51 protein-coding genes and 1 tRNA gene (1 of these 52 only partly in view) are annotated in these 56,853 nt (G+C 75.4%); 26 read left to right on the top strand and 26 right to left on the bottom strand.

What is annotated here, in order from left to right; all coding sequences use genetic code 11:
* From Q0840_RS17110 to pstB, 6 genes are all read left to right on the top strand, one after another.
* Positions 1–795, top strand: the 3' portion of a protein-coding gene (locus tag Q0840_RS17110) for a cell wall metabolism sensor histidine kinase WalK (protein WP_298461787.1). Its footprint begins 387 nt before the window's first position; the window shows 795 of its 1,182 coding nt (coding positions 388–1,182); its start codon lies beyond the left edge, outside the window; the stop codon is at positions 793–795.
* On the top strand, positions 792–1,490 hold the full coding sequence (locus tag Q0840_RS17105; protein WP_298461785.1) for a response regulator transcription factor: 699 nt from the start codon (positions 792–794) through the stop codon (positions 1,488–1,490). Before Q0840_RS17110 ends, Q0840_RS17105 begins: the two co-directional genes overlap by 4 nt.
* Positions 1,491–1,636: 146 nt before the next feature.
* Entirely contained in the window at positions 1,637–2,758 is a 1,122-nt protein-coding gene (gene pstS, locus Q0840_RS17100; RefSeq protein ID WP_298461784.1) for a phosphate ABC transporter substrate-binding protein PstS, read from the top strand.
* A gap of 120 nt (positions 2,759–2,878) precedes the next feature.
* Positions 2,879–3,880 carry a phosphate ABC transporter permease subunit PstC gene (gene pstC / locus Q0840_RS17095; protein ID WP_298461782.1) on the top strand — a complete coding sequence of 334 codons (1,002 nt, stop codon included), beginning with the start codon at positions 2,879–2,881 and terminating at the stop codon, positions 3,878–3,880.
* A 1-nt stretch (position 3,881) separates the two neighbouring features.
* Positions 3,882–4,853 carry a phosphate ABC transporter permease PstA gene (gene pstA, locus Q0840_RS17090; protein ID WP_298461779.1) on the top strand — a complete coding sequence of 324 codons (972 nt, stop codon included), beginning with the start codon at positions 3,882–3,884 and terminating at the stop codon, positions 4,851–4,853.
* A gap of 95 nt (positions 4,854–4,948) precedes the next feature.
* Positions 4,949–5,728, top strand: a complete 780-nt coding sequence (gene pstB / locus Q0840_RS17085; RefSeq protein ID WP_298461776.1) for a phosphate ABC transporter ATP-binding protein PstB — start codon at positions 4,949–4,951, stop codon at positions 5,726–5,728.
* A 24-nt stretch (positions 5,729–5,752) separates the two neighbouring features.
* Here pstB and Q0840_RS17080 read toward each other — a convergent pair whose 3' ends face one another.
* A complete protein-coding gene (locus Q0840_RS17080; RefSeq protein ID WP_298461773.1) occupies positions 5,753–6,247 on the bottom strand; it encodes a hypothetical protein in 495 nt (164 codons plus the stop codon).
* A 218-nt stretch (positions 6,248–6,465) separates the two neighbouring features.
* Here Q0840_RS17080 and Q0840_RS17075 point away from each other — a divergent pair, with 218 nt between their 5' ends.
* The 5 genes from Q0840_RS17075 to rlmB all read left to right on the top strand — a co-directional run bounded on the left by Q0840_RS17075 (position 6,466) and on the right by rlmB (position 10,846).
* The gene (locus Q0840_RS17075) at positions 6,466–6,948 is read left to right on the top strand and encodes a CarD family transcriptional regulator (RefSeq protein WP_298461770.1); all 483 of its coding nucleotides are present in this window, start codon (positions 6,466–6,468) and stop codon (positions 6,946–6,948) included.
* A gap of 74 nt (positions 6,949–7,022) precedes the next feature.
* A complete protein-coding gene (locus tag Q0840_RS17070; RefSeq protein ID WP_298461767.1) occupies positions 7,023–7,793 on the top strand; it encodes a 2-C-methyl-D-erythritol 4-phosphate cytidylyltransferase in 771 nt (256 codons plus the stop codon).
* Entirely contained in the window at positions 7,790–8,299 is a 510-nt protein-coding gene (gene ispF, locus Q0840_RS17065) for a 2-C-methyl-D-erythritol 2,4-cyclodiphosphate synthase (RefSeq protein WP_298461763.1), read from the top strand. Before Q0840_RS17070 ends, ispF begins: the two co-directional genes overlap by 4 nt.
* A gap of 94 nt (positions 8,300–8,393) precedes the next feature.
* Positions 8,394–9,833: a cysteine--tRNA ligase gene (gene cysS / locus Q0840_RS17060; protein WP_298461760.1), complete on the top strand. Its 1,440-nt coding sequence runs from the start codon at positions 8,394–8,396 to the stop codon at positions 9,831–9,833.
* Complete coding sequence (rlmB, locus tag Q0840_RS17055; RefSeq protein ID WP_298461757.1) at positions 9,833–10,846, top strand: 23S rRNA (guanosine(2251)-2'-O)-methyltransferase RlmB; 1,014 nt, start codon at positions 9,833–9,835, stop codon at positions 10,844–10,846. Before cysS ends, rlmB begins: the two co-directional genes overlap by 1 nt.
* A gap of 19 nt (positions 10,847–10,865) precedes the next feature.
* Here the strand turns inward: rlmB and Q0840_RS17050 are convergent, their stop codons facing one another.
* The 3 genes from Q0840_RS17050 to Q0840_RS17040 form a co-directional block, all read right to left on the bottom strand.
* Positions 10,866–12,107, bottom strand: coding sequence for a DUF4032 domain-containing protein (locus Q0840_RS17050; RefSeq protein ID WP_298461754.1), 1,242 nt, complete (start codon positions 12,105–12,107; stop codon positions 10,866–10,868).
* Between the two features lie 96 nt (positions 12,108–12,203).
* On the bottom strand, positions 12,204–13,334 hold the full coding sequence (locus Q0840_RS17045) for an ABC transporter ATP-binding protein (protein WP_298461750.1): 1,131 nt from the start codon (positions 13,332–13,334) through the stop codon (positions 12,204–12,206).
* 192 nt (positions 13,335–13,526) lie between these two features.
* A complete protein-coding gene (locus tag Q0840_RS17040; RefSeq protein ID WP_298461747.1) occupies positions 13,527–15,047 on the bottom strand; it encodes a trehalose-6-phosphate synthase in 1,521 nt (506 codons plus the stop codon).
* A gap of 81 nt (positions 15,048–15,128) precedes the next feature.
* On the opposite strand from Q0840_RS17040, the gene Q0840_RS17035 reads away from it, so the two are divergent.
* Both Q0840_RS17035 and Q0840_RS17030 read left to right on the top strand, forming a co-directional pair.
* On the top strand, positions 15,129–17,006 hold the full coding sequence (locus Q0840_RS17035; RefSeq protein ID WP_298461744.1) for a serine/threonine-protein kinase: 1,878 nt from the start codon (positions 15,129–15,131) through the stop codon (positions 17,004–17,006).
* A 58-nt stretch (positions 17,007–17,064) separates the two neighbouring features.
* A tRNA-Thr gene (locus Q0840_RS17030) sits at positions 17,065–17,141 on the top strand.
* A 97-nt stretch (positions 17,142–17,238) separates the two neighbouring features.
* Here the strand turns inward: Q0840_RS17030 and Q0840_RS17025 are convergent.
* Together Q0840_RS17025 and Q0840_RS17020 are read right to left on the bottom strand one after the other, a co-directional pair.
* Entirely contained in the window at positions 17,239–18,072 is an 834-nt protein-coding gene (locus tag Q0840_RS17025; protein ID WP_298461742.1) for an SGNH/GDSL hydrolase family protein, read from the bottom strand.
* A gap of 51 nt (positions 18,073–18,123) precedes the next feature.
* Positions 18,124–18,801 carry a uracil-DNA glycosylase gene (locus Q0840_RS17020; protein ID WP_298461739.1) on the bottom strand — a complete coding sequence of 226 codons (678 nt, stop codon included), beginning with the start codon at positions 18,799–18,801 and terminating at the stop codon, positions 18,124–18,126.
* Between the two features lie 240 nt (positions 18,802–19,041).
* Here Q0840_RS17020 and Q0840_RS17015 point away from each other — a divergent pair, with 240 nt between their 5' ends.
* Entirely contained in the window at positions 19,042–19,341 is a 300-nt protein-coding gene (locus Q0840_RS17015; RefSeq protein WP_298461736.1) for a DUF3263 domain-containing protein, read from the top strand.
* Positions 19,342–19,428: 87 nt separating this feature from the next.
* On the top strand, positions 19,429–20,079 hold the full coding sequence (locus tag Q0840_RS17010; RefSeq protein WP_298461733.1) for a LytR C-terminal domain-containing protein: 651 nt from the start codon (positions 19,429–19,431) through the stop codon (positions 20,077–20,079).
* Between the two features lie 78 nt (positions 20,080–20,157).
* Here Q0840_RS17010 and Q0840_RS17005 read toward each other — a convergent pair whose 3' ends face one another.
* A complete protein-coding gene (locus Q0840_RS17005) occupies positions 20,158–21,573 on the bottom strand; it encodes a glycoside hydrolase family 15 (RefSeq protein WP_298461731.1) in 1,416 nt (471 codons plus the stop codon).
* Positions 21,574–21,842: 269 nt separating this feature from the next.
* On the opposite strand from Q0840_RS17005, the gene groL reads away from it, so the two are divergent.
* On the top strand, positions 21,843–23,471 hold the full coding sequence (groL, locus tag Q0840_RS17000) for a chaperonin GroEL (protein WP_298461727.1): 1,629 nt from the start codon (positions 21,843–21,845) through the stop codon (positions 23,469–23,471).
* A 99-nt stretch (positions 23,472–23,570) separates the two neighbouring features.
* On the opposite strand, the gene Q0840_RS16995 is transcribed toward groL, so the two are convergent.
* The 8 genes from Q0840_RS16995 to Q0840_RS16960 all read right to left on the bottom strand — a co-directional run bounded on the left by Q0840_RS16995 (position 23,571) and on the right by Q0840_RS16960 (position 31,317).
* On the bottom strand, positions 23,571–23,954 hold the full coding sequence (locus Q0840_RS16995) for a DUF3224 domain-containing protein (protein ID WP_298461724.1): 384 nt from the start codon (positions 23,952–23,954) through the stop codon (positions 23,571–23,573).
* A 59-nt stretch (positions 23,955–24,013) separates the two neighbouring features.
* A complete protein-coding gene (locus Q0840_RS16990; protein ID WP_298461722.1) occupies positions 24,014–24,277 on the bottom strand; it encodes a DUF4031 domain-containing protein in 264 nt (87 codons plus the stop codon).
* 50 nt (positions 24,278–24,327) lie between these two features.
* Positions 24,328–24,618: a WXG100 family type VII secretion target gene (locus Q0840_RS16985; protein WP_298461720.1), complete on the bottom strand. Its 291-nt coding sequence runs from the start codon at positions 24,616–24,618 to the stop codon at positions 24,328–24,330.
* A gap of 98 nt (positions 24,619–24,716) precedes the next feature.
* Positions 24,717–25,574 (bottom strand): hypothetical protein, encoded by an 858-nt coding sequence (locus tag Q0840_RS16980; protein ID WP_298461718.1) that lies wholly within the window; start codon positions 25,572–25,574, stop codon positions 24,717–24,719.
* 98 nt (positions 25,575–25,672) lie between these two features.
* Positions 25,673–27,388, bottom strand: coding sequence for a HAMP domain-containing sensor histidine kinase (locus tag Q0840_RS16975; RefSeq protein WP_298461717.1), 1,716 nt, complete (start codon positions 27,386–27,388; stop codon positions 25,673–25,675).
* Positions 27,385–28,125 carry a response regulator transcription factor gene (locus Q0840_RS16970; protein WP_298461715.1) on the bottom strand — a complete coding sequence of 247 codons (741 nt, stop codon included), beginning with the start codon at positions 28,123–28,125 and terminating at the stop codon, positions 27,385–27,387. The genes Q0840_RS16975 and Q0840_RS16970 overlap by 4 nt, the downstream gene beginning before the upstream one ends.
* A 183-nt stretch (positions 28,126–28,308) precedes the next feature.
* Positions 28,309–29,037: a PspA/IM30 family protein gene (locus Q0840_RS16965; RefSeq protein ID WP_298461713.1), complete on the bottom strand. Its 729-nt coding sequence runs from the start codon at positions 29,035–29,037 to the stop codon at positions 28,309–28,311.
* Positions 29,038–29,172: 135 nt separating this feature from the next.
* Entirely contained in the window at positions 29,173–31,317 is a 2,145-nt protein-coding gene (locus tag Q0840_RS16960; protein WP_298461711.1) for a TPM domain-containing protein, read from the bottom strand.
* A gap of 69 nt (positions 31,318–31,386) precedes the next feature.
* On the opposite strand from Q0840_RS16960, the gene Q0840_RS16955 reads away from it, so the two are divergent.
* Positions 31,387–32,175 (top strand): type 1 glutamine amidotransferase, encoded by a 789-nt coding sequence (locus Q0840_RS16955; RefSeq protein WP_298461708.1) that lies wholly within the window; start codon positions 31,387–31,389, stop codon positions 32,173–32,175.
* Positions 32,176–32,212: 37 nt separating this feature from the next.
* Here the strand turns inward: Q0840_RS16955 and Q0840_RS16950 are convergent, their stop codons facing one another.
* The 4 genes from Q0840_RS16950 to Q0840_RS16935 all read right to left on the bottom strand — a co-directional run bounded on the left by Q0840_RS16950 (position 32,213) and on the right by Q0840_RS16935 (position 38,920).
* The gene (locus tag Q0840_RS16950) at positions 32,213–33,847 is read right to left on the bottom strand and encodes an LLM class flavin-dependent oxidoreductase (RefSeq protein ID WP_298461705.1); all 1,635 of its coding nucleotides are present in this window, start codon (positions 33,845–33,847) and stop codon (positions 32,213–32,215) included.
* Between the two features lie 19 nt (positions 33,848–33,866).
* Complete coding sequence (locus tag Q0840_RS16945; RefSeq protein WP_298461702.1) at positions 33,867–34,829, bottom strand: ATP-grasp fold amidoligase family protein; 963 nt, start codon at positions 34,827–34,829, stop codon at positions 33,867–33,869.
* A 147-nt stretch (positions 34,830–34,976) separates the two neighbouring features.
* A complete protein-coding gene (locus tag Q0840_RS16940; RefSeq protein WP_298461699.1) occupies positions 34,977–36,629 on the bottom strand; it encodes a DNA repair helicase XPB in 1,653 nt (550 codons plus the stop codon).
* On the bottom strand, positions 36,626–38,920 hold the full coding sequence (locus Q0840_RS16935) for a helicase-associated domain-containing protein (RefSeq protein ID WP_298461696.1): 2,295 nt from the start codon (positions 38,918–38,920) through the stop codon (positions 36,626–36,628). The genes Q0840_RS16940 and Q0840_RS16935 overlap by 4 nt, the downstream gene beginning before the upstream one ends.
* Positions 38,921–39,011: 91 nt before the next feature.
* Between Q0840_RS16935 and Q0840_RS16930 the strand changes: the two genes are divergently transcribed.
* Genes Q0840_RS16930 through Q0840_RS16915 form a run of 4 tightly spaced genes read left to right on the top strand, consistent with a single transcriptional unit; the run spans position 39,012 to position 45,019 of the window.
* Positions 39,012–39,395 carry a cold-shock protein gene (locus tag Q0840_RS16930; RefSeq protein ID WP_298461693.1) on the top strand — a complete coding sequence of 128 codons (384 nt, stop codon included), beginning with the start codon at positions 39,012–39,014 and terminating at the stop codon, positions 39,393–39,395.
* A gap of 1 nt (position 39,396) precedes the next feature.
* Positions 39,397–40,323 carry a DUF3027 domain-containing protein gene (locus Q0840_RS16925; protein WP_298461690.1) on the top strand — a complete coding sequence of 309 codons (927 nt, stop codon included), beginning with the start codon at positions 39,397–39,399 and terminating at the stop codon, positions 40,321–40,323.
* Positions 40,320–43,619: a sacsin N-terminal ATP-binding-like domain-containing protein gene (locus Q0840_RS16920; protein ID WP_298461688.1), complete on the top strand. Its 3,300-nt coding sequence runs from the start codon at positions 40,320–40,322 to the stop codon at positions 43,617–43,619. The genes Q0840_RS16925 and Q0840_RS16920 overlap by 4 nt, the downstream gene beginning before the upstream one ends.
* Positions 43,616–45,019, top strand: a complete 1,404-nt coding sequence (locus Q0840_RS16915; RefSeq protein WP_298461686.1) for an MFS transporter — start codon at positions 43,616–43,618, stop codon at positions 45,017–45,019. The genes Q0840_RS16920 and Q0840_RS16915 overlap by 4 nt, the downstream gene beginning before the upstream one ends.
* Here Q0840_RS16915 and Q0840_RS16910 read toward each other — a convergent pair.
* From Q0840_RS16910 to flgN, 6 genes are read right to left on the bottom strand one after another with little or no spacing between them, the layout of a single operon-like run.
* On the bottom strand, positions 44,976–45,221 hold the full coding sequence (locus tag Q0840_RS16910) for a DUF2530 domain-containing protein (RefSeq protein WP_298461845.1): 246 nt from the start codon (positions 45,219–45,221) through the stop codon (positions 44,976–44,978). The two genes, Q0840_RS16915 and Q0840_RS16910, sit on opposite strands and share 44 nt — an antisense overlap.
* A 53-nt stretch (positions 45,222–45,274) precedes the next feature.
* Positions 45,275–46,546 (bottom strand): EAL and HDOD domain-containing protein, encoded by a 1,272-nt coding sequence (locus tag Q0840_RS16905; RefSeq protein ID WP_298461682.1) that lies wholly within the window; start codon positions 46,544–46,546, stop codon positions 45,275–45,277.
* A 26-nt stretch (positions 46,547–46,572) separates the two neighbouring features.
* Positions 46,573–46,953 (bottom strand): flagellar assembly protein FliW, encoded by a 381-nt coding sequence (locus tag Q0840_RS16900; RefSeq protein WP_298461680.1) that lies wholly within the window; start codon positions 46,951–46,953, stop codon positions 46,573–46,575.
* Positions 46,950–47,879, bottom strand: a complete 930-nt coding sequence (locus Q0840_RS16895; protein WP_298461677.1) for a flagellin — start codon at positions 47,877–47,879, stop codon at positions 46,950–46,952. Before Q0840_RS16895 ends, Q0840_RS16900 begins: the two co-directional genes overlap by 4 nt.
* A 2-nt stretch (positions 47,880–47,881) precedes the next feature.
* Positions 47,882–49,294 (bottom strand): flagellar hook-associated protein FlgK, encoded by a 1,413-nt coding sequence (gene flgK / locus Q0840_RS16890; RefSeq protein WP_298461674.1) that lies wholly within the window; start codon positions 49,292–49,294, stop codon positions 47,882–47,884.
* Between the two features lie 12 nt (positions 49,295–49,306).
* Positions 49,307–49,789 (bottom strand): flagellar export chaperone FlgN, encoded by a 483-nt coding sequence (gene flgN / locus Q0840_RS16885; RefSeq protein WP_298461671.1) that lies wholly within the window; start codon positions 49,787–49,789, stop codon positions 49,307–49,309.
* Positions 49,790–50,299: 510 nt separating this feature from the next.
* Here flgN and Q0840_RS16880 point away from each other — a divergent pair.
* The 5 genes from Q0840_RS16880 to Q0840_RS16860 all read left to right on the top strand — a co-directional run bounded on the left by Q0840_RS16880 (position 50,300) and on the right by Q0840_RS16860 (position 55,067).
* Positions 50,300–51,202: a sigma-70 family RNA polymerase sigma factor gene (locus tag Q0840_RS16880; protein ID WP_298461668.1), complete on the top strand. Its 903-nt coding sequence runs from the start codon at positions 50,300–50,302 to the stop codon at positions 51,200–51,202.
* A gap of 296 nt (positions 51,203–51,498) precedes the next feature.
* Positions 51,499–52,671, top strand: a complete 1,173-nt coding sequence (locus Q0840_RS16875; RefSeq protein WP_298461666.1) for a flagellin — start codon at positions 51,499–51,501, stop codon at positions 52,669–52,671.
* Positions 52,672–52,832: 161 nt separating this feature from the next.
* On the top strand, positions 52,833–54,242 hold the full coding sequence (fliD, locus tag Q0840_RS16870) for a flagellar filament capping protein FliD (RefSeq protein ID WP_298461665.1): 1,410 nt from the start codon (positions 52,833–52,835) through the stop codon (positions 54,240–54,242).
* 25 nt (positions 54,243–54,267) lie between these two features.
* Positions 54,268–54,726, top strand: coding sequence for a flagellar export chaperone FliS (gene fliS / locus Q0840_RS16865; RefSeq protein WP_298461662.1), 459 nt, complete (start codon positions 54,268–54,270; stop codon positions 54,724–54,726).
* On the top strand, positions 54,723–55,067 hold the full coding sequence (locus Q0840_RS16860; protein WP_298461660.1) for a hypothetical protein: 345 nt from the start codon (positions 54,723–54,725) through the stop codon (positions 55,065–55,067). The genes fliS and Q0840_RS16860 overlap by 4 nt, the downstream gene beginning before the upstream one ends.
* A 407-nt stretch (positions 55,068–55,474) precedes the next feature.
* Here Q0840_RS16860 and Q0840_RS16855 read toward each other — a convergent pair whose 3' ends face one another.
* Positions 55,475–56,374 carry an endonuclease domain-containing protein gene (locus Q0840_RS16855; protein ID WP_298461658.1) on the bottom strand — a complete coding sequence of 300 codons (900 nt, stop codon included), beginning with the start codon at positions 56,372–56,374 and terminating at the stop codon, positions 55,475–55,477.
* Positions 56,375–56,853: the final 479 nt, after the last annotated feature.

Here is a 56,853-nt window from a genome sequence, read left to right as displayed (position 1 = left end):
CGGGTCGCCCACGTCGGACCGCGGCACGTGCTCGTGCTCGCCGAGGACCGCACCGAGGCCCGCCGGCTGGAGGCGATCCGGCGCGACTTCGTCGTGAACGTCTCCCACGAGCTCAAGACGCCGGTCGGCGCGCTGGCGCTGCTGGCCGAGACCGTCCACGCCGCGGCGGACGACCCCGAGGCGGTGCGGCGCTTCGCCGGCCGGATGCAGCAGGAGTCGGCCCGGCTGTCCGCGCTCGTGCACGAGATCATCGAGCTGTCCCGGCTGCAGGTCGCCGGCGCGCTCACCCAGCCCGCCCTGGTCGAGATCGACGCGGTGCTCGCCGAGGCGGTGGACCGGGCCCGGACCAAGGCGAGCGGCAAGTCCATCCAGCTGCACCCCGGCGGCGAGGCCGGGCTGACGGTGTACGGGGACCACGCCCTGCTGGTCACGGCCGTGCGCAACCTGCTGGACAACGCCGTCGCCTACTCGCCGGCGGACACCCAGGTGGGTGCGGGGGTGCGCCGGGTCGGGGACATGGTGGAGATCGCCGTCGTGGACCAGGGCATCGGCATCGCGCCGGAGGACCAGGAGCGCGTCTTCGAGCGGTTCTACCGGGTCGACCCCGCGCGCTCGCGGGACACCGGCGGGACCGGCCTGGGTCTGAGCATCGTCAAGCACGTCGCCGCCGACCACGGCGGGGAGGTCGCGGTCTGGTCCCGGCCCGGCAAGGGCTCCACGTTCACCCTGCGGATCCCGGCGGCGCACGAGCCGCCCACGACGCAGTCCCCCCGACCCGAGGAGGTGGATGCGTGACCCGCATCCTCATCGTGGAGGACGAGGAGTCCTACCGCGACCCGCTGTCCTACCAGCTCACGCGTGACGGCTACGACGTCGTCACCGCCGCCACCGGCCCGCAGGGGCTGGACGAGTACGACCGGGGCGGCGCGGACCTCGTCCTGCTCGACCTCATGCTCCCCGGCCTGTCGGGCACCGAGGTGTGCCGCGAGCTGCGCCTGCGCGGCAGCGTCCCGGTCATCATGCTCACCGCCAAGGACACCGAGATCGACAAGGTCGTGGGGCTCGAGCTGGGCGCCGACGACTACGTCACCAAGCCGTACTCCTACCGCGAGCTGCTGGCCCGCGTCCGCGCGGTGCTGCGCCGGCGCACCGACCCGGGCTCCGAGCCCGAGCCGGACGAGGCGACGCTCGCGGTGGGGCCGGTCCGGATGGACGTCGAGCGCCACACGGTCGAGGTGCAGGGTGCGGCGGTGGCCTTCCCGCTCAAGGAGTTCGAGCTGCTGGAGATGCTGCTGCGCAACCCCGGCCGCGTGCTCACCCGCGCCCAGCTCATCGACCGGATCTGGGGGTCGGACTACGTGGGCGACACCAAGACGCTCGACGTGCACGTCAAGCGGGTCCGCGCCAAGATCGAGCAGGACCCCGCCAACCCGCGGCTGCTGGTCACCGTGCGTGGCCTGGGTTACAAGCTGGACGACGAGGTCGCCTGACCGGGGGACCGACGGTCAAGCCGTCAGCCACCGTTCACCTCCGGTTCACCCTCGGCGGGCCGGCCGGTCACCTGCGCTCCTTACCGTCGGGCGAGGCCGCGGCGCACACAGCGCCCGGCGACAGACGGATTTCAGGCAGGAGCACAGTGAACGTCTCTCTCCACCGCCGTGTCGGGGCCATCGCGCTGACCGGTGCCCTTGCCCTCTCGCTCGCCGCGTGCGGGTCCGACAACCCTGTCGGCGAGGCCGGCACCGACGTCGACGCGCCCGGCACGACCGAGACCGAGCTCAGCGGGGATCTCGCCGGGGCCGGTGCCTCGACGCAGGAGGCCGCGATGGGTGCCTGGCGCGCCGGGTTCCAGTCGACGTACCCCGACGTCACCGTCGCCTACGACCCGGTCGGGTCCGGTGGCGGTCGCACGCAGTTCCTCAACGGTGGTGTCGCGTTCGCCGGGTCCGACGCGCCGCTGGACGAGGACGAGCTCGCGCAGGCCGAGGAGCGCTGCGCCGGGGGCGAGGTCATCGAGATCCCGCTGTACATCAGCCCCATCGCCGTGATCTACAACCTGCCCGACGTCGAGCAGCTCAACCTCTCCCCGGAGGTGCTGGCCGGCATCTTCAACCGGCAGATCACCACCTGGGACGCCCCGGAGATCGCCGCCGACAACCCCGACGCGACGCTGCCGGACCTGCCGATCACGCCGGTCAACCGCTCCGACGAGTCCGGCACGACGGAGAACTTCACCGAGTACCTCGCCGCGACCGCCGGCGACGCCTGGCCGCACGAGGCCAGCGGTGACTGGCCGGTGTCCGGTGGCCAGTCGGCGCAGGGCACCTCGGGTGTCGTCCAGACGGTCAACGGCGGCGAGGGCACCATCGGCTACGCCGACGCCTCGCAGGCCGGGCAGCTCGGCACCGCCCGGATCAAGGTCGGCGAGGAGTGGGTGGAGTACTCCCCGGAGGCATCCGCCGCCGTCGTCGCCGCGTCCCCGCGGGCCGAGGGCAGGGGCGAGCACGACATCGTCGTGGAGCTGGACCGCACCACCACCGAGCCGGGCACCTACCCGCTCGTCCTGGTGTCCTACTCGATCGCCTGCGCCGGCTACGAGGACGAGACGCAGGGCGAGCTCGTCCAGGCGTTCCTCGGCTACGTCGTGAGCGAGGAGGGCCAGGAGGCCGCTGCCGGTGCGGCCGGCTCCGCGCCGATCTCCGAGGAGCTGCGCTCGGACGCCGAGGCGGCCATCGAGGCCATCACCGCGGGCGCCTGACCGCACACCGCAACCGTGGCCGGTCCCGCTCGCGCGAGCGGGACCGGCCACATCGGTCCGCCCGGGGCCGCGAGGGGGCATCCTGGGCGCATCCCACGTCCCCACCCACACGGAGCACCTGTGACGACCACGACCCGCCGGAGCCAACCGGTCGGCTCACCCGTCGGTGAGCGCACGCCCCGGCGTCGCCGCTGGCCGGAAGGCCGCGCGAGCCGCGCGTTCCGCTGGCTGTCCACCGGCGCCGGAGCGCTGATCCTGCTCGTCCTGGCCGCGGTCGCCCTGTTCCTGATGATCCGGGCCTGGCCCGCCATGACGGCCGGCGGCGACGTGCTGGCCGACGAGATCAGCTGGTTCCCCGACGACAGCAGCCTGCTCGGATTCATCGGCCCGCTGGTGTTCGGGACGCTGCTGGCGGCCGCGCTCGCGCTGGTGATCGCCACCCCGATCTCGATCGGGATCGCGCTGTTCATCTCGCACTACGCGCCGCGCCGGCTCGCCAACGGACTGGGGTACATGGTCGACCTGCTGGCCGCGATCCCCAGCGTCATCTACGGCCTGTGGGGCGCCATCTGGCTCGCCCCCCGGCTCGAGCCCGCCTGGCAGTGGCTGTCCGGCACGCTCGGGTTCATCCCGCTCTTCGCCGGCCCGGCGTCCGACCCGCCCCGGGTGATCCTCACGGTCGCCGTCGTCCTCGGCGCGATGATCCTGCCCATCATCACCGCGGTGTGCCGCGAGGTGTTCCTGCAGGCGCCCCGGTTGCACGAGGAGGCCGCGCTGGCCCTCGGTGCGACGCGGTGGGAGATGATCCGGATGGCCGTGCTGCCGTTCGGGCGCTCCGGCATCGTCTCGGCCGCGATGCTCGGCCTGGGACGCGCGCTCGGCGAGACCATGGCGGTGCTGATGATCCTCAGCCCGGGTGCGCTGTACTCGTTCAACCTGCTGCGCGCCGGTCAGCACCAGACCATCGCCGCGAACATCGCGCTGCAGTTCCCGGAGGCCAACCCGCTGGGGGTCAGCGCCCTGATCGCGACGGGTCTCGCGCTGTTCGTCATCACCCTCGCGGTGAACATGGCCGCCCGCGCGATCGTCGCGCGTCGCAAGGACTTCTCGGGGGCGAACTGACATGGCCACTGCTCTGACCGGCGCCCCGACGGGCGCGGCACCGGACCCGTCCGCCGACACCCGGGCCATGCTCGCCGGCACCGACCGGCACCGCCGGGTGACCGACCGCGTGATGACCGGGATGGTCGTCCTCGCCTTCCTGATCGCCCTGGTCCCGCTCGTCTCGGTCTCCTGGACGGTCGTCTCCAACGGCATCGAGCGGTTCTCGCCGTACTTCCTGTCGGTGTCGATGCGCGGCGTGTTCGGCGGCATGGACGCCGGCGGCATCTACCACGCCATCATGGGCACCCTGCTGATCACCGCGGTGGCCGCGCTGATCTCCGTGCCGATCGGCCTGCTCGCGGCGATCTACCTCGTGGAGTACGGGCGCGGCGCGCTCGCCCGCTGGGTGACGTTCTTCGTCGACGTCATGACCGGCATCCCGTCCATCGTCGCCGGCCTGTTCGCCTACGCGCTGTTCGCGGTCGTCTTCGGGCCGGGCGTGCGGTTCGGCGTGGTGGGGTCCGTGGCGCTGTCGGTGCTGATGATCCCGGTCGTGGTCCGCTCGTGCGAGGAGATGCTCCGCCTCGTGCCGAACGAGCTGCGCGAGGCCGCCTACGCCCTCGGCGTGCCCAAGTGGCTCGTGATCATCAAGGTCGTGCTGCGCACCGCGATCGCCGGCATCGGCACCGGGATCATGCTCGCCGTCGCCCGGGTCATCGGGGAGACCGCGCCGCTGCTGATCACGGTCGGTGTGATCGACTCGATCAACTTCAACGTGTTCGAGGGCCGCATGATGACCCTGCCGGTCTACGTCTACCGGCAGTACTCGCAGGGTCTGGCGCCCTGCGCGGCCGACGCGACAGACTGCATCACCACGATCAACTACGACCGTGCCTGGGCCGCGGCGCTCACGCTGATCCTCATCGTCATGCTGCTGAACCTCATCGGCCGCCTGATCTCCCGCTTCTTCGCACCCCCGACGCTCCGCTGATCGGCCTCCGCCGACTCCCGACGGCTCCCGACGCACCGACGCACCGACACACCGACACACCGACACACCGACACACCGACAAGGACAATCGCCTCGTGGCCAAGCGCATCGACGTCAAGGACCTCAACATCTACTACGGCAGCTTCCTGGCCGTGGCCGACGTCGCGATGTCCGTCGAGCCCCGGTCGGTGACGGCCTTCATCGGCCCGTCCGGCTGCGGCAAGTCGACCTTCCTGCGGACCCTCAACCGGATGCACGAGGTCATCCCCGGCGCGCGGGTCGAGGGCACCGTCGCGATGGACGGGGTCGACCTGTACGGGGACGGTGTGGACCCGGTCGCGGTGCGCCGCAGCGTGGGCATGGTGTTCCAGCGGCCCAACCCGTTCCCGACCATGTCGATCGCGGAGAACGTCCTGGCCGGCGTCCGGCTGAACAACCGCCGGATCAGCAAGGGGGACGCCAACGACCTGGTGGAGTCCTCGCTGCAGGGCGCGAACCTGTGGAACGAGGTCAAGGACCGCCTGGACCGGCCCGGCTCGGGGCTGTCCGGCGGTCAGCAGCAGCGCCTGTGCATCGCCCGCGCCATCGCGGTCAAGCCCCAGGTGCTGCTCATGGACGAGCCCTGCTCGGCCCTCGACCCGATCTCGACGCTCGCGATCGAGGACCTCATCGCCGAGCTCAAGAACTCCTACACGATCGTGATCGTGACCCACAACATGCAGCAGGCCGCCCGCGTGAGCGACCGCACCGCCTTCTTCAACATCGAGGGCACGGGCAAGCCCGGCAAGCTCGTGGAGATCGGGGCCACCGGGACGATGTTCTCCGCACCGTCCGAGCGGGCCACCGAGGACTACATCTCCGGCCGCTTCGGCTGATCGACGGGCGGTCGTCGCCGTCGGTCAGTCGGCGTCGGGGACCGCATCCGCGTACTCCGGGAGCGTGCCGTCGAACACCGGCACCCGGATCCGGGTCGCCCCGCCGTCCGGCGTCGTTGCCGTGACGTCGAGCAGCCCCCCGGGTGCCACGCCGACGCGGTCGAGCTCGACCTCCTCGCCGTTCTCCCCGCCCAGCAGGACGGTCCCGCCGGCCGGGACGTCGATCGTCACCGCGTCGCCGCCGTCGGGCTCGAGGGTGACCTCCACGGCCTCTCGGCTGCGGTTCGCCAGCGCGCCGAGCAGCGTGCCGGGCGCGCCCTCCTCGGCGGTCAGCACCAGCAGGCTGCGCGCCGCGACGTCCGAGCCGAGCTCCTCCTGGACGCCGTCGACGACGTTGTAGGACTCGGCCGTGGTGATCGGGTTGGTGGCCGAGCACCCGGTGAGGGCGAGGGCCGCGACGGCGACCACGGTGCTGGCTGTCCACGGCCGGGTGCGGCGGGACGGGCGGGCGCTGGCCACGGTGACTCCTCAGGCAGGTCTCTCGGCGGTCCGGGAGCGCGGGCCGATCGCCTGACGACGCCGGCGCGCTGGGCGCGCGCGCTCCCGCGCCTCAGCCTAGTGCTCACCGCGAGGCCGCGAACGCCGAGGCGCCTGACCTGCACCGATGCGGCCGCCGACGGCCGGGGGCATACCGGTGCCGTGGTAAGATCGACTCCCTTGAAAGGGGACAACCCAAGATGACTTTCACTGTCGGGGAGACGGTTGTCTACCCCCACCACGGCGCAGCGCTGATCACCGAGGTCAAGACCCGCACGATCCGCGGCGAGGACAAGATCTATCTCAAGCTCAAGGTCGCCCAGGGTGACCTGACGATCGAGGTGCCGGCCGAGAACGTCGACCTCGTGGGCGTCCGGGACGTCGTCGGCCAGGAGGGCCTGGAGAAGGTGTTCGACGTGCTGCGCGCGCCGTACACCGAGGAGCCGACCAACTGGTCGCGCCGGTACAAGGCCAACCTGGAGAAGCTCGCGTCGGGCGACGTCATCAAGGTCGCCGAGGTCGTCCGCGACCTGTCACGCCGGGACGCCGACCGCGGCCTGTCCGCCGGCGAGAAGCGCATGCTGGCCAAGGCGCGCCAGATCCTCGTCTCGGAGCTCGCACTCGCCGAGCACACCGAGGAGGCCAAGGCCGAGGCCATCCTCGACGAGGTCCTCGCGTCCTGACCGGTGACCGGCCCTCCCGCGGGCGAGGGCCGGACCGGTCGGCGGTGCCCGCCCCGGCCCGCACCGCTCGCACCATGCGCACCGCCGCCATCCTCACGGCCGCCGGCAGCGGCAGCCGCCTCGGCCACCGCCTGCCCAAGGCGCTCGTCCCCCTCGATGGGACGCCCCTGGTCACCCACGCCGCGCGCCGCCTCGTCGACTCCGACGTCGTGGACCTGCTGGTCGTGACCGCCCCGCCCGGCCACCTGGACGACGTCCGGGTCGCGCTCGACGGCGTCGTCCCCGACCGCGTCGGGCTGCTGCTGACCGACGGCGGCCCGAGCCGGCAGGCGTCCGTCGCCGCCGCCCTGGCCCTCGTGCCGCCCGACGTCGACGCCGTCCTCGTCCACGACGCGGCCCGCGCGCTCGCCCCCGTCTCGCTCGTGCGTCGGGTGGCCGCCGCCGTCGGCTCCGGCCACGGCGCCGTCATCCCCGCGATCGCCGTCACCGACACCGTCGCCCAGGTGGGCCCCGCCGCGCGCGCCGACGACGACGCCGTCCCGGTCCTGGCCACCCCCGACCGGACCTCCCTGCGGCTGGTGCAGACCCCGCAGGGCTTCCGCCGTGCGCTGCTGGTCCGGGCCCATGCGGCGGCCGCCGGGCGCGCGGGCGACGAGGCGGTCGCCGCGACCGACGACTCGTCCCTGGTCGCGCTGCTCGGCGCGCCCGTGGTCGCGGTCACCGGCGACCCGGCGGCCATGAAGATCACCACCGCCGGCGACCTGGCCGTGGCCGGTCTGGTGCTCGCCGGCGCCTCGCCGGACGCGGTCGCGCCGCTCGTGGCCGGCGCCGGGACGCAGCCGTGACCGGCGGGGCGGGGCTGCCCCGGGTCGGCGTGGGCACCGACGTGCACGCGTTCGCCGACCCGGCCGACGGACGTGCCCTGCACCTGGGTGGCCTGCACTGGCCGGGCGAGCCCGGTCTGGCCGGCCACTCCGACGCCGACGTCGCTGCGCACGCCGCCGCCGACGCCCTGTTCTCCGCGGCGGGGATCGGGGACCTGGGCCTGCACTTCGGGACGTCCGAGCCGCGGTGGGCCGGCGCGTCCGGGGCCGAGCTGCTGGCCGAGGCCGCGCGCCGGGTGCGGGCCGCGGGGTTCGAGATCGGCAACGTCGCGGTCCAGGTGATCGGGAACCGTCCCCGGCTGGGCCCGCGGCGGGCCGAGGCCGCGGCCGCCCTGTCCGCCGCCTGCGGCGCCGACGTGTCGATCTCGGCGACCACGACCGACGGCCTGGGCCTCACCGGGCGGGGGGAGGGCGTGGCCGCGATCGCGACGGCCCTCGTGGTGCGCTCGGCGGCACCGGGAGTCTGACGGCCGGCGGCCACCCGGCGTCGACCGCCCGGGGTGACCACCCGGCGAGGACGGCGGTGCGGGGCGTGACGGCGTGCGCCGGTAGCCTGGGCCGGTGAGCCTGCGCCTGTACGACACCGCCACCCACGAGGTGCGTGCCTTCGAGCCCCTGGTCCCGGGCGAGGTCGGCATCTACCTGTGCGGTGCGACGGTCCAGGCGCCGCCGCACATCGGCCACCTGCGCTCGGCCGTCGCCTTCGACGTGCTGCACCGCTGGCTGGAGCGGTCGGGCCTGCGCGTCACGCTGGTCCGCAACGTCACCGATATCGACGACAAGATCCTGGCCAAGGCGGCCGACGCCGGTGTGCCCTGGTGGGCCTGGGCGATGACGAACGAGCGCGCCTTCCGCCACGGCTACGACGCCGTCGGCGTCCTGCCGCCCACGTACGAGCCGCGGGCGACCGGTCACGTGCCGGAGATGGTCGAGCTGATGCGGACCCTGGTCGACACCGGGCACGCCTACGCCGCGGGCGAGGGCGACGTCTACTTCGACGTGCGGTCCTACCCCGCGTACGGCGCCCTGACCAACCAGCGGCTCGAGGACATGGTCCCCGCCCCGGACGCCGACCCGGTGGGCGCGGCCAAGCGCGACCCGCGCGACTTCGCCCTGTGGAAGGCGCCGAAGCCGGCCGAGCCGTCCACGGCCTCGTGGCCCACCCCGTTCGGCCGTGGCCGTCCGGGCTGGCACCTGGAGTGCTCGGCGATGGCCCGGCGCTACCTCGGCGACAGCTTCGACATCCACTGCGGCGGCCTGGACCTGCGGTTCCCGCACCACGAGAACGAGCAGGCGCAGTCCCGGGCCGCGGGCCTGGGGTTCGCGCGCCTGTGGCTGCACAACGGGTGGGTCACCCAGTCCGGCGTGAAGATGAGCAAGTCGCTCGGCAACGGCCTGCTGGTGACCGAGGTGCTGGCCCGCACCCGCCCCGCGGTGCTGCGGTACGCGATGACGGCCGTGCAGTACCGGTCGATGCTCGAGTGGACCGACGACACCCTGCCCGAGGCCGAGGCGGCGTGGGACCGGCTGGCCGGCTTCGTCGAGCGGGCGGTCGAGCGCGTGGGCGCCGTCGACGACGCCGAGGTGCGCACGACGGCGCTGCCGCTGGAGTTCACCGCGGCGATGGACGACGACCTCAACGTCCCGGCCGCGCTCGCCGTCGTGCACGAGCGGCTGCGCGCCGGCAACACCGCCCTCGCGGCCGGTGACCTGCCGGACGCCCGCGCCGCGCTGGTCGCGCTGCGGGCGATGCTCGACGTGCTGGGCCTGGACCCGGGGGCGCCGCAGTGGGCAGCCACCGGCAGCGACGCGCGCTACGCGGACGCGCTGGACGCCGTCGTGCGCGCCGAGCTCGCGGCCCGGGCGCAGGCGCGCGCCGAGCGGGACTTCACCACCGCCGACGCGATCCGGGACCGCCTGCTGGCGGCCGGGGTCGTGGTCGAGGACTCACCGGCCGGGGCGCGATGGTCGCTGGCCACCACCCGGGAGGAACACCACTGATGGCAGGCAACTCCTCGCGCCGCGGCGCGACCCGCAAGGCCGGATCCAAGAAGGGCGCCCAGGCCGGCTCCGGCGGCCAGGGCCGTCAGGCGCTCGAGGGCCGGGGGCCCACGCCCAAGGCGACCGAGCGTCCGTACCACCCGGCGGCCAAGCGGGCGGCCGCGGCCGACCGCCGGGCGGTGGCCGGGACCCGCCGGTCCGGCGGGGCGCCCGACGCCCGCTCGTCGCGGTCGGCGGGTGGCTCGCGCGGCACCAAGGGCGTCTCCGCGACGCACGAGATCGTCTCGGGGCGCAACTCGGTCGTCGAGGCGCTGCGGGCCGGCATCCCGGTGAGCACGGTGTACTACGCGACCCGCATCGAGGTCGACGACCGCACCCGCGAGATCCTCGCGGCGGTCACCGACCGCGGCCTGCCGCTGCTCGAGGTGAGCAAGCCCGAGCTCGACCGGCTCACCGACGGCGCGGTGCACCAGGGCGTCGCCATCCAGGTGCCGCCGTACACCTACCGCGAGCCGGAGGACCTGCTGGACGCCGCCGCGGAGGCGGGCACGGCGCCGCTGGTGGTCGCGCTCGACGGGGTGACCGACCCGCGCAACCTGGGCGCCGTGCTGCGGTCCGCCGGTGCGTTCGCCGCGCACGGCGTGCTGCTGCCCGAGCGCCGGTCCGCCGGGGTCACCGCGTCGGCGTGGAAGGTGTCGGCCGGGGCCGCGGCCCGCGTCCCGGTGGCCCGGGCGACGAACCTGGTGCGCGCGCTGCAGGCGTACCGGGCGGCGGGGTGCTTCGTGGTCGGCCTGGACGGCGGCGGCGACACCGACGTGAGCGCGCTGCCGTTCGCGACCGACGGCCTCGTCCTGGTCGTGGGGTCCGAGGGCAAGGGCCTGTCCCGGCTGGTGCGGGACACCTGCGACGCGATCGTGTCGATCCCGATCGCCTCGGCGGTCGAGTCGCTCAACGCCGGCGTGGCGGCCGGCATCGCGCTGTACGAGGTGTCCCGGCAGCGCCGCGACGCCTGACCGCTGTGCGTCCTGACCGCTACGCGTCCTCGTCGTCGGCCAGGCCGCTCGCCCCCAGGATCGCCAGCTCGTCCGGGCGGTGGCGCAGCACGTTCTGCACGTAGCTGGCCACGGCCTCCTCGAGCGGCACGTCCCGGCCCTGCTCGCTGGAGATGTACCAGCGGTGGTCGAGCAGCTCGTGGAACACCTGCGCGGGCTCGAGCTTGCCGCGCAGCTCGCGCGGCACCGACCGCACGGCCGGCTCGAAGACGTGGGTGAGCCAGTCGTGCGCGACGAACGACTCCTCGTCGTTCTGCCGGTCGATGGCGGCCGCGTACGCGTCCAGGTCGTTGAGCAGACGACGCGCCTGGTTCTCCTGGACGTCCAGGCCGGTCAGCCGCATGAGGCGGCGCGAGTGGTGGCCGGCGTCGACCACCTTCGGCTGGATGTGCAGCGTGGTGCCGTCGATGTCGGTGGTGATGTCGAGCTCGCCGACGTCGAAGCCCAGCTCGTTGAGCCGGTCGATGCGGGCGGCCACCCGCCACCGGTCGCCAGCGGTGAACGACTCGATGTCCGTCAGGGCCGTCCACAGCCCCTCGTACCGCTCGACCAGCATGGCGCCGATGGCGACGACGTCGACGTCCTCCTCCAGCAGCTCACCGGCCTGCAGGTCCATGAGCTCGCCGATGATGTTGACCCGCGCCACCTCGAGGTCGTACGCGCGCTGGCCGTCGCTGAGCGCGTCGTGCAGGTCCCCGGTCTCGGCGTCGACCAGGTAGGCGGCGAACGCCTCGGCGTCGCGCCGGAAGAGCGTGTTGGACAGCGACACGTCACCCCAGTAGAAGCCGGCCAGGTGCAGTCGCACCAGGAGCACCGCGAGGGCGTCGATCAGCCGCGTGGCGGTGTCCGGCTGCAGCGTCTGGCTGAACAGGGCGCGGTAGGGCAGCGAGAACTGCAGGTGGTGGGTGATCAGCACGGCTTCCAGCGGCTCGCCCTCGGGGGAACGGCGCCCGGTGATGACCCCCACGGGCTCGACGCTCGGGACGTCGATCCGGCTCAGCTGCCGCAGCAGGTCGTACTCGCGGTACGCCACCGACTCGCCGATCTCCTTGACGGCGATGACGCGCCCGGAGAGCCGGACGAACCGGACGATGTGGCGCGAGATCCCGCGCGGCAGCGCGGCGAGGGTGTGGTCCGGCCACTGCTCGAGCGGCACGTCCCAGGGCAGGTCGAGCAGCGCCGGGTCGGGCGCGGCCGCGGTGATCTGCAGGTTCTGTGCCACGGGTCTCCTCGGGGGTCCGGCCGGTGCTCCGGCGGGGGATACGGCGAGGGGCGGACCGGCAGTGAGCCGGACCGCCCCTCGCGGGTCGTGCTGGTGTCAGGCGGTGATGCGCTCGCCGGAGCCGGAGTGGAACAGGTGCTCCTCCTCCGGGCGGATCTGGACCCAGATCGTCTCACCCTTGCGCGGGACGGACCGCGGGTCGATGCGCACGATGACCTGGCCGTCGCCGGCGCCGGAGTGGATCGCCTCGACCGGCTGGCCCATCTCGTTGCTGAGCTGGCCGTACACGAAGGCGTCCGAGCCGAGCTCCTCGACCAGGTTGACGATCACCGGGATCGCGTTGGGCGTCCCGGCCGGGACCATGTCGAGCGCCTCGGGGCGGAAGCCGATCGTGATGTGCCCCTGGTCGCCGGCCGCGATCGAGTCGATCGCGGCGCGCGGGATGGCGATCTTGGCCGCACCCAGCGTGGCGTGGCCGTTGGCGAGCTCGAAGGTGCCGATGTTCATGGCGGGGGAGCCGATGAAGCCGGCCACGAAGACGTTCGACGGGGTGTCGTACATCTCGCGCGGGGTGCCGACCTGCTGCAGGAGGCCGTCCTTGAGGACCGCGATGCGGTCGCCCATGGTCAGGGCCTCGGTCTGGTCGTGGGTGACGTAGACCGTCGTGACACCGAGGCGGCGCTGCAGCGACGCGATCTGCGTGCGGGTCTGGACGCGCAGCTTGGCGTCGAGGTTCGACAGCGGCTCGTCCATGAGGAAGACCTGCGGCTGACGGACGATGGCACGGCCCATCGCCACGCGCTGACGCTGACCACCGGAGAGCGCCTTCGGCTTGCGGTCGAGGTACTCCGACAGGTCGAGGATCTTGGCGGCCTCCTCGACGCGGCTGCGGATCTCCGCCTTCGGCGTGCCGGCGATCTTCAGGGCGAAGCCCATGTTGTCGGCGACCGTCATGTGCGGGTACAGCGCGTAGTTCTGGAACACCATCGCGATGTCGCGGTCCTTGGGCTGGACGTCGGTGACATCGCGGTCCCCGATCAGGATGCGACCGGCGTTGACGTCCTCGAGGCCCGCCAGCATGCGCAGCGACGTGGACTTCCCGCAGCCCGACGGGCCGACGAGGACGAGGAACTCGCCGTCCTCCACGTGCAGGTTGAGCGAGTCCACCGCGGGACGCTCCGTGCCCGGGTACACCCGGCTCGCGTTGTCGTACGTGACCGTAGCCATGTCGATACTTCCCCTCACCGGCAGGTACGTGCCGGACGATCCGTCGTGAGAGTGTCAGAGTGTCTTCGCTGACACAGGCCAGCACAGGTGCCGGCAGCCGTCGCCGGGCCTGCGGCCCGGGGCCATCCTGCCACACCGGCGAGCGGGCGTGATCCGGGCCACGTCCCCGGTCGCCCGCGGCGGTCAGCGGTGTCAGCGCACGGGCTCCGCAGCCTCCTCGGTCGGGTCACCGGCGGCGAGGCCGGACGACCCGGCGGACCCGGTCCACCCGGCGGGCTCGGCCAGCGGGACCGCGCCCAGCACCGACAGGAACGACCGCGACCACTTCGCGACGTCGTCCTCCAGCACCCGCCGGCGCAGCCGCCGCATCCGCTTGCGCTGCTCGCGGGCGTCCATCTCGACGGCCCGGACGATCATGTCCTTCATGCCGTCGATGTCGTGCGGGTTCACCATGACGGCGCCGGTCAGCTCGTCGGCGGCGCCGGTGAACTCGGAGAGGACGAGCACGCCGCGGTCGTCGGACCGCGCGGCGACGTACTCCTTGGCGACGAGGTTCATCCCGTCGCGCAGCGCGGTCACCAGCATCACGTCGGCGGCCAGGTACAGCGCCGCCATCTCCTTGGGCGGGTAGGAGTGGTGCAGGTAGTGCACGGCCGGGTGACCGAGGTGCCCGAAGTCGCCGTTGATCCGCCCCACGAGCAGCTCGACGTCCTCGCGCAGCTGCTGGTAGGCGCCCACGTTCTCCCGGCTCGGGCTCGCCACCTGCACCAGAGTGGCCTCCGGGACGGTCAGGCGGCCGTCCTCCACGAGCTCGCCGAACGCCTTCACCCGGTGCCGGATGCCCTTGGTGTAGTCCAGGCGGTCCACCCCGAGCAGCAGCGTCTGGGGGTTGCCCAGCTCCTCGCGGATCTCCCGGGCGCGCTGCTGGACCTCCGGTCGCCGGGCGAGCTGGTCGAAGTGCGCTGAGTCGATCGAGATCGGGAACGCCGCCGCGCGCACGTGGCGCTCGGCGCGACCGTCCGCGCCGGTCACCGTGACCACCTGCCCGCGGGTGGTCAGGTCGGTGAGCCGGCGCACCGCGCGCACGAAGTTGGAGGCGTCGCTGGCCCGCTGGAACCCGATCACGTCGGCGCCGAGCAGGCCCTCGACGATCTGCCGCCGCCAGGGCAGCTGGGCGAAGATCTCCAGCCCCGGGAACGGGATGTGGTTGAAGAACCCGATCCGGACGTCGGGGCGCAGCTCGCGGATCATCGCCGGCACGAGCTGCAGCTGGTAGTCGTGCACCCAGACCGTCCCGCCGCGGGCGACCTGGGCGGCGGCCGCCTCGGCGAAGCGCCGGTTGACCCGTCGGTAGGCCTCCCACCACTGCCGGTGGTAGGCGGGCGCGGTGATGACGTCGTGGTACAGCGGCCACAGGGTGTCGTTCGAGAAGCCCTCGTAGTAGAGCTCGATCTCCTCGGCGGACAGGGTCACGGGCACGAGCCGGATGTCGTCGCCGTCGAACGGCTCGTGCGCGAGGTCCGGTGCGCCGGACCAGCCGACCCAGGCCCCGTCGGCGGCCTGCATCATCGGCTCGAGCGCCGTCACCAGCCCCCCGGGGGACCGGCTCCAGCTGACCTCGCCGGCGTCGTCCACCGTGAAGTCCACCGGGAGCCTGTTGGCCACCGCCACCAGGTCGTACTCGCCTGCGTCCACCGGGTTCGACTGCGACATGTGTTCGAGGCTATCTGGCCCGGTCGCGGCTCTGCGCGCTGAACCGGACGGTGCCGGTGGTGCCCCGGCTACCGTGCAGCCATGGACGGACAGGGCCCGGCACCGGGCACGGAGGTGGGCGGCTACCGGATCGTCGCACCGCTGGGCTCCGGGGGCATGGGCACGGTGTACCGGGCCGTCGACGGTGGTGGGCAGGCGGTCGCGCTGAAGGTGCTGCACCCGCACGTGGGCGCCGACCCGGCGGCCCGGGACCGGCTGCGCCGCGAGGTCGCCGCCCTGCAGCGGCTGCGTCATCCGGGCGTCGCGGCGGTGCTGGACGCCGAGGCGGACTCCACCGAGGCCTTCGTGGTCACCGAGCTGGTCGACGGGCTGACCCTCGAGCAGCACGTCGCGCGCGGCGGGCCGCTGCCCCCGGTCGAGGTCGCCGAGCTCGCGGCCGGCCTGCAGGACGCGCTCGGCGCCGTCCACGCCGCGGGCGTCGTGCATCGCGACCTCAAGCCGTCCAACGTGATGCTCACCCGCGACGGGCCCGTCCTCATCGACTTCGGCATCGCCCAGGCCGCCGACGACGCCCGGGTGACGTCGGCCGGGTTCGTGGTCGGCACCCCCGGTTACCTGGCGCCCGAGCTGCTCGCCGACGAGGACCCGTCCCCGGCGACGGACTGGTGGGGCTGGGCCGCCGTGCTCGCGTTCGCCGCCACCGGGCGGGCGCCGTTCGGGACGCGACCGCTCGAGGGGGTGATCGCCCGGACCCGCGCCGGCGACGTCGACCTCGCCGGGGTGCCGGACGACGTCGCCGACCCGCTGCGTGGCGCCCTCGTGCCGGACCCCGCCCGGCGTCGCCCGCCCGACGCGGTGACCGCCGAGCTGCGCGACGCCGCCGCCCGCGTGCCGGCCGTGCCCGCGACCCAGGCGCTGCGCGCGGACGGCGCCCCCCGCACCCAGGCGCTGCGCGCGGACGCCGGCGCCCGCACCGAGGTGCTGCCGGACGTCGCGGCCGGTGCGACGCGGCCGATCGGGGTCACCGACGCGGGCACCACCCGGGCGATGCCGGTGGTCGGCGTCGACCACGCGGGCTCGACGGTCGCGGTGCCGGTCCCCGACGCCGAGCCGACCGCGGCCGGGCCGCTCGGCGCCGATCCGCCCGGTGTCGCCCACCCCGGCGTCCACCCGCCCAGCGTGGTGCCGGCCGGTGCCTGGGGCGGTGAGCAGTCCGAGCGCGGCGACGACGCCTGGGACCGGTCGGTGCCACCGGGCGGCGCACCGGACACCGACCCGGGGGGGAGCGGTGGCGCCCACGCGTGGGACGGGACGGGTGCGCCGTCCGACGACGCGCCCCCGTACGTGGCCCCCGCCCCGCGCCGCCGGTCCGGCTCGGTGCTCGCCCTCGGTCTCGCGGTCCTCGCCGCGGGAGTGCTGTACCCGGGCGTCGCGCTCCTCGTGGTGCTGGTGCTGGTGGTCGTGGCGCGCACCGTCGGCGTCGCCGGGGACGCGCTCGACCGGCGCCGCGAGCGCCGCGGCGGCCCGGCGCGGGGCGACGCCGCCCGGGTGGCCGCCGCGACGCCCTGGCACCTGCTGCGCGCACTGGTCGGCCTGGTGCCGGCGGTCGTGGTGGCCGTCAGCGCGGTCGTGGTCGTGGGCGGGGTCCTGTGGTGGGCCCTGCAGACCGGGCGGCTCGTCGTCCCCCTCGGCGGCGGCGGCGGCAACGGGCCGCTGACCTACGCCGCGGCGCTGGGGCTGGCCGTGCTGCTCGCCGTGCTGGCCCTGTGGTGGGGGCCGCTGTCCCGGCTGACCCGGGTGGGCACGCGACGCACCCTCGCGGCCGTGGCGCCGGGCTGGTCGGGGGCCGCGGTGCTCGTCGCCGCGGCGCTCGCGGTGGCGGGCGTGCTGGCGGTGCTGCTGGCCACCGGGCAGCCGGTGACGTGGTGGCCGCTGCCCGGGCCGCCGGACCTGCGCTGACGGCGCGCGGCGCCCCGGTACGCTGGCGCGACCGGGTGCGCGGATCCGCGCCCCGCCCGCCTCCTTAGCTCAGTCGGCCAGAGCACCTGTCTTGTAAACAGGGGGTCGTCGGTTCGAATCCGACAGGGGGCTCCACCCCGGGCAGCGCCCCTCGACCAGGGTGCCCCTCGGCCGGGGTGCTCCCCGGACCGGGCGCCCCGGCGGCCCCCGGCGGCCCGGCGGGCGACCGTGCCTAGCGGACCGGCCGCGGGTCGGGCCGCTTGGGGACGCGCTCGTCCCCGGACGACCGGCCACGCAGCCGCCGGGTGGCCCACGGGTAGGCGTGCGTCCGCAGCCACGCGGCGTCGGCGCGGGCCTGGTCCAGCCGGGGCACCCGCGGCCGGGGGGCGAGCGGGTCGTCCCAGCGGGCGTCGTCCGGCGGCAGGCCGAGGCCGACGAGCGCGGCCTGCGCGACCCGGGCGTGCCCGTCGGTCGTCAGGTGGATCCGGTCCTCGGCCCACATCCGCCAGTCCCGCACCGAGCGCATGCCCCACAGGTCCAGGACGTACGCGTCGTGTCGGCGCGCGATGGACCAGATGTGGCTGTTGAAGACCGCGATGCGGCCCCGGGTGCGCCGCACCACCGGGCTGTCCTTGGTGTCCGCGCCGGTGCCGAGCAGGACGTCGGCCCCGGTGGCGCGCAGCCGGACCACGGCGTCCTCGAGGTCGGCCGCCATCCGGTCCGGGTCGGCCGCGGGTCGCAGCATGTCGTTGCCGCCGCCGATGAGGGAGACGAGGTCGGCGCCGAGCTCGAGCGCGACGGGCACCTGGTCGGTGAGGATCGGGCGCAGCAGCCGTCCACGGATCGCGAGGTTGGCGTACTGCAGCGGGTCGGCGCCGTCGGCCACGCGCCGCTCGGACAGGTGCGCCGCGAGCATGTCCGCCCAGCCGCGCTGGGTGGCGGGGTCGGCCGGGTCGGGGTCCCACAGGCCCTCGGTGAAGGAGTCCCCCAGGGCCACGTAGCGCGACCACCGGACGGGGCCGGCCGCGGCGGTGCGGGGGTCGCTGTCGATGCGTGCTTCGGTCACCCGTCCATTGTGGACCGGCTGCCGGGCCGTGCGCGCGACCGGGCCCGCGGGTCAGGGCAGGGACCAGTCCACGGGGTCCGCGCCCTGCGCGGTGAGCAGCTCGTTGACCCGCGAGAACGGCCGCGACCCGAAGAACCCGTTGCGCGCCGACAGCGGGCTGGGGTGGGCACTGGCCACCGTGGGGGTCGCGCCGAGCGCCGGCGCCAGCGACTGCGCGTCCCGTCCCCACAGGACGGCGACCAGCGGGGCGTCCCGCTCGACCAGCGCTGCGATCGCCCGGTCGGTCACGGCCTCCCAGCCCTTGCCCCGGTGCGAGGCCGCGGCGCCGGGGCGCACGGTGAGCACGCGGTTGAGCAGCATGACGCCGCGGTCCGCCCATGCGGACAGGTCGCCGCTGCTCGGCGGGGGGCAGCCGACGTCCTGGGTGAGCTCGGTGAAGATGTTCGCGAGGGACCGCGGCACGGGTCGCACGTCGGGCTGCACCGAGAACGACAAGCCCATGGCGTGCCCCGGGGTGGGGTACGGGTCCTGCCCGACGACGAGCACGCGCACCTGCGCCAGGGGACGGGTGAACGCGCGCAGCACCGCCGGACCGGCCGGCAGGTACGCGCGGCCGGCCGCGACCTCGGCCCGCAGGAAGGCGCCCATCGCGTGCACCTGGGGCTCGACGGGGGCCAGGGCCTGCGCCCAGTCCGGGGCGACCAGGTCGCGCAGCGGGGTCGGGTTCACCGCGCCGAGGGTACCCGCGGCGGATGGCCCGGACCCGGCCCGCGCCTGGCCCGGGCCTGGGCCGGGCCAGGCCCCGGCGTGCCGGGGCCCGGTCGCGCCCGAGGGGCCCCGGTCGCGCCCCGGGGGCCCCGCCGGGCAGCGGTCCGGAACGCGCCGGGGGCGCCACGCCGGGACGAATGACACCCCTGTCATTCCCGCCGTACGCTGGCCGACGGCAGACCAGCAGCACCGGGAGGACCCATGGACGCCACCGCAGCGGCACCGCTCGAGCCCGTCCCGGACGGCGGATCCGAGCTGTCCGAGCGCGACCAGCAGGTCCTCGCCTTCGAGCGGCAGTGGTGGAAGTACGCCGGCGCCAAGGAGCAGGCGATCCGCGAGCTGTTCGACATGTCCGCGACGCGGTACTACCAGGTGCTCAACGCCCTCATCGACTCCCCGGCCGCCCTCGCGCACGACCCCATGCTGGTCAAGCGCCTGCGCCGGATGCGCGCCTCCCGGCAGCGCGCCCGCAGCGCCCGCCGCCTCGGCGTGGACGCCTGACGTCCCGGTGACCGCACCGGCCGCGGGCCCCCGCCGGCCGCACGGCGCGCGGCGGGCGGGCCGCTGACTGCCGCTAACCTGTCCGCCGTGACCAAGGGCGAGTACCCGTACCCTCCCGACGAGTTCGACGCCGTCGACCCGTCGGCCGGGCCGCGAGGGGTACATCGCAACCCGCGCTCGCGATGGGCGACGGTCTGGCCGTTCCTCGCCGCGCTGGTGGTCGCCGCCGCGCTCGGGCTCGTCGTGGTCAACCTGGTCTGGGACGAGCGGGAGCCGGCGCCGTCCGCGCAGGGCACCGCCGAGGCCCCGGCAGGCGACGGGACGGTCACCGAGGGCGCCACGCCCGAGACCCCCGCCGCCGACCCCACGGGCACCCCGGCGCCGGTGGAGCCCACCACCCCGGCTCCCGAGCCGACGCCCGAGCCCACGCCCGAGCCGCCCCCGCCCGCCCCCGAGCCGGACCTGGCCACCCCGGTCAGCGTCTTCAACTCGACGTCGGTCACCGGGCTCGCCGCCGACGCGGCCGAGCAGCTCGAGGACGCCGGCTGGACCGAGGTGGAGGCCGCCAACTACACCGGCGGCACGCTGCCGTCCTCGACGGTCAGCTACGCCGGGCCCGAGCTCGAGGTCTCCGCCCGCGCGGTCGCCGCCGTCCTGGGCATCACCACGGTGCAGCTCGCCGAGAGCGACGCCGTCGACGGCATCCAGGTGGTGCTGGAGCGCGACTTCGCCCGCTGATCGTGTGCGCGGACGCGCGGGCGCGCAACGAGCCCGCCGGAGGAGATCGCGGTGCCAGGAGGGCGGCCCGGGGGCGGGTCAGCCCGCGACAGTGGCGACCGTCCCGCCGGTGCGGTCGTCCAGCGCGTCGAGCGTCAGCAGCACGCACGCTGCGCTCCACGCGAGCGGCGCGACCGCCGCCGGGGAGCCGTCCGCGAGCACCTTCTCCGGGATGGCGCCCGAGGCCGTGCGGTGCTCGTCGATCCAGGTGAGCCAGCCCTGCGCGCGCGACCGGTCGCCGTCCACGGCGGCGACCCACGCGTAGAGCGACGTCTGCGGCGTCCACGAGATGCCGTCGTCCCGCCAGGCCTCGCCGGGGGCGAGGCCGCCGGCGGGGCGTCCCATGTCGTCGGCGGACGCCCGCCAGGCCACCGCGGCGCCGGGCAGTGCGACGGGCTGGAACGGCGGCAGCAGGAAGGCGCTCGCGGCGTCGGCGTCGTGCCCGTCGGAGTAGCGGGCGAACCGCGGGCCGAACTCGCGGGTGACCGCCGCCCCGAGCCTGTCGGCGCGGTCCGCCGCGGCGCGGGCCTCGGCCGTCCGGCCCAGGTCGGCGTACACCCCGGCGGCCGCGTGCAACCCGGCCAGGAGCGGGGCGACGGTCCCCAGCGTGAGCCGCGACTCGCCCACCTCCCAGTAGTCGCTCGACGGCGGCGGCAGCGTCCCGGGCCCGTCGGTCAGGTCCAGGGCGTGCGCGGTCGACCGGTCCAGGAGCGGCCGCAGCGTCGCGGCGGTCGCGCGACGCCGCGCGAGGTCGGGGACCTCGGCGAGCACCTGACCGGTCGCCCACAGCGACCACCCGGTCCCGTCGGTCTGGATGCCGCGGTCGTCGGGCGGTCCGGAGCCGTCCGGCAGGTAGCGCGCCTCGAACGAGCCGTCGCGGTGCTGGACGTCCTGCAGGAAGCCGAGCACCTGCACGGCGTCGTCCACGTGACCGGTGCGGGCCAGCGCGACGGCGACGAACGAGGCGTCGCGCGGCCACACGTAGCGCCACCGCGCCGACCACCCGGCCACCGCGGCGCCGTCGTCCAGCAGGAGTGCGCGCACGTCGAGCAGCGCGTCGCGGGCCAGGTCCTCGTAGGGGCCGCCGGTGCCGGGCACCGTCCCGGCGGAGAGCCAGGCCCGCGCCTCGTCGGCGAGGGCGTGCGCCCGGGCGGTGTCGCCGGGCCGCGCGGCCGGGCCGGGGTCGAGCACCCGGGTGCCGGGCAGGTACACCGCGGGTGCGCCGGCGGCGACCAGGGTGGGCGCCGTGCCGGGCGCTCCCGCGGCGAGCCCGTCGGAGTACAGCGCGATCACGGCGGGGTCGTTCGCGTTCGCCCACGGCGAGCGGGGGTCGGTCAGCAGGAACGGTGACGCGGCCATGACGAGCGTGACGGCCGCCGCGGCGCTGCGCCGCGCCCAGCGACCGCCCGCTCGCGTGCCCGTGACCGTGAGGTCCTCCGCCGTCGGTGCGCTCACAGCCGTCGAGCGTAGTGGCCGCGCGCGGTCGGGCCGACGGGCGGCGTCCACCCGGGTGAGGGCCGCGTCGCGCGCAGCCGGTGCCCGGCCTTGCACTCACCGGGTCCGAGTGCCAACAATGGGGTTAGCACTCTCGGCATGAGAGTGACAGCACAGTGGGGCCGACCGGTGAGGTCGGGGCCGACCCGGGACATGACCGGTGACGCCTCGAGCCGTCCGTCGCGGGCGCCGGTCGACCCATCCGCAGCACAGATTGAGGACACACACCGATGGCCAAGATCATCGCGTTCGACGAGGACGCCCGTCGCGGCATGGAGCGGGGCATGAACGCCCTGGCCGACGCCGTCAAGGTCACGCTCGGCCCGAAGGGCCGCAACGTCGTGCTCGAGAAGAAGTGGGGCGCGCCCACCATCACCAACGATGGTGTGAGCATCGCCAAGGAGATCGAGCTCGAGGAGCCGCTCGAGAAGATCGGCGCCGAGCTCGTCAAGGAGGTCGCCAAGAAGACCGACGACGTCGCGGGGGACGGCACCACGACCGCCACCGTGCTCGCCCAGGCGCTCGTGCGCGAGGGCCTGCGCAACGTCGCCGCCGGCGCCAACCCGATCGCGCTCAAGCGTGGCATCGAGAAGGCCGTCGAGGCCGTCACCGAGCAGCTGCTCAAGGCCGCCAAGGACATCGAGACCAAGGACGAGATCGCCGCGACCGCCGGCATCTCGGCCGGCGACCCGGCGATCGGCAACCTCATCGCCGAGGCGATGGACAAGGTCGGCAAGGAAGGCGTCATCACGGTCGAGGAGAGCAACGCGCTCGGCCTCGAGCTCGAGCTGACCGAGGGCATGCGCTTCGACAAGGGCTACCTCGCCGGCTACTTCGTGACCGACCCCGAGCGCCAGGAGGCCGTCCTCGAGGACGCCTACGTGCTGCTCGTCGAGTCCAAGATCTCCACGGTCAAGGACCTGCTGCCGCTGCTGGAGAAGGTCATCCAGGCCGGCAAGCCGCTGCTCATCATCGCCGAGGACGTCGAGGGCGAGGCCCTGGCCACGCTCGTCGTCAACAAGATCCGCGGCACCTTCCGCTCCGTCGCCGTCAAGGCGCCGGGCTTCGGTGACCGCCGCAAGGCGATGCTGCAGGACATGGCCATCCTCACCGGTGGCCAGGTCGTCTCCGAGACCGTCGGCCTCAAGCTCGACACCGTGGGCCTGGAGGTCCTCGGCACCGCGCGCAAGGTCGTCGTCACCAAGGACGAGACCACGCTGGTCGAGGGCGGCGGCGACGCCGACCAGATCGCCGGTCGCGTGACGCAGATCCGTGCCGAGATCGAGAACTCGGACTCGGACTACGACCGCGAGAAGCTCCAGGAGCGCCTCGCCAAGCTCGCCGGCGGCGTGGCCGTCATCAAGGCCGGTGCGGCGACCGAGGTCGAGCTCAAGGAGCGCAAGCACCGCATCGAGGACGCCGTCCGCAACGCGAAGGCGGCCGTCGAGGAGGGCATCGTCGCCGGTGGTGGCGTCGCGCTCATCCAGGCCGGCAAGCTCGCGTTCGAGGGCCTCGTGCTCGACGGCGACGAGGCGACCGGCGCCCGGATCGTGCAGCTCGCGATCGACGCCCCGCTCAAGCAGATCGCGATCAACGCCGGTCTCGAGGGCGGCGTCGTCGCCGAGCGGGTCCGCAACCTCCCGGTCGGGCACGGCCTGAACGCCGCGACCGGCGACTACGAGGACCTGCTGGCCGCCGGCATCAACGACCCGGTCAAGGTCACCCGCTCGGCGCTGCAGAACGCGGCGTCCATCGCGGCGCTGTTCCTCACCACCGAGGCCGTCGTGGCCGACAAGCCGGAGAAGAACCCGGCGCCGGTCGGTGGCGGCGACGGCGGCATGGGCGGCATGGACTTCTGATCCACGGATCGTCGCTGCGGGACGCAGCAGAGGTCGAGCACTGACGACGGCGGGCCGGTCACCCTCGGGTGGCCGGCCCGCCGTCGTGCGCGAGCAGGCTCAGCCGGCGAGGTCGATCCGGAAGCACGCCCCCGAGTCGTCGTGCTCGATGCGGGCCGAGCCTGCCCACCCGGCGAAGTCACCGGTGCCCGTGCCCGGGACGATGTGCCCGAACCAGGTGGCCGGGTCGGACTCGAGGCCGCCGTGCTGGACGACCACCGAACCCTCCTGGCCGTCGTCGGTCCGGCCGGTGATGCGCTCGGTCGCGACGTACGAGCGTGACCCTTCCTCCGTCCCCGCCGACATGAACAGCGTCGTGGCGGTGCCGGTGATGCCGGACGTGAAGGTCTTGGCGAAGATCAGCAGCCCGACCCAGTCGCCGTCGAGCCCGGGTGGCCGCGTCGGCTGCGCGCCGTCCACCGTGAAACGTGCGATCAGCGTCATGACGGGTCCTCCGTGAGTGCGTCGGGTGCGTCGGGTCCTGGGGGATCGTGTCGGCGGGGTCAGCGGTCGCGCGCCCGGACGCGCAGGCCCGAGGCGCGCAGTCGCCGGACGAGCTCGCGGGTGCCCACAGCCTCGGCACCGAGCTCGACGAGGCGGGCGTGCTGGTCGTCAGGGACGTCGTAGTGGTCGCGGTCGAAGCCCCGCGGCGGGATCCCGGCCGCCGCGGCGAACCCGTGCAGCTCCTCCAGCGAGGTGTCGCTCACCAGGTGCGACCAGAGCCGACCGTGCCGCGGCCACAGCGGGGGGTCCACGAGCACGGCCATCGCGCCAGGGTACCCAGCCGCTGACCACCGGGCCGGGCCGCGGGCGGTGGTCAGCGCCCGAAGAGCCGCGACACCTGCTGCTCGGCGTCCGCGTACGACGTCGCCGCAGAGCCCAGCGCCACGGTGATGCCGTCCAGCGACTCCTCCACCCGCCCCTGGGTCGCCGCCCAGTCGGCCATCACCGTGCCGAACGCGGTCGCGGCACCGCCGCGCCACACCGTCTGCAGCTCCGCGAGGTGGCGCATCATCGCGCCCACCTCCGTGCGGATCGCGGCCGTCGAGGCGCGGACCGCCGCGCTCGCCGCCGCCACCTGGGCGCTGTCGACCTCGTACCTGCTCATCGCGGGTGCCTCCCTCGTCGGTCCACCGGTGCGGCGACGCTAGGGGGCACCACCGGGCCGCTCGCGGGCCGACGGGGGCGTCGGGGGACGACCCGCGGTCAGCGGCGCCCGAAGGTCGGCAGGCCCCGGCGGGGGCGCCGTCCGCCGTCGGCCCCGGTGCCGGACGCGCGCGCCGACGTACCTGCGGCGGGCTCGGCGACGGTCGGGGCGGTCCCGGGCGCCGCACCGGCGTCCGGCCCGGCCTCAGGGGTGTCCTGGGGTGCGGCGTCCAGGGCCGCGAGCTCCTTGCGGATGCGGTGCAGCTCGGCCGCGACGTTCTGCCGCGCGGGCTCCTCCCAGGCCGCGCCGAGCGGGCTGGCGAAGAGCGCCGGACGCTGCTGCAGCTTGGTGAGGATCGCGCTGCGGGCCCGCAGGTAGTCCTCGACCGGGACGTGCGCGTACTCGGCGCGGACCTCCTTGAGGTAGGCCTTGTACCGCTGCGGCTCTGCGGCCAGCACGGCGAGGTCGGCGTCGCACAGCACCGCGCAGTCGAAGTCCCCGGGCGCGGCGGCGTGCCGGGCCAGGGCCGTCACGAGGTGGACCACGCGCTCCACGGAACGCTCCGGCACACCCAGCGCGGTGAGCTCGGTCCGCGCCAGCTCCGCGCTGCCGACCTCGTCCTCGCCACCCCGGTTGGCGTACGCGGCCTTCTCGGCGGCGTCGAAGATGGCGCCGTGGTACCAGGCGGCCAGCCGGACGAGGTCCGGCTCGTGGGTCTCCTCGGCGAGCTCGTCCACCCGGGACAGCACGTGCAGCAGGTGCTTGAGGTTGTGGAAGTGCCGCCCCGGCTCCGACCACCGGTCGACAAGCCGGGACCCGACGGCCCGGATCTCCTCGGCCGAGGCCGTCGCCCCGGCCCCCTCGCAGCTACGGGACCAGCTGGACAGCAACCACTGTGGTGCGTCGTAGACGCCCATCGAAGCCTCACGGAGACGCGGAGTACGGAAAGGACGCGCCATCGTATCCCCGGCGGAGGCGGTGCCCGCGTCGCCCGGACGGGCGTGACCCGGTCGGCTCAGGTCGACGGCACGCGGCGCGCGCGCGGCCGGCGCCCGCCGTCCGGTGCGGCGCCCGCCGGGGGCCCGGGCGGTCGCGGGGCGCCGTCGGGCTCGCCGTCGGGCTCGCCGTCGGGCTCGCCGTCGGGCAGGGCGTCCGGCAGGGCGCGGTGCCGGGCCGTGGGCAGCTCGACCCGGACGGTCGTCCCACCGCCCGGGGTGGGCTCGATCCGGACGCTGCCCCGGTGCGCCCCGACGATCGCGGCGACGATCGCCATGCCGAGGCCGGCGCCGCCGCCGGACTCCCGGGTCCGGGACGTGTCGACGCGGTAGAACCGCTCGAACACCCGGGCCGCGTGCCCGGGCGCGATCCCGGGACCGTGGTCACGGACCTGCAGGACGGTCCGCCCGTCGACGTCCCCGACCGCGATCTCCACCGGGGTCCCGGGTGGCGTGTGCTGCACGACGTTCCCGGTCAGGTTCGCGACCACCTGGCGGAGCCGGTCCTCGTCACCGACGACGACGCACGGCCGCAGGCCGCCGGCCGCCGTCCCGAGCGGCTCGATCCGGACCGGTCGCCGCGGGTCGAGGGCGTGCAGGTCGCTCACCGCGTCGGCGGCGAGCACCGTCAGGTCCACCGGCTCGGCGCGCAGCGGACGGCCCTCGTCCAGGCGTGCCAGGTGCAGCAGGTCCTCGACGAGCCGTCCCATCCGCGCAGCCGAGTCCTCGATGCGGCGCACCGTGTCGTCCACCTGCTCGGGGGTCGTGATCGCCCCCATGCGGTACAGCTCGCTGTACCCGCGGATCGTGGCCAGCGGAGTGCGCAGCTCGTGGGAGGCGTCCGAGACGAACCGGCGCATGCGGTCCTCGGACGCCGCACGCTCGGCGAACGCGAGCTCGATCTGGCCGAGCATCGAGTTGAGCGCCTCGCCGAGCCGGCCCACCTCGGTGGACGACGGCTCGGACGGCACCCGGCGGCTCAGGTCCCCCGCGGCGATGGCCGCCGCCGTCGTCTCCATCTCCTGCAGGGGGCGCAGCGACCGGCGCACCGCGACCCAGCCGGCGACCGAGCCGAGGGCGATGACGGACAGGCCGGTCAGCAGCAGCACCGTGCGCATCTGGGCCAGGGTCCGCTCGACCCCCGCCAACGGAAGCGCCAGCACCACGGTCACGTACTGCCCCCCGGCGACGCCCGGGAGCATGACCGCGCGCCAGTCCACGGTGCCCCGTGTCGAGGGCACCGTGAACGGGGCCTGCTCGCCGGCGGCCACCTCGTCGGCGGTCCGCGGGGCCAGGCGAGGCGTCCCGGCGCCGGTGGTGTCGGCCGTCGCCAGCACTCCCAGGCTCGTGCCCTCGGCGTCGAGGAGCTCGATGTAGTAGTCGCTCGGCAGCGCGCTGGCGTCCGCCCCGGGGCCCCAGCCACCGCGGCCGCCGGGGCGGCTGGCGGCGTCGAGCAGCGGCTGGGCGTAGGTCTGCAGCTGGGCGTCGACCTGGTTGACGAGGTTGTGGCGCAGCAGGGTCAGGGCCGCGACGCCGGCGGCCGACAGCCCCAGCAGCAGCACCACGCACAGGATCGCGACCATGCGGGCGCCGAGCGGGACGGCGCGCAGCCGGTCCGCCACCGGGCCGCGGGCCGGCGGCGCGGCCCGCGCGTCGGTCGACCCGTCCGTCGGCCCGGCGGGCGTCGTGGCGGACGGGGCGCCGTCGTCGGGGGGACCTTGGCGCGGGTGGCTCATGCCGCACCCGGCGGGAGTCGCAGCACGTAGCCGACGCCGCGCTTGGTGTGCAGCAGCGGGGGCGGGGCGTCGTCGCCCGGCGCGGCCGGGGCGTCGATCTTGCGGCGCAGGTAGGACATGTACGACTCGACGATGTTGGCGTCGCCGCCCCAGTCGTAGTCCCACACGTGGTCGAGGATCTGCGCCTTGGACAGCACCCGGCCCGCGTTGAGCATGAGGTACCGCAGCAGCTTGAACTCGGTGGGGGACAGCTCGATGCCGCGGTCGCCGCGGCGCACGTCGTGGCTGTCCTCGTCGAGCTCGAGGTCGGCGTACCGCAGGACGGCCGTGTCGGACGACGGACGCTCGCCCTGGGTGCGCCGCAGCACCGCGCGGATCCGCGCGACCACCTCCTCGAGGCTGAACGGCTTGGTCACGTAGTCGTCGCCGCCCACCGTGAGCCCGGCGACCTTGTCCGCCGTCTCGTCGCGCGCCGTGAGGAAGAGCACGGGCACGTGCACCCCGGTGTCGCGCAGCCGGCGGGTCACCGTGAAGCCGTCCATGTCGGGCAGCATCACGTCCAGCACCAGCAGGTCGGGGTGGACCTCCCGGGCCAGCCGCATCGCCGCGTTGCCGTCGCCCGCCGCGTGCACCTCGAACCCCGCGAACCGCAGCGAGGTGGCGAGCAGCTCACGGATGTGCGGCTCGTCGTCGACGACGACGAGCCGAGCCTCGGGGGTGGCAGCGGGCGCAGGCATGGGTCCAGTGTGGCCGCGCAGCCTGTGAGTTGGCTGGACGGGCCCCGGGACGGCGCGCGCCGACATCCCCGGCGCACGCCCGACCGCGAGGACGTCCGGCAGCGCGACGCCCCCGGGCGGCGTCGGCGGACGGCCGCGGCCCGGGGGCGTCGGGGTGCGGTGCGCGGGGGCGCGACCGGGGCGTCAGACGCCGGCCGAGCCGCCGCTCTTCAGCGCGGCCAGCCGGGCCGCGACCTCGGCGTCGACCCCGTGGTTCTCGAGCTCCTCGAACTGGGCGTCCAGCGACGACGCCTGCAGCTCGGCCTGCCCCGCGACGCGGGCCTCCTCGCGGCGGACCTTGTCCTCGAACCGGGCGACCTCGCTGGTCGGGTCCAGCACGTTGATCGACGCCACCGCGCCCTGCACCTTGGCCTGCGCCTCGGCCGACTTCGCGCGGGCCACCAGCGTGTCGCGGCGCCGGCGCAGGTCGCTGAGCTTCTCCTTCATGCCGGACAGGCCGGTCTTGAGCTTCTCCACCACCTCGGTCTGCGAGGCGATCATCGGCTCGGCGTCCCTGGCCTCCTGCTCGAACGAGATCTGCTTCTCGATCGCGATCCGGGCCAGGTTGTCGAACTTGTCGGCGTCCGCGGTGCTGCCCTGGCTGCGCAGGGTGTCGGCGCGCGACGACGCGGCGAGCGCCTTGCCGCCCCACTCCTCGGCGGCGGCCAGGTCGGCCTTGTGGTCCTGCTCGGCCAGGCGCAGGTTGCCGATCGTCTGCGCGATCGCCCCCTCGGCCTCGGCGATGGAGTTGGTGTAGTCCCGGATGAGCTGGTCGAGCATCTTCTGCGGGTCCTCGGCCTTGTCGACCAGGGCGTTGATGTTCGCGCGGGTCAGCTGGGTGATGCGTCCGAGGATGGTCTGCTTCTCGGTCATGGGCGTTGCCTCTCGTCCGTCGAGCTGGGTGCGGTACCGGTCGGTGCCGCTGTCCTACGTCTGGGTGCCCGTCCGGGGGCCGTGGCGGTCCGCGCACCGGCTGCGGCGCGCCGGTCGGGGCGGGACCGCGGTGGGTCAGAAGTCGCCACCACCGCCCCCGAAGCCGCCGCCTCCGCCGCCGAAGCTGCCGCCGCCGCCGCCCCAGCCGCCGCCGAAGCCACCGCCGCCCCCGCCGCCCCCGAAGCCCCCACCGCCGCCGAAGCCGCCGCCCCCGCCGCGCAGGACGCTGTCCAGCAGGATGCCGCCGAGGATGAGGCTGCCGGCGTTGCTCCGGCCGTACCCGCCGCCGAAGCCGCCGCGGCCGCCGCCGAAGCGGTCCTGCTCGAACTCCTCGACGTCCTGCTGGGCGATGGACTGCGCCGCGCCGGCCAGCGCGTCGGCGCGGCGCACGTGCTCCAGCCCGCGCCCGGGGTCGGTCCGCAGCAGGGACTCGGCCTCGTGCAGCAGACGCTGCGCCTCGGTGATGCGGGTCCGCGCCTCCGGCCCGACGGCGCCGCGCCGGGTGTCGATGAAGTCCCGGACCGCGCGGACCCGGGAGGAGACCGGCCCCAGGGCGTCGCGCAGCTGGGCGCGGGCGCGCTCGGCCTGCTCGGCCTGGCCGCGGGCCGGCTCCAGGGCGCGGTCCAGCTCGGCCTCCGCCTCGCGCAGGTCGTGCAGCAGTGCGAGCGGGTCGCCGCCGGAGCCCGCCGAGCGGGCGGCGTCGCGCACCGCGCGGGCGTGCGTGGCGGCCGCCTGCACCGCTGCGTCGCGCGGGGCGAGCCGGGCGGCGTCGTCCAGGTCGGAGCCCAGCGAGGCCAGGCCGGACGCGATCGCGGCGGACGCGCCGGCGAGATCCGTGCCGGCGCGGTCGACGGCATCGAGGAGGTGCACCGCCTGCTCGACGGCGTTCTCGGCCGTGCGGGCGGCGACCACGGCCGCCGCCCGGTCACCGGCGGTCACCGCCGCGCGGCCCTGCTCGACGGACTCGCGGGCGGCCTCGAGCAGCTGCCCGGCCTGCTCCGGGTTGCTCGCCACCGAGGCGAGCGCGGTGGGCGGGTAGGTGCGCCGCAGCGCGTCGAGCGACCGCCCGGCGGCCGGGACGCGGTCGGCGACCTCGTCCGCGCGGCGCCGGGTCTCCTCCAGGAGCTCGGGAGCGCGGGCCTGCACGTCGCGCAGCTCGTCGAACGCCTGGGTCTGCTGCTCGATCGCGGTCCCGGCGCGCTCGCACAGCCCGAGGATCTGGGTGAGCATCGCCCGCCGCTCGTCGTCGGTCTCGGGGATGTCGTCGTCGAGGCGCTGACGCAGCGTGAAGGCCGCGAGCGCGTCCTGCTTCGCGGCGGCGAGCACCTCGGTGAACCGGCGGGTCGCCTCGACGCCGAACTGCGCCTGGGCGAAGCCGAGCTCCTGCTCCGAGCCGCGCAGGGTGTCGTCGAGCCGGACCAGCGCGTGCGACGCGCGCGTGTCGAGCGTGCCCAGGTCCACCGGCGCCGGGGCGCCCTGACCCGGCGCGCCCTGCGCCCCCCGCGCGCCGGCGTCCGACCGGCGCCGGAAGGAGCGGACGAGCAGGAACGCTCCGACGGCGACCGCGCCCAGCAGCAGCCAGGTCAGGAAGCCTCCGCCGCCGGACGACGTCGTCGTCGCCGGCGAGCCGGTCCCGCCGGTGCCGGGGGCGGGCTCGGTGCCGGTGAGCGCGTCGGCCAGCGCGTCGGCGGTCGCGACGACGGCGCCGGACCAGTCGTCGGCGGACAGCTCCGGCTCGAGCGCCGTGCGCCGGATGGCGCTCTGCGTGGTCGGGCTCAGTCCGAGGTCGTTCGGGACGGCCAGCCCGTACTTGCGGTCGTCGACGGCGACCGCGAGCAGCACGTCGTCGGACCCGATGTCGGACCGCTGGGCGGTCTCGATCGCCCACGGCTCGCCCTCGGCGCCGCTGAAGTCGTCGACGAACACGACGTACAGCTGCACGCCGGCGGTCTGCTCGAGGTCGTCCAGCGCGGCGGTCACCGCGGCGTCGTCGCCGAGCACGCCGGCCTCGTCGACCACCTGCTCCGCGACGTCCAGCGGCGGCACCGCCCCGGCCGACGTCGCGAGCACGGGGCCGGTCAGCAGGCCGGCGAGCAGGCCGGCGAGCGCGGTCGCGAGCCCGGCGGGCAGGACGCGGCGGCCGCGCGCCACCCGGCCACCGCGGGGGCCGACGTCACCGGCGGAGCGTCGGATGCGGTGCGCGTGGGCTGCTGAGGTCACGCGCCGATCCTTGCCCGCCGGTCCCGGCGGCGCAACGCGCCGCGGCACCCGCGCCGGTACGGTCGCCCGGTGAGTGAGCCGTCCCCCGCCCAGTCCCTCGCCCACCCCCTCGCCGGCCCCGACCGTGTCATCACGGTCGTGCAGCACGAGGACGGCGTCCCGCTGGACCTCTTCACCGACTGGCTGGCCCCGGCGCGCGTGCGGCTGGTGCGTGCCCACCGCGGCGACCCGGTGCCGGCCGGGCCGGCCGAGGTCGGTGACGGGCTCGTGGTGCTGGGCGGGACGATGGACGCCCTCGCGGACGGGGTGGCGCCGTGGCTCGTGCCGACCCGGGCGCTGCTCGCGGCCGTCGCGGACGCCGACGACGCGCCGGCCCTGGGCATCTGCCTCGGCGCCCAGCTGCTCGCGGTCGCGTGCGGCGGACGGGTCGACGTGGCCGCGGCGGCGGGCCGGGAGGCCGGCGCCGTGCCGGTGCGGTGGGGCGACGCCGCCGCCGACGACCCGCTCGTGGGCGCCCTCGCGCGGGTGCCGGGCGGCACGACCCGGTTCCCGACGATGCACGCCGACGCGGTCGCCGAGCTGCCGCCCGGCGCGGTGCCGCTCGGCTCGTCGGCGCGCTACCCGCACCAGGCCTTCCGGGTCGGTGGCGCCTGGGGGGTGCAGTTCCACCCGGAGACGTCGCGCGCGACCTTCGTGCGGTGGGCGCAGGACGAGGTGCCGGACGACGACGCCGCGGCCGCCGTCGCCGACGTCGACCGGTACGCGGAGTCGATGGCGCAGGCCGGCCGGGCGCTCGCGCACGCGTTCTCCGCCCTCGTCGAGAGCCGCGCCGCAGCCCGCGAGCGCGCCGGCCGGTGAGGCCGGCGGCGCGGCCTCGTCCGCGCCTGCCGTCCGGTCAGTGCATCCCGAGCCGCGCGAGCGGCTCCACGAGCTCGCGCTCCTCGTAGGACAGGTGCGAGAGCAGCGTGTCGGTCAGCAGGTCGACCGCGGCCCGCAGGCCCGGCATCCCGTCCGGCCCGGAGACCAGCCGGACCAGCGCCTGGTCGACGCCCTCGAGCACGTCGTGGATCACGTGGTGCTCCTGCTCGAGGCGGTCGATCACCGGGGCCAGCCGGTCGTCCGAGCGGCGCAGGTGCGGGAACATGCTGCGGTCCTCGAGCGTGTGGTGGGTGGTCACCACGCGGCAGTAGCTCTCGCAGTAGGTGCCCAGCACCCAGCTGTTCTGGCGCATCGTCATGGTGTTGAGGTGCGAGCGCGCCGTTCCGACGTCCAGCGCCCCGGCCGCGACCTGCTCGACCAGGTCCCGCACCTGGGCGAGCTCGGCGCGCAGGTGGTCGTGGATGTCGACCAGGTGCCGGCCGGCGGCGAGCTCCTCGGCGGTGTAGCGCCGGTCCGGGTCCGGCGCCGGGCCGTGCGGACGCGTCGACTCGTCCCACGGCTGGTCGGCGGCCAGCCGGACGCCGTCGTCGGGCGTGGGGGCGACGGTGAACGGGGAGCGGCCGGCGGCGGGTGCGGTCCGGCCCACCGCGGCGGCCCCGGACCGCACCGGCGCCGGCACCGGGGTGGACGGCGGCGCGCCGGGCCGGTCGGCAGCGTCCTGCGCCGCCCGCTGGTCGTCCGCGGCGGCGTCGTGCGCCGCACCGGCCCGCTCGGCCGCCACCAGCTCGCGGACGGCGGGTGCGACCTCGGCCGCGAAGCGGCGCAGGTCGTCGGGGTCGTCGCTGCCCAGGACGAACACGCTGACGCCGTCGGCCAGCGCGAGCTCGGCGAGCTCCTCCGCCCACTGCTGGGGTGGTCCGTGCAGCGGCTCGCGTCCGGCCGGGCCGAACCGGCCGCTGATGTTGAGCAGTCGCCGGACGTCGGCGGGTGAGCGCCCGGCCTCCAGGGCGGCGTCGTCGATGACGGCATTGCCCCGGGCGAGGTCACCCGGCTGCAGGTAGCCCAGGGACGGCAGCCAGCCGTCGGCGACGCGACCGGTCAGGGCGAGCATGCGGGGCTTGTACGCGCCCAGCCAGATCTCGACCGGGTGCGCGGGGGCGGGGCCGCGCTTGGCGCCGACCACGTGGTGGTGCTCCCCGGCGACCCGGACGCCGCCGCGCGCGCCGGTGTCCCACAGCGCGCGCAGGACGGCGACCGCCTCGGCGAGCGCGTCGACCGCCTGGCCGGGCGACAGGCGGGGGACGCCCATCGCCTCGATGGCGTCCCAGAAGGCGCCCGCGCCGAGCCCGAGCTCGACCCGGCCACCGCTGAGCAGGTCCAGGCTCGCGACGCTGCGGGCCAGCACCGCGGGCGGCCGCAGCGGCAGGTTGGCGACGTTCGGCGCCAGGCGCACGGTCGACGTCCGGGCGGCGATGACGCTCAGCAGCGTCCAGGTGTCCAGGAACCCGGGCTGGTACGGGTGGTCCTGGAGGGTCACCAGGTCCAGCCCGACCGCCTCGGACAGCTGGGCGAGCTCGACCGCGCGCTGCGGTGCGTTCGCGGTCGGGGTCAGGAAGGACCCGAGCTGCAGGGGGTGTCCGAGGTCGGTCATGTGCGCTCCTGGGTGGTGGTCAGCGCCGGCGGGGCAGCGTCCAGAGGTCGCCGAGGTACCGGTCGAAGCCAGCGGGCTCGAACTCGACCAGCCCGCTCGCCGGGTACGGGGTGAACTCGCCGAAGACGACCCCGCGGTCGGTGTCGTACAGGTCGACGCGGATGAAGTCGAAGCCGGCCGACAGCCGCTGCGCGTGCTCGAGCAGCTGCGCGAGGTTGCGCGGTGCGGGGATCTCGGGGGCGGGCGGGGTCTTGGACGCCGTCACCGGCAGCCGGCGCCACGACGGGTCGTAGAAGGCCACGGTGTGGTCGGAGTACCGGGACAGGTGCACCTGGATCACCGCCACCCGGCCGTCGAAGCACAGGAACTTCAGGTCGGCCGGCGGTGCGCCGTCGTCGTCCCCGATCCACTCCTCGACGAGCAGGCACACCTCGGCCTGCTGGTAGGCCCACTCGCCGAAGACGGTCTCCTGGTAGCTGGGGGTGAGCCAGCCCCGCGTGACCTGCTCCAGCTCGGCCACCGACGGCCGGCCGGCGCCCAGGTGCACCAGCTGGGAGGAGTGGTTGGCCTTGAGCACCCAGCGGTCCGGCAGCGGCAGCGCCGCGAGCTCGGCGAGGTCGGTGCCCTGCCACAGGGTCGCGGGCACCGCGATGCCCGGGTCGCGGCGCTGCGCCTCCTGCTTCATCCGCAGCTTGTCGCACGTCCACGACAGCAGCTCGCGGCGGTCGAAGCAGATGCGCCAGTTGACCTTCTCGTTCAGGGTCCGGGGCCGCACCAGACGGGGCAGGCGGCCGTAGTAGCGCAGGTAGTGGACGGACCGGCGCAGCGTGAGCGGGCCGCGGCGGTACAGGGACTGCAGCCCCGAGCGTCGGCGCATCCGGGACCAGACCCGGTCGCCCAGCCGGCCCACCGCCGCCCAGCGGTCGGACGACGTCCGCGGCGGCGCGGACTCCGGGGCGAGGTCGTGGATCACCGGGGGCACGTCGTCCTCCTCCGCCGGTCCCGCTCGGTGCTGACCGGCAGCACCGTCGCGGTCCACCGACGGCCGACTCCACGCACAGATGCCCGGCGATGCTGCGGTACCGGTCAGACCATGTCAAACCGGGACAGACCGGACACACCGGCCGGCTCACCCGTTCGGGTCGGTGACGAGGTCCTCGGCGTCGACGATCGTGTAGGCGTAGCCCTGCTCGGCCAGGAACCGCTGGCGGTGGGCGGCGAACTCCTGGTCGACGGTGTCCCGGGCGACGACGGTGTAGAAGTGCGCGGTGCGGCCGTCGCCCTTGGGGCGCAGCAGGCGGCCCAGGCGCTGGGCCTCCTCCTGCCGCGAGCCGAACGAGCCGGACACCTGGATCGCCACGGACGCCTCGGGCAGGTCGATCGAGAAGTTGGCGACCTTGGACACGACCAGCTTGGTGATCTCGCCGGCCCGGAAGGCGTCGTACAGCCGCTGCCGCTCGGTGACCGTGGTGGCGCCGGTCAGGACCGGCGCGTCCAGGTGCTCGCCGAGCTCCTCGAGCTGGTCGAGGTACTGCCCGATGATCAGCGTCGGGTCGCCCTCGTGCTTGGCGACGAGCTGCTCGACCACCCGGTTCTTGCCGGCGGCGGTCGCGGCGAGCCGGTACTTCTCCTCCGGCTCGGCGGTCGCGTAGAGCATGCGGTCGCGGTCCGGCAGGGTCAGGCGCACCTCCACGCAGTCCGCGGGCGCGATGTAGCCCTGCGCCTCGATGTCCTTCCACGGGGCGTCGAACCGCTTGGGCCCGATGAGCGAGAACACCTCGTCCTCACGGCCGTCCTCACGCACCAGGGTCGCCGTCAGCCCGAGCCGCCGGCGCGCCTGCAGGTCCGCGGTCATCCGGAAGATCGGCGCCGGCAGCAGGTGGACCTCGTCGTACACGACCAGGCCCCAGTCCCGGGCGTCCAGCAGCTCCAGGTGCGTGTAGACGCCCTTCCGCTTCGTGGTCAGCACCTGGTAGGTCGCGATGGTGACCGGGCGGATCTCCTTGCGGGCGCCGGAGTACTCGCCGATCTCGTCCTCGGTGAGCGTCGTGCGCTTGACCAGCTCGTCGCGCCACTGCCGGGCCGAGACGGTGTTGGTGACCAGGATGAGCGTCGTCGTGCCCGAGCGTGCCATCGCCCCGGCGCCGACCAGGGTCTTGCCCGCGCCGCAGGGCAGCACCACGACGCCGGACCCGCCGTGCCAGAAGCCGTCCACGGCCTGCTGCTGGTAGGGGCGCAGCGACCAGCTGCTGGTGTCCAGGTCGATCGGGTGCGCCTCGCCGTCGACGTAGCCGGCCAGGTCCTCCGCGGGCCAGCCGAGCTTGAGCAGCACCTGCTTGAGGTGACCGCGCTCGGAGGGGTGCACGACGACGTCGGTGTCGTCCAGGCGCTCGCCGACCAGGCCGGCGGTGCGCCGCGAGCGCAGCACCTCCTCGAGCACGGCCCGGTCGACGGCGTGCAGCACCAGGCCGTGCACCGGGTGGCTCACCAGCTGGAGGCGGCCGAACCGGGACATCGTCTCGGCGACGTCCACCAGCAGGGCGTGCGGGACGGGGTAGCGCGAGTACTCCAGCAGCGCGCTGACGACCTGCTCGGCGTCGTGCCCGGCGGCGCGGGCGTTCCACAGGCCCAGCGGCGTCAGCCGGTAGGTGTGCACGTGCTCGGGGGCGCGCTCGAGCTCGGCGAACGGGGCGATCGCGCGGCGGCAGGCCTCGGCCTGGTCGTGGTCGACCTCGAGCAGCAGCGTCTTGTCGCTCTGGACGATCAGCGGTCCGTCGGTCATGAAGGGGCGTCCTCCGGGTCGATCGGGGTCACGGCGGCGATGCGGTGCACGGCCACGGTCAGCTCGGCGTCGCGGGCGCTGTCCACCGCCCGGACCCGGCCGCCGTCCACCCGCACCGGGCGCACCCGCCGCCGTTGCGGCGCGCCGTCCGGGCCGACGATCTCCAGCCAGACCTCTCGTCCGTCCGCGACCGCCTCCCGCAGGGTGGCCAACGCCGCGACGGGGTCCGGTGTTCCCGCGGCCCCGGGCGCGCCGGGCGCCGCGCCGGACTGCTGCAGCGCCTCCGCGCGGCGCAGGGCCGGCACCAGCGAGCGCAGCCGCTGGGTGGCGGCCGTCGTCGTGACCGGGGCCTCGGCGGGACCACCGGCGCCGGCGATGGCGCCCCTGCGCCGTCGTCCACGGCCGGGGACGCGGCGCACGAGTGGGCGGGCGAGCACCACCTGGCCGTCGGGTCGCTCGGCGGCCGGTGCCAGGCCGCGGGCGCGCAGTGCGGCGAGCAGCGCCGCCGGGCCGACCTGGGCGGCCAGCACCGTCGGCGCCAGCCGGACCAGCCCGAGCTCGGCGAGCGCGGGGTCCTCGACGAGGCCGGCCAGCAGGGTCGGGTCCTCCACCCGCACGTACCCGCCGGCGCTGCCGACCCGCAGCCGGCCGTGGCGGCGGGCGGTGTCCCGCACGAGGTACTCCAGTGGCTGCGGCAGCGGTCCGCGCGCGTGCGCGGCGAGCTCGGCGAGCAGCTCGTCCGCGCTCTGCCCGGAGTCCAGCGCCTCCTCGACGGACTGGGCCGTGAACCGCACGGTGAGCGCGGCGCCGCGCGACTCGACCCGGGTCGCGCGGTCGAGCAGCGCCGCGAGCGCCGGGGTGGGCCGCCCGGGCACGATGCCGGTCAGGTCGCCCTGCAGCAGCACGTCGTCCACCGGCTCCGGCAGGGCCGCGGCCATCGCGGCTGCCGCGTCGCCGGCGTCCGGCTCGAGCAGCGCCCGGCCCGCCCGGGACAGCGCGCCGGCGCCCAGCACGCCCAGGTGACCGGCCTCGCGCAGGATCGCCTCGACCGCCGCCGGCGGGGGGACCGAGCGGGGTGCGCGCCAGCGCAGGACGGTCAGGACGTCGTCCGCGGTCAGCGCGGTGCCGGGCTCCCGGGCGGCGAGGATCTCCAGGACCGCCCGGCGCAGGCGCGGCGCCCACGGCCGGGCCAGCTCGGGGTCCAGCGCGGCCCGCAGCTCACCGCGCTCGTCGCGGCCGCCCACGACCCACGGCGTGCGCGGGGTCGCCAGCCAGGCGCCGGCCAGGACCGCCCACCGGGCGGCCAGGTCGGTGTCCCACCAGGCGTCGACGTCGACCGTGGGGGAGAAGGCGGGCGGGTCCTCGCCGTCGTCGACCACGAAGCCGGCCGCGCCGGCGACCTCGACCACGAGTGCCGCGAGCCCCTCGTCCGTCTCCAGGGCCCCGGCTGCCCGGCGCAGCTCGCGCACCCCCAGGCCGCCCGAGCGGAGCACGTTCGGCGGGGTGCGTTCCCACAGGTGCACCAGCGCGGCGACCAGCCGCACGATCTCCTGCGCCGCGCCGGCCGACTCGGCCTCGACGGTGGTCTCCGGGTGGACCGTGCCGGTCGGGTGGGGGCAGTGCGTCTCGGGGTGGGCGTGCGTGCGCCCGTCCCGCAGCGCCAGGCCGACCCGGCGGGGGAGCACGACGTGGGCGGTGTCGGCGCGGGCGAGCAGGCCCCGCGTGAGCAGCCACTCCACGGCCCGGCGGGCCTCGACGGCGTCGGCGGCCGGCCGCCGGCCGACCGGGGGGCCCCAGGTGAGCGCGTCGAGCACGCTGCGGGCCGCGGGTGGCGCCTCGGCGAGCAGCGGGGCGAGGTCGTCCGGGACGTCGTCGACGACGGGACCGAGCCCGGCCGGGTAGGGCCCGAGCACGTCGGCCAGGCCGGGGGAGGGGTGCAGGCCGGCGTCGTCGCCCCACAGCAGGGCCAGGGCGGTGGCCTCGGTGACGGCGTCCTCGACGCCGGTGCGTGCGGTGCCGTCCCCGGTGGCCCCGACGGCGCGGGCGACGTCGGCGGCCGGCACCGCGCCTCCGGCGTGGTCGCCGCCGAGGGCGACCACCGACTCGAGCACCTGCAGCACCGACGCGTCGACGCCGGTCAGGGCACGCTCGAGGCTGACCCGGCTGCCGGCACGGGCGGCGAGGGAGGCGATCGTGGACGGCGACGGGTTGGCCAGGTCCGGGCGCCGCGCGAGCAGGTCCACGAGCTCGGGGTCGCTGCGGGCACGCAGGTGCTCGCTGAAGGTGGCCATCGTGCCCCACGGTACGCGGGCGGCGGCGACCGCCGCCCGGCGCCGGTAAACTTGCGCGGTCAGGGTTGTCCGACGACTCATCGAGGTTCCAGTGCCCACCGGCAAGGTCAAGTGGTTCGACACCGAGCGTGGCTTCGGCTTCATCGCGAGCGACGAGGGGGACGAGGTCTTCCTCCACGCCTCGGCGCTGCCCGCGGGGGTCGCCGCGCCCAAGCCCGGGACCAAGGTGGACTTCGGCGTCGCCGACGGCCGCCGGGGCCCGCAGGCGCTGTCCGTGAAGGTGCTGGACCCGGTGCCGTCCGTGGCGAAGGCCGCGCGCAAGCCGGCCGAGGACATGGCCGTGATCGTCGAGGACCTCATCAAGGTGCTCGACCGGGTCGGCAACGACCTGCGCCGAGGCCGCTACCCCGACAAGGCCGTCGGCGAGAAGTACGCCTCGGTGCTGCGCGTCGTCGCCGACGCCCTCGAGGGCTGACGTGGCGACCGCGACGAAGGACGCCGTCCTCGGCTCGGCCGTCGACCTGGCCCGGGCCGCGGCCGTCGAGGTCGCGGAGAACGCCGACCACGTCGGCGAGCACCTCGGTGTGGTGGTCGAGGGCGAGCGGCTGGTGTCGCACCGGTTCGCGTGCACCGCGCCGGGCTACCGCGGCTGGCACTGGACGGTGACCGTGACCCGCGTGCCGCGGGCGCGGACCGCCACGGTGTGCGAGGCCGTCCTGCTGCCGGGCGACGGTGCCGTGCTGGCGCGAGCGTGGGTGCCGTGGGCCGAGCGGCTGCGCCCGGGCGACGTCGGCCCCGGCGACGTGCTGCCGTTCTCCCCGGACGACCCGCGCCTGGAGCCCGGCTACGTGCCGACCGGTGACGAGGACGAGGACCGGGTCGCGATCGAGGAGCTCGCGCTGGCACGGGTCCGGGTGCTGTCCCCGGAGGGCCGGGACCGCGCCGCGGACCGCTGGTACGCAGGCTCGCACGGGCCGACGTCGCCGGCCGCGCTGGCCGCCGCCGCGCCCTGCGGCAGCTGCGGCTTCCTGGTGCGGCTCGCCGGGTCGCTGGGCACCGTGTTCGGCGTCTGCGCCAACGAGTGGTCGCCCGACGACGGCAAGGTCGTCAGCCTGGACCACGGCTGCGGGGCGCACTCGGAGACCGACGTCGAGCCGCAGCCCAGCGAGTGGCCGGCGCCGGCGCCGTCGATCGACGAGAGCGACGTCGAGGTGGTGGTGCGCGCCGAGGCGGAGCCGGCCGGGAGGTCCGGCGACGCGGACGCCGTCGCGGTCGACGGCGCCCTCGCGGTCGACGCCGAGCCCGACCCCGACGCCGCGCTGGAGCCCGGCGGGCGACCCGAGCCCGGCGACGGACCCCAGGCCGACGACCAGCCCGAGGCCGACGACCAGCCCGAGCGGTGACGTTCGACGCCTTCGGGACGGCGGCGCTGCGCGCCGCGGTCCTCGGGGCGTGGGCGGCATCGCCCGCCCGGTTGCGTGAGGACGCCAACGCCGAGGAGGACCACGCCCGCGGTCACTACCGGGACCGGGTCGTCGTCGAGCTGGCCCAGAACGCCGCGGACGCCGCCGCCCGCGCCGGCGTGCCCGGCCGGCTGCTGCTGCGCCTGACCCGGTCCGCCGGCGTGGCCCGGCTGCTCGCCGCGAACACCGGCGCCCCGCTGGACCCCGCCGGGGTCGCGTCCCTCGCGTCGCTGCGGGCCTCGGCCAAGCGCGGCTCGCCGGGCGCCGCGGTGGTGGGCCGGTTCGGCGTCGGGTTCGCCGCCGTGCGGGCCGTCGCCGACGAGATCGCGGTCCGCTCGACGTCGGGCTCGGTCCGCTTCTCCCTCGCGCGCACCGGCGAGACGCTGGGCCGGCTCGCCGCCGACCATCCCGAGCTGGCCGACGAGGTCCGCCGCCGGGACGGCTCCCTGCCGGCCCTGCGGCTGCCCGAGCCCGACGACGGCCGCCCGCCGGGCGGCTACGACACCGCGGTCGAGGCGGTGCTGCGCGACGACGCCGCCGCCGCCGAGGTGGCCGCGCAGCTCGCCGCGGTCGCGGACCCGCTGCTGCTCGCGCTGCCGGCCCTCGCCGAGGTCGTCGTGGAGGTCGACGAGTCCTGGGGTGGCGGGCGTCGGCGGCTCGCCGACGTCGAGCGCCGCTGGCACGTCGTGCGCCGCGGCGGCACGCTCGACCTCGCCCTGGTCGCGGACCGTCCGGTCGAGGAGCGCGCCGCGCGCGAGTGGCGGGTGACCTGGGCGCTGCCGCGTGCGTCCGGGCCCGGCGCCGAGGCCGGTGCGTGGGGCGGCGTCGTGCACGCGCCGACGCCGACCGACGACACCACCGCGCTGCCCGCGCTGCTGATCGCGACCCTCCCGCTGGACCCGTCCCGACGCCGGGTGCGCCGCGGCCCGCTCACCGACGTGCTGCTCGACGCCGCCGCGGACGCCTACGCCGACCTCGCCGCCGAGGTCCGCGCCGGCGGCGGCGACCCGCTGGGGCTCGTGCCCACCGGGTTGCCGGCCGGACCGCTCGACGCCCAGCTGCACGAGCGCGTGGTCACGGCGCTGTCCCGCACGCGCCTGCTGCCCTCCACCGGCGCCGCCGACGACGACGAGCCGGTGCTCGTCGAGCCGCGCCGCGCCGTCGCCCTGGACGGACCGGTCGGCCGGGACCCCGACGCGGTCGCGGCGCTGTCCGGGTGGGCCGCCCACCTCGTGGTGCTCGGGCCGGGGCAGTCGGCCCCCGCCCGGACCCTCGGCGTCGAGCTGCGGGACCTGGCCGACGTCGTGGAGGAGATGGCACCGGCCGGCGAGCCCGCGCGCTGGCACGCGCTGTACGCCGCGCTCGCCCCGCACGCCGACGACGCGACCGTCCGCGAGGCGCTCGGCGCGGTCCCGGTGCCGCTCGCGGACGGCCGGACCGTCCGGGGCGCGCGCGGGCTGGTGCTGGGCGTCGAGCGGCTGCCCGGCGGGGCGGGGGAGGCCCTCGCGGTGCTCGCTCGGTGGGGCGTGCGGCTGGTGCACCCGGCCGCGGCGCACCCGCTGCTGGAGCGGCTGGGCGCCGTCGCGCCCGACGGCCCCGGCCTGCTTGGGCTGCCGGCCGTCCGCGAGGCGGTCCTGGACGCCGCCGAGGACGACGACGACGCGCTCGCCGAGGACGTCGCCGCGGCCGTGCTGACCCTGGTCGCCGCCGCGCTCGCCGACGGCGACGTGCCGCCCGGTGCCTCCGCGTGGCTCGGCCAGACGATCCTGCGGTCCGCCGACGGCGAGCCCACACCCGCCGACGGGCTGGTGCTGCCCGGCTCGCTCGCGGCCCGGCTGCTCGACGAGCGCGTGCTCGCGCCGGTGCACCCGGCGCTGGTCGAGCGCTGGGGTCCCGACGTCGTGGTCGCGGCCGGCGTCCGGGACGGGCTCGCGCTGACCACCGTCCCGGACGTGCTGGCGGATCCCGACGGCGGGCTGCTCGGCGACGGTCCCGACCCCGCCGCGCTGGCCGCGCAGTCGCTGGACGGCTGGGAGGAGTACCTCGAGGACCTCGCGGACCGGCTCGGCGGCGGCGCGTTCGTCGGGGACCTGGTCGCCGTCGCCGACCTGGACGCCGTGCGTGAGGACGCCTGGCCGCGCGTCGCCGGGCACGTCGCGGCCGACCCGGGGCTGCGCCGGGCGCTGCTGGGACCGGTCCGGGTCGAGGGGGATGCGGCGACCGGCGGGGGACCGGCCGGCACGGGCGCGACCGCGCCGTCGTACACCGCGTGGTGGCTGCGGGAGCGGGCCCCGCAGGACCTCGGGCTGGGCGAGCCGTTCGCGCTGCCCGGCGCGGAGCCGGCGGTGACCGCCCTGCTGCGCCCCGCCCCGGGGTGGCTGCCGGACGTCCGCACGCCGGACGGACGCGGGCTGGACGAGCCGGTGCTGAGCGCGCTCGGCGGCGTCCGCTCGCTCGGCGACCTGGACCCGACGGGCTGGACCGACCTGCTCGAGATGCTCGGGCCGGTCGGCACCCGCGTCGAGCCGGGGGTGGCGGCGGCGCTGTGGCGCGCGCTGGCCCGGGCCGCCACCGACGGCCTCGTGCTCGACCTGCTGCCCGACCGGCTGCCGGCCCTGGTCGGTCCGGCCGAGGTGCGGGTGGTGCGGGCGGACGACGCCGTCGTGCCGACCGCGCCGATGTGGCTGCAGCGCACCGACCTCGGGGCGCTGGTCCCGGTCCCGGCGGCCGCGGCCGTCGCCGTCGCCGACCTGCTCGACCTGCCGCGGTGCGAGGACCTCGCCGCGGGCACGGTCGGGGACGGTGGCCGGCCCCGGGACGGGGACCGCGACGTGCACGCCCACGTCGACGGCGACGGACCGGCTCCCACCGTGCCGACGCCGACCGTGCCGACGCCGACCGTGCCGGCTCCCACCGTGCCGACGCCGACCGTGCCGCCCGCGACCGTGCCGACGGTCACCGTGCCGACGCCGCCCGCCGCGCTCGCCCTCGTCCCGGGCGCCCCGGCCCACTGGCGTGAGCACGAGGACCTGCACGTGGACGGCGTCCCGGTGGACTGGTGGGTCGAGGGGCACGGGCCGGGCGCCGTCGTGCACGCGAGCCACCTCGCGGCGCTCGCACGCGGGCTCGCGCAGGCGGCCGGCGCCTGGCAGGTCCGGCACGCGGTCGAGTTCGCGCTCGCCGACCCGGGTCGGGCGCCCGAGCTGGTGACCGAGGCGATGGTGGATCCGTCGTGAGCGCCGAGGGCGCCGGGCCGGGGCGCCCGCCCGCGCGCCCGTCCGACCACCCGGCCCCGCGGCCCGCGCCCTCGCCGCTGCGCCGCTCGGTGCTGGTCGGCCTGTACGCACCCACCCTGGTGTTCGCGGTCGGCGTGGGCGCCGTCGTGCCGATCATCGCGCTGCGTGCCGTCGCCCTCGGTGCCGACGTCGCGACCGCGGGGCTGATGGTCGCGCTGCTCGGCGTCGGGCAGATCGCCGGTGACGTCCCGGCCGGCACGCTCGCGGCGCGGGTGGGGGACCGCCGGGCGATGCTGGTCGCGTCCGCCCTGGCCGTGCTCGCGTTCGCCGGCTGCGCGCTCGCGCCCGGGCTGTGGATGCTCGCGGCCGGCGTGCTCGCCGCGGGCGCCGCGAGCTCGGTGTTCGGGCTGGCCCGCCAGGCCTACCTGACCGAGGTCGTCCCGGTGCTCGCGCGGGCGCGGGCGCTGTCGACGCTCGGCGGCGTCCAGCGGATCGGCGCCTTCGTCGGCCCGTTCCTGGGTGCGGGCGTCGTGCACGGCGCCGGGCTGCCGGCGGTGTTCTGGCTGGCCGCGGTGACCAGCGCGCTGGCCGGCGTCGTGGTCGCCGTCGTGCCCGACGCCGCGGGCGCCGAGTCCGCCCGGCGACGCGGTGCGGCCCCGGTCCCGCTGCACCGGGTCGCCCGCGACCACGCCCGCGTCTTCGCGACCCTCGGGATCGCGGTGCTGGCGGTCGGCGCGGTCCGGGCCGGGCGCCAGGTCGTGCTGCCGCTGTGGACCGAGCACCTCGGGCTCAGCCCGGCCACCACCAGCCTGGTGTTCGGCATCTCCGGCGCGGTCGACATGCTGCTGTTCTACCCGGCGGGCCACGTGATGGACCGCCGAGGCCGGCTGTGGGTCGCCATCCCGTCCATGCTCGTCCTGGGCGCGAGCATCCTGGCCCTGCCGTGGACGACGACGCTCGCGGGCGTCACCGCGGTGGCGATGGTGATGGGGCTGGGCAACGGGATCGGGTCCGGCATCCTCATGACCCTCGGCGCCGACGTGGCGCCGCCGGCGGTCCGCTCGCAGTTCCTCGGGGTGTGGCGGCTGCTCGCCGACTCCGGCGGGGCGGCCGGCCCGCTGCTGGTGTCGGCGGGGGCGGCGCTGGGCAGCCTCGCGGCCGGGATCAGCGCGATGGGCGTGGTCGGGCTGCTCGCGGCAGCCGCGCTCGGGCGGTGGGTGCCGCGGTGGTCCGAGCACGCGAACGCGACCACCCGGCGGGCGGCGGCCGCTGCCCGGGTCGACGCCGGGCCGGACGCGGACGCCGGGCCGCGCGCGAGGCCGGGCGCGGACGCAGGGTCCAGCCGGGCGGAACGGCTCAGTGCGGACGGCGGTGCCGGCGCTCCCAGATCATCCCCATGACGCCGAGCGCCAGGCCCGCGGCGCAGCTCCACACCGGCACGGTGCCCGCCGCCCCGGTCCGCCACAGCACGGCGCAGACCACCAGGGCGACCGACCAGAGCGCGATGCCCACCGCGAACACCCGGCGCATGTCGACCTCGACGGGCGGCGGGTCGGGCCGCCGGCGGTCGGGTCGCAGGATGACCTCGAGGACGGCGGGCATGCTGCGCACGGGCCTCAGCGTACGACCCGGCGGGTCACCGGCCGACGACCGGCTCACGCCGCCCCGGCCAGCGACATCGCGGCGCCGAACGCGCCGGTGACCGCGGTGAGGTACGCGGTGGAGACGGCGTCGGGGGACAGCCCGCTGGCCTCGACGCCGTCGGGGTCGTCCGCCTCGTGGGCGAGCACGGCGGCGAGGACCGCGCCCCACGGGCCGGTGCGGTGCCGCACCGCGTCGGCGACGTCGGCGGAGACCCCGGTGCGGTGCACGAGCTCGTCGGGGGCGATCTGCAGCTGGGCGGCGACGGCCGAGAGCAGGCCGACGGTCGCGGCGTTGTCGTGGTGGGCCAGCAGCCGGCAGGCCCCGGCCCGCGCGAGGGTGAACCACAGCGCGCTGGCCGGGCTGGTGCGCGCGTCGACCAGCGCCGAGACGGCCAGCGCGGCGAGCAGCTGGGGGCCGGCCAGCACCACGGCCTGGGCGACCGAGTCCACCTCGCGGCGGACCGCGAACGCGCTCAGGTTCACCAGCCGCAGCACCCGCATGGACAGCTCGGGGTCCGCGGTCACCATGCGCACCACCGCGGCCTGGTCCACCGGGTCGGCGCTGAGCAGCTGCATGAGCTCCAGGCACTGCAGCTGCCCGGCGGTGAGCCGGCGGCTGCGGGCGGTGGTGTCGCGCGGGAAGAGCGGTCCCTGCATGAGGTCGACCGGGTGATCGGCGCAGAACCGGGCCGCCCGCTCGCTGTCCACCCGCTCGGCGAGGACCGCGACCCCGGCCGCGTGGGCGTGCCGGGCGGCGCCGGCGGCGGCCTCGGGACCGCGGCCCAGGTCGACCGACACGTAGTCGACCAGCGGCAGCAGCGCCGTCTGCGCGGGGTCGGCACGGTAGTCGCCGAGGCAGAGCCCGACGCCGGCCCCTCGCAGCGCGGCGAGGTCGCGGACGACGGCGGGGTCGTCGGCCAGGCCGCGCGGGACCACCAGGACGAGCCCACCGGTGTGCGCGGGCAGCGGGTGGCGACCGGCGAGCATCGCGCCGGTCGCCCGCACGAATGCGACCGCCCCGCCGGTCAGGGCGGCGAGGTCGAGCGCGTCGTACTCGTCGTGCACGAGCCCGTCCACGTCGACGTCGCCCGCCCCACCGAGCAGCGGCGTGCGCACGCTGACGTGCAGCGCGTAGCCGCGCACCGCGCTGTCCCGGCCCACCACCGGCTGGCGGTGCACCGTGACGCGGGGCGGCACGAGCGGGGAGCCCGGCCGCCACCCGGCGGACCCGGCCGCGGCGGCGGGGTCTGCCGGGCGGTCGCCGGGGCGGGGCACTGAGGTCATGGGGCTTGCAGGACGCGGCGCGCGGGTCAGCCGAGGGGGGCGCGCAGCGGCCAGCCGTCGAGCACGACCTGGGCCGCCGCGCCGGTGGCGGGGTTGACCAGGACGGGGGCGAGCAGGTTGGCCGTCGTCGGCGTCCCCTCGGACCCGGGGTGGACGACCACGAGGAGCAGCGGGTCGACGTCGTCGGCCAGCTCCAGCGCCGTGCGGGTGTCCGCGTCGACGTCGGGGGTGTACCCCTCGAAGAACGCCTCGGGGCGCACCACGAACAGCCGCACGGCCGGGTCGGCGAGGCTGCGCAGGGCGTAGAGCATGCCCGTGTCGTCCAGGCCGTCGAGGGAGTACTCGAGGTGCCCGGGCAGCCCCGGCAGCGCGGCGACCGGGTGGATGGAGGTGGGTGCGGCGCTCATCGGAGGAAGTCCATCAGAGTCGGCTGCAGCACGCGAGACGCAGCGCCGAGGGCGGCCTGGTAGGCGACCTCCTGCATCTGGACCTCCATGATCGTGCCGGCGAGGTCGACGTCCTCGATCTCGGTGAGCTGGCTGGTCAGGGACACCTTGGTCTCCATGGTCCGGGCGCCGGCGGCCTCGATCTGCGCCTGGCGGGCGCCCAGGCCGGCGACCTGCTGCAGCAGCGCGTCGCGGTGGCCGTCCAGCGCGGTGATCTCGGGCGCGACGTCGGTGCCGGCGCGCAGGGTCGCGGCGATCCGGTCCAGGGTGGCGAAGACCGACGCGTCGCCGGTCCCGAACGCCGCGGCGCCGTCGACGTCGACGCGCACGGTCGTGCTCGCGTCGACGCGGCGCTCGACCACGGAGCCCGCGAACCCGTGGTAGCTGTAGGCGCGGGTCGGCTTGGCGGTGGGGTCGGCCGGGTCGGGCTCGACCGTGGTGACGCTGACGGCCTGGCCGACGGCCGTGCCGGCGAACACCGGGCGGCCGAGGTAGGTGGTGTTCGCCTGGGCGACCAGCGAGTCGCGCAGCCCCTCGATCTCGATGGCGAGGGCCTCGCGCGCCTCCCGGTTGAGCACCCCGGTGCTCGAGCCCTGGACGGACAGGTCGCGGACCCGGCGGACCGCGTCGAGCGAGCTCTGGATGGCGGAGTCCGCCGTGGTGAGCCAGCCGCCACCGTCGGAGACGTTGCGCGCGTGCTGCTCGTTGGCGCGCAGCGCGCTGCGCAACGACATCGCGGCGGCGGTGCCCGACGGGTCGTCGGACGGCTTGGCGATGTTCTTCAGGCCCGAGAGCTTGCTCTGCAGCCCCGACATCGCGGCCAGGTTGTGCTGCATGTTGGTCAGCGTCGAGCGCTGCACCGTCTGCTGTGTGACGCGGCCGATCATGGTCATCTCCCTACGACGCCGGTGCGGTTGATCAGGGTGTCGAGCATCTCGTCGATGGCGGTCAGCACGCGGGCGGCGCCCTCGTAGGCCCGCTGGTAGGCGAGCATGTTGACCGACTCCTCGTCGACGTCCACGCTGGCGCCGGCGAGCTGGATCTGCTCGGCGGTGCTGCGGGTGGCCTCGGCGACGGTGGCGCGCTGGGTGGCCGAGCGCGAGGAGACGCCGAGGTCGACCACGAACGTCGACCAGGTCGCGTTCGGGCCGGTGGTGCTGGTGCCGAGCGCGGCCAGGGCGTCCGCGACCGAGCCGTCGTTCGGGCCGAGGCCCGCGCCGCCCACGGCGATCCCGGCGGTGTCCGGGACCTGGACCGTGAGCGACGCCGCGGCCGACTGGCCCGCCGGCGTGGGACGGAAGAAGTCGTTGCCGGTGGTCTGCGGCGGTCCGGCGGTGTACGCCCCGGCGTGCAGCGTGTTCACGCGCTCGACCAGGGTCGCGGCCAGGGTGTCGTACGACGCGGCCGCGGACGCCAGGATCCCGTTGCGGTCCGCCGGTGCGAGCGCGGAGACCAGCGCGGCGACCTGGCCGGCGTCGCTGTTGAGCTCGGTGTTGGTCCCGGCCCACCGGACGGCGACCGTGGAGCCCATCGTGAAGGTGTTCGGCGCCGTCTCGATCGCGTGGGCGCGGTCACCGCGGACCAGGGCGTTGCCCGCGACCATGACGTCGAGGGTGCCGTCCTCGCGCTCGACGGCGCTCGCCCCGACCTGGCCGGCGAGCTGGGTCACCAGCCGGCTGCGCTGGTCGGCGAGCTCGTTGGCCGGGGTGCCCGACGCCGTCAGTGCGCGGATCCGCCCGTTGAGGTCGGCGACCATCGCGGCGCTGGAGTTGATGTCGACGACGGCGGCCTCGAGCTCGGTCCGCGCCTGACCCCACTGCGTGGTCACGGCGGCGTGGCCGGCGGAGATCCGCGACGCGAGGGCGTGGGCGTCCTCCAGGACGACGGCGCGGGCGGCGTCGGAGTCGGGGGTGTTGCCGAGCTCGCCCCAGCTGGACCAGAACTGGTCCAGCGCGTGCGAGACGCCCCGGTCACCGGGCTCCGCGACCGTGGACTCCAGGCGCAGGTACACCTCGCTGCGCGTGGCGGCGTAGGACGCGCTGCCGGTCTCGGCGCGCAGCCGGGCGTCGGCGAACACGTCGCCGAGGCGCGCGATGCCGGTCACCCGGGTGCCGTTGCCGGCGCCGACGGCACCGGAGTGCAGCGACGGCACGGACGTCGACTCGACGGCGGTCAGGTCGGCCCGCTGGCGGGTGTAGCCCACCGTGTTGGCGTTGGCGACGTTCTGGCCGGCGACCTCGAGGGCCTGGCGCTGCGCGTGCAACGAGCTGAGGGCCGTGGACAGGCCGGAGAAGGTGCTCATGGTGGGTGCCCCCTAGAACGATTCGTCGATGAGCTGGGCGGCGACAGCGCCCGAGGACGCCGTGCCGCGCGGGTCGTAGGTGTGCACGGTCTCCTGCAGGCCCAGCAGGGTCTCCTGGGCGGCGCGGTGGGAGCTGGTGAGCAGGTCCCGGTTGCCGTGGGCGACGCCCTGGATCTGGGTGGTCAGCGCGACGAAGGCCTCCCGGTGGCTGGTCAGCAGGTCGCCCCAGGGCTCGGGGACGGCCTTGGCCAGGGCGAGCAGTCCGCTGCCGGGCTCCAGGCCCAGCTCGACCGCCGTCGCGTCGGCCTCCATCGCCCGGCCGAGCTCGGCGGTGCGGATCTGGTCGAGCACCTGCTCCACCTCGCGGGTCGCGTGGCCCAGCCAGCGGCTGCGGCCGCTCGAGAGGACGAGCTGCTCCTCCTCGAGCTTGAACAGCAGCAGCTCGAGCAGCTGACGCTCGCGCCACAGCACGGCTGACAGCTCCGCCACACCCATCCGAGATCCCCTTGCGTCGTCGTGCCCGAGCCGGGCGTCCCCCCTCCTATCGACGCCGGGCCGGCGGATGTGACCCGTCAGAGCGGTCGGATCGGCCATGGGTGCGCAGACCGGACATAGCCGACGACGTCGTCGTCGGCGGCGGGGGGGGGGGCGTGGGTCGCGACGCCGTCGTGCCGGGTTGTGCCGGAGGTGCTGGCGCGCAGTCATGCGGGCGTGCGGCACGTGGTGACGCGGTCGCCCGCCCGGTGGGTAGCGGACCACCGGCCGGGGCGGCGCAGGCGCGCGGAGGGCGGCCGGCGAACCGCCCGGATGGCGCACCGGCGCCCACGTGTGAGGCATCTGGCGAGGGAAAAGGTGTGATCTGGACCACACCCGAATGCCGCGGACCGGGCAAACGTGCAGGTGAGGCCGCTGTGGCCCGCATCGCACCCGCCGACTTGAGGACTTCTCGGCAACTTCGTCCACATCCGACCTCAAGGCGGTTCTGCTGTGGGCCGAAGGGGTGGTGTGCGCAACTCACCCGAAGCCGTCAACGACCTCGTCACGGCCAACCTGCCCCTCGTCGGCTACCACGTCTCCGAGCTCCTCGGTCGTGTCCCGGCCTACGTCTCCCGCGACGACCTGACCTCCGCCGGGTCGCTCGCCCTGGTCCAGGCCGCCCAGGCCTACGACGCCGAGACCGGCGTCCCCTTCGCCCGCTACGCGGCCCTCCGCATCCGCGGCGCCCTGCTCGACGAGCTCCGCTCCATGGACTGGGTCTCCCGCGGCGCCCGCCAGCGGGCCCGCCGGGTGAGCACCGCGAGCGACGAGCTGACCTCCAGGCTCGGCCGCACGCCGACCCGCGAGGAGCTCGCCGCCTCCATGGGCGCCAAGGTCGCCGACATCGACGCCGCCCGCGGTGACGCCGAGCGTCGCATCCTCTCGATCGAGGCGTTCGACTCCGCGATCGCCGACACGGTCTCCGAGCCGAGCATCGGCCCGGAGGAGAACGTCCTGGTCAACGAGAAGATGCAGCACCTGCACGCCGCGGTGAAGGCGCTGCCCGAGCGTCTGCGGTACGTCGTCGAGGAGCTGTTCTTCCGCGACCGCCCGGTGGTGGAGCTCGCCGAGGAGCTCGGCGTGACGCAGTCCCGCATCAGCCAGCTGCGCACCGAGGCGCTCGCCCTGATGAAGGACGGGATCAACTCCAGCCTGGAGCCGGCCCTGGTCCCGGTCGCCGAGCGTCCGGACGGCGTCGCCGAGCGCCGCCGCAAGGCCTACTTCGACCTGGTCGCCCAGCAGGCGTCCTTCCTGGCGCGGGCGTCGACCATCGCGAGCAGCGGCCCGGCGGTCCTGCCGAGCCAGCGCCCCGCCGGTGTCCCGGCGTCGGCGCCGGCCCCGGCGCAGGAGCGGGTCGCCGTCGCCGGCTGACGCGCACGACCGGCCCGGCCCGGTCCGTCCCCCTGCCGGGGTGGTGGCCGAGGCGCGCGGTGTGCGCACGCATCACGTGCCTCAGTCCCCTCTCGACACGGAACGCCGAACGCCCCTCGTCCCTCGCGGGACGGGGGGCGTTCGTCGTGTGCGGGGGAGCGTGGGGGGAGCCGGAACCCGGCGAAAAGTTCTCTCCCGAAAACCTCATGGGCCCCGGGGGAGACCCGATGAGCAAGGTGTCAGCCCATGGAAGGGCAGACAGCAGGTTCCGAGCCAACACACGGAGGAAAACGATCATGGCTCTCTCGATCAACCAGAACATCGCGGCGATGAACTCGTACCGCAACCTGTCCAACACGCAGAACGACCAGGCGAAGTCGCTGGAGAAGCTGTCCAGCGGGTTCCGGATCAACCGCGCGGCGGACGACGCTGCCGGCCTCGCCATCTCCGAGGGCCTGCGCTCGCAGGTCGGCGGTCTGAAGGTCGCGGCCCGCAACGCCCAGGACGGCATCTCGGTCGTGCAGACCGCTGAGGGCGCCCTGACGGAGACCCACGCCATCCTGCAGCGTGTCCGCGACCTCGCGGTGCAGGCGGGTAACGACTCCAACAACGCCGAGGCCCGCAAGAACATCGACACCGAGGCCACCCAGCTCGTCTCCGAGCTGGACCGCATCGCCCAGTCGACCAACTTCAACGGCACCAACCTCCTCGACGGCTCCGCCGGCGCGGGCAGCGGCAAGCTGAAGTTCCAGGTCGGCGCCGACGGCGACGCCAACAGCCAGATCGAGGTCGACCTCTCGGGCGCCAACATCAAGGCGATCGCCAACGACCTGCAGACGGGTTCGCTGGCGACCGGTGGTACGAAGTTCGACGTCACCTCGGCCTCGCTCGCGAACGGCACCTACGCATTCGGTGTCGACAGCGGCTCGGGCGTCACGTCGGCCGTGTCGGTCAACGTCACCTCTACGCCGACCAGCGTGCAGGGTCTGGCGGACGCGCTGTCCGGGGACAAGAACTTCGCCGCCAACTTCACCGTGAGCGTCAACAAGGACGCCGATGGTGCGGCTACGGGCATCACCGTCAAGGCGATCAACGGCGGCACGGTCTCCGCGACCGCTCCGGGCGCGGGTGTCGCGGCCGGAACGGTGGTCCCGAACACCACCGCTGGTCTGGACTTCTCCTCGGCGACGGCGGCTCAGGCCTCCATCACCAAGCTGGACGAGAAGATCTCGGCCGTCTCCACCGCTCGTGCCGGCCTGGGTGCTCTCCAGAACCGCTTCGAGCACACCATCAAGAACGTCAACGTCGCCGTGGAGAACCTGTCCGCGTCCGAGTCCCGGATCCGCGACACCGACATGGCCTCCGAGATGATGAACATGACCCGTTCGCAGATCCTCTCGCAGGCGGGTACGGCCATGCTCTCGCAGGCCAACCAGATCCCCCAGGGCGTCCTGTCCCTCCTGCGGTGATCCGGGCCGGCGTGAGCCGGTGCAGGTGAGCACGTGAAGTACCGCAGTACCGACCGGCGGTGGGTGACCTGATCGTCGCCCACCGCCGGTCGCCTTTCGGCCGCCGAACGCCGGCCGGCCGGACCGGATGAGCAGCAGGGGAGCGCACCACCATGGGTTCGATGGGGATCGACGGGATCGTCAGCGGTCTGGACACCACGTCCCTGATCAACAGCCTCATGCAGGCCGAGGCGATGCCGCAGACCCTGCTGAAGTCCAAGGTCACCACGACCCAGAGCTTCATCTCGGCCCTCCAGGGCCTCAACACCAAGGTGTCCTCGCTGATGGACGCCGCGAAGGCCGCCGCCAAGCCCGCCTCCTGGGACGCGATGACCGCCACCAGCTCGGCCAAGACGGTCACCGCCACCACGACGACGGGTGCGGGGACGTCGTCCCTCAGCTTCACGGTCGACGCGCTGGCGAAGCCCCAGACCTCGGTCAGCAGGGCGGTCGGAAGCCTCGCCGACCTGTTCGGCGACCCGTCCGCGACGCCGCCTGTGCCCGGCACCGTCCCGGCCGGCGTCACCCTCCGCACGGGCGACGGCGCCGGCGACACCTTCACCGCCGTCCCGCTGGTCGGCGTCACCGACCTCGCGGGTCTTGCCGGCGCGATCAACAAGGCCGACGCCGGCGTCACCGCCACCGTGGTCAAGGTGTCCGACACCGAGTCGCGGCTGCAGCTCACGTCGAAGGCCACCGGCGCCCCCGCCGCCTTCGACCTCTACAGCGGCACGGTGACCGACGCCGACGCGGCGTCCGCCACCGTCGTGATGGCCCGTACCGACGCGATCGCCGCAGCGAGCGACGCCCAGATCACCCTGTGGAAGGGCACCGGTGCGGAGCAGAAGGTCACCTCGCACTCGAACTCGTTCTCCGGCGTCCTCACCGGCGTCAGCCTCACGGTGACCGCCGAGGAGACCACGCCGGTCACCGTCACGGTCAATCGCGACGACGCGGCCCTGAAGAAGCTGGCCTCCAACCTCGTCGGCGCTCTCGGCGTCGTCTTCTCCGAGGTGAAGTCCCGGACGGCGGTCACGACCTCCACGTCCAGCGACGGGCGCAGCGTCGTCAGCGGTGGCGTGCTCTCCGCCGACAGCACGACCCGCAGCGTCAACCAGCAGGTTCTCGCCGCCGCGTCCTACCCCGTCGACGGCACGTCGCCGTCCGAGGTCGGCATGGTCCTCGGGCGCGACGGGACCATCACGTTCGACGACGCGAAGTTCACCGCTGCCATGGCCAAGGACCCGGCCAAGGTGCAGGCCGTCGTCATGGGCGTGGCGCAGCGGGTCGAGAAGGCGGCCAAGGAGATCTCCGACCCGATCGACGGCACGCTGTCGCTCAAGGTCAAGGCCCAGGAGAGCTACAGCAAGAACCTCTCCCAGCAGGTCAGCGACTGGGACCGCCGGCTCGAGGTCCGCCGCGCCGGCCTGCAGGCGACCTTCACCGCGATGGAGGTCGGCCTCAGCGGCCTCCAGGCGCAGTCGAGCTGGCTGTCCGGCCAGATCAGCTCGCTGATGGCCAACAACCTCTGACGCGCACGGACCACCGGAGAACGCCATGAACTACGCCCTGACCCGCAACCGGTTCCTCGACAACGCCGTCGCCACCGCCGGCCCGCAGCAGATCCTCACCATGCTGTACGACCGGCTGGTCCTGGACATCTCGCGGGCCGAGGCCGCCCAGCGGAACGGCGACCGGACCGCCGCGGCCGACCAGCTCGACCACGCGCAGGAGATCGTCTCCAGCCTGGCGTCCACGCTCGACGTCGACGTCTGGGACGGCGGCAAGCCGCTGATGGAGATCTACCTGTTCCTGCTGCGCGAGCTCATGGGCTGCTCCATCGCCGGGGACCCCGAGCGCACCGCCAAGGCGCGCGACCTGGTGATCCCGCTGCGCGACGCGTGGCACCAGGCCGCCTCGACGCTGGCGGCGTCGGCGGCGCCCGTCATCCCGACCCAGCGCACCGCGCCCGCCTTCGGCGAGCCCGCGGTGGGCGGTGAGCTCGGCGTCGGATGACCGCCGTGCTCGCGGGCTCGCCCACCGCCGCGCCCGGCTGGGACGCCGCGTGGTCGGACGCGCTCGCCGAGCTCGAGCTCAGCGTCGACGAGGCCGAGGCGCTCATCCGCGCCGGCCACACCCAGCCGCTGCGTCTGCTGGGGGCCTGGCAGCCGCCGTCGGGCCTGGGCATGCTGCCCGCCCCGCTCGTGGACCGCGCCCGCGCGCTGCTGGCCCGTCAGGTCCGCGTCGCCCAGCAGCTCGCCGAGGCCGCCGCGCACAGCCGTCGCCAGCTCCGCGCGGTCGAGGGCATGCGCGCCGACGCCGAGTCCACCCCCGTCTACCTCGACACCGCCGGCTAGACCCCCGCCCGCCCCGCCGGCCGCCCCCGCGCCCCGGGCAGGTCCTCGTCCCGCCCGGCCCTCCACGGATGTCGAGTGCGACGTTTCGGACCGTTCCGGGCGCATGAACGGTCCGCTTCGTCGCACTCGGCGGCCTGACGCAGCCGAGTGCGACGTTTCGGACCGTTCCGGGCGCATGAACGGTCCGCTTCGTCGCACTCGGCGGCCTGACGCAGCCGAGTGCGACGTTCCGGACCGTTCTCGGCACTTGAACGGTCCATTGCGTCGCACTGGGCGGCCTGACGCGGCCGACTGCGACGTTTCGGACCGTTCCTGGCGCCTGGACGGCCCGCTTGGTCGCACTGGGCGGTGGGACGGGCGCGTCGTGGGCCGCGGTGGCGCGCGGGAACAGGCACCAGCGTTCGTGCTCAGGGCGTGCGGCCCGCGGCGGTGAGGCGCATCTCGCGGATCATGCCGACGACCCGCGCCTCGTCACGGAACTGGTGCCGGTCGATCACCAGGACCCGCCATCCACAGGCGTGCAGCGCGTTCAGGCGTCGTCGGTCGAGCACGATCTGGGTGGGGTCGTCGTGGTGATTGCCGTCGTACTCGAGTGCGAGCCGCAGCTCGGGCCACGCCAGATCCACCCGGGCGACGAAGCGGCCACGGAAGTCGACGATCGTGTACTGAGGCACCGGCCGGTCGAAGCCGGCCTCCGCCACGAGCAGCCGAAGCAGCGACTCCCGCGCCGACTCCGCGCGTCCGTCCATCTCCGCCAGCGCGGGCGCGAGTCGGGTGAGGTACCGGGCACCCCGGTGGGCGCGCGCCACGTGGTCGACGTCGTCCGCGGTGACGCCGGTCGTGCGTGCGAGCGCGTCGAGCAGCGGGACGGACTGGCGCAGAGGTCCGCGTCTGCCGAGGTCGAACGCGGTGCGCGCCGGTGTGGTCATCGGTCCCCACACGGACTGGACCGACTCCTGCGCCCGGAGGACCGCGCCGTGGACCCGGACCTGCGCACGGTTCCGGACGCGACGGGCTGGCGGGAGGACCACCTCGACGAGCTCGTCGTCGGACGCCACCTCGACGCCCCACGCCCACAGCGCCGACAGTCCGCCGAGCACCGCATCCGCCGGCAGCACTGCACGGGCGGCTCGGATGCGCTGGGCGTGGGTCACGTCCAGCCCGGCGCACGAGTGGGCGCCACGCATCAGCGAGCGGTACGACGGCCCGCGCAGATCACGGTCGCTGACGCCGTGCGCGAGTGCCGCACGCCGCGAGAACGGCTCCGACGCGAGCTCGGTCGGGACAGCTGCGCAGGGTCGAGGCATCGCGCCAGGGTCGCCGGACACGCCGGCACATCTGCAGGCACCCACGGACGGCGGTGGACGACGTCGGCCGTGCCCGACCTGTGGACGCCCCCGCCCCCGCCCCCGCCGGTGCGCTGCCGACCGCCCCATGCCCGCCGCCACCCGCGCCCGCCGCCACCCGCGAGTGCGACGCAGTGGACCGTTCCCTCGAAGTGAACGGTCCGGAACGTCGCACTCGGCGGGTGTGGGTGTGTGAGTGGGACGTTGTGGACCGTTGGGTTGCCCGCGACGGGCTGGAGCGTTGCACTCGGCGGGTGTGGGTGTGTGAGTGGGACGTTGTGGACCGTTGGGGCGCCTGCGACGGTCCGGAATGTCGCACTCGGCGAGGGGGGCGGCGAGGGGGGGGGGGGGGGGGGGCGGGGGGGGGGGGGGGGGGGGGGGGGGGGCGGGGGCGCGCGCCGCGGCACGGCGCCGGGGGCCACCCCGGCGGCGCCCGCAAC

It is taken from the genome of uncultured Cellulomonas sp. (genome assembly GCF_947494015.1).
GTDB lineage: Bacteria > Actinomycetota > Actinomycetes > Actinomycetales > Cellulomonadaceae > Pengzhenrongella.
Note: the sequence above shows the minus strand (reverse complement) of the source record. Positions and strands in the feature narration are given on the sequence as shown.

Coding starts and splice junctions, on each gene's coding strand:
- Q0840_RS16970 (WP_298461715.1), bottom strand. CDS start 28,125: ATGCCTGCGCCCGCTGCCACCCCCGAGGCTCGGCTCGTCGTCGTCGAC.
- flgK (WP_298461674.1), bottom strand. CDS start 49,294: ATGAGCACCTTCTCCGGCCTGTCCACGGCCCTCAGCTCGTTGCACGCG.
- fliS (WP_298461662.1), top strand. CDS start 54,268: ATGAACTACGCCCTGACCCGCAACCGGTTCCTCGACAACGCCGTCGCC.
- groL (WP_298461727.1), top strand. CDS start 21,843: ATGGCCAAGATCATCGCGTTCGACGAGGACGCCCGTCGCGGCATGGAG.
- Q0840_RS17040 (WP_298461747.1), bottom strand. CDS start 15,047: ATGTCGCAGTCGAACCCGGTGGACGCAGGCGAGTACGACCTGGTGGCG.
- Q0840_RS16980 (WP_298461718.1), bottom strand. CDS start 25,574: ATGGGCGTCTACGACGCACCACAGTGGTTGCTGTCCAGCTGGTCCCGT.
- flgN (WP_298461671.1), bottom strand. CDS start 49,789: ATGGGTGTGGCGGAGCTGTCAGCCGTGCTGTGGCGCGAGCGTCAGCTG.
- Q0840_RS16995 (WP_298461724.1), bottom strand. CDS start 23,954: ATGACGCTGATCGCACGTTTCACGGTGGACGGCGCGCAGCCGACGCGG.
- Q0840_RS16875 (WP_298461666.1), top strand. CDS start 51,499: ATGGCTCTCTCGATCAACCAGAACATCGCGGCGATGAACTCGTACCGC.
- Q0840_RS17045 (WP_298461750.1), bottom strand. CDS start 13,334: ATGGCTACGGTCACGTACGACAACGCGAGCCGGGTGTACCCGGGCACG.
- Q0840_RS16985 (WP_298461720.1), bottom strand. CDS start 24,618: ATGAGCAGGTACGAGGTCGACAGCGCCCAGGTGGCGGCGGCGAGCGCG.
- Q0840_RS16860 (WP_298461660.1), top strand. CDS start 54,723: ATGACCGCCGTGCTCGCGGGCTCGCCCACCGCCGCGCCCGGCTGGGAC.
- Q0840_RS17075 (WP_298461770.1), top strand. CDS start 6,466: ATGACTTTCACTGTCGGGGAGACGGTTGTCTACCCCCACCACGGCGCA.
- Q0840_RS16935 (WP_298461696.1), bottom strand. CDS start 38,920: ATGGCCACCTTCAGCGAGCACCTGCGTGCCCGCAGCGACCCCGAGCTC.
- Q0840_RS17070 (WP_298461767.1), top strand. CDS start 7,023: ATGCGCACCGCCGCCATCCTCACGGCCGCCGGCAGCGGCAGCCGCCTC.
- Q0840_RS17015 (WP_298461736.1), top strand. CDS start 19,042: ATGGACGCCACCGCAGCGGCACCGCTCGAGCCCGTCCCGGACGGCGGA.
- Q0840_RS16990 (WP_298461722.1), bottom strand. CDS start 24,277: ATGGCCGTGCTCGTGGACCCCCCGCTGTGGCCGCGGCACGGTCGGCTC.
- rlmB (WP_298461757.1), top strand. CDS start 9,833: ATGGCAGGCAACTCCTCGCGCCGCGGCGCGACCCGCAAGGCCGGATCC.
- Q0840_RS16905 (WP_298461682.1), bottom strand. CDS start 46,546: ATGACCTCAGTGCCCCGCCCCGGCGACCGCCCGGCAGACCCCGCCGCC.
- Q0840_RS16910 (WP_298461845.1), bottom strand. CDS start 45,221: ATGCCCGCCGTCCTCGAGGTCATCCTGCGACCCGACCGCCGGCGGCCC.
- pstA (WP_298461779.1), top strand. CDS start 3,882: ATGGCCACTGCTCTGACCGGCGCCCCGACGGGCGCGGCACCGGACCCG.
- Q0840_RS16855 (WP_298461658.1), bottom strand. CDS start 56,374: ATGCCTCGACCCTGCGCAGCTGTCCCGACCGAGCTCGCGTCGGAGCCG.
- Q0840_RS17035 (WP_298461744.1), top strand. CDS start 15,129: ATGGACGGACAGGGCCCGGCACCGGGCACGGAGGTGGGCGGCTACCGG.
- Q0840_RS16940 (WP_298461699.1), bottom strand. CDS start 36,629: ATGACCGACGGACCGCTGATCGTCCAGAGCGACAAGACGCTGCTGCTC.
- Q0840_RS16950 (WP_298461705.1), bottom strand. CDS start 33,847: ATGACCGACCTCGGACACCCCCTGCAGCTCGGGTCCTTCCTGACCCCG.
- Q0840_RS16975 (WP_298461717.1), bottom strand. CDS start 27,388: ATGAGCCACCCGCGCCAAGGTCCCCCCGACGACGGCGCCCCGTCCGCC.
- Q0840_RS16900 (WP_298461680.1), bottom strand. CDS start 46,953: ATGAGCGCCGCACCCACCTCCATCCACCCGGTCGCCGCGCTGCCGGGG.
- Q0840_RS16965 (WP_298461713.1), bottom strand. CDS start 29,037: ATGACCGAGAAGCAGACCATCCTCGGACGCATCACCCAGCTGACCCGC.
- Q0840_RS16895 (WP_298461677.1), bottom strand. CDS start 47,879: ATGATCGGCCGCGTCACACAGCAGACGGTGCAGCGCTCGACGCTGACC.
- fliD (WP_298461665.1), top strand. CDS start 52,833: ATGGGGATCGACGGGATCGTCAGCGGTCTGGACACCACGTCCCTGATC.